Raw genomic sequence first — 57,671 nt, forward strand, 5'->3', positions numbered from 1 at the left:
TCTCCAAAGCCGACTATTTCTCCTCGACGCTCGATGCCGACTGCGAGGACAAGGAGGCTTCGCTCTACGCCTCGACTGCCATGTACTACCTCACGTTCGTCACCGGGGGCAGGGAGCGGCAGCGCTACGTCGACCTGTGCCGCGAGGCGGCCTATTTCGCCCTTTCGTGGTACTACCTCTGGGACGTGCCTTTCGCGCAGGGGCAGATGCTCGGCGACGTGGGCTTCCGCTCGCGCGGCTGGGGCAACGTGTCGGTGGAGAACAACCACGTCGACGTCTTCATCTTCGAATTCGCCACCGTGCTCGATTTTCTCGCCCGGGAGTGCGGCGAACCCCGGTTCGCCCGCATGAGCGACGTGATCCGCAGCTCGATGCTCCAGCTCATGCCCGTCGAGGGGTCGCTGTTCGGGATCGCCCGCACGGGCTACTATCCCGAGGTCGTGCAGCACACCGCCTGGGATTACGGCAAGAACGGCAAGGGCTTCTACAACGACATCTTCGCGCCGGGCTGGACCGTGGCCTCGCTCTGGCAGATGCTCTCTCCCGACCGCGTCGACCGTTTTTTCGCCAACCGATAAACCACCGATCATGGCACGAATTCTTCTGCTTCTTCTGATGCTCGTCCCGCTGGCCGCTCCGGCGCAGCAACCCCTCAAAGAGCGCGAAACGATCTGTACCCTGACCTCGAAAGCGGGCCACGGCGGCCTGTTCGACTGGAAGATGAAACGCGCCGACGAGGTGGGCGTCCGCTCCGAAGAGGTCTCCTCGGCCGCGCTTTCGACCGCCGACTGGCTGCCCGCCGTGGTGCCGGGAACGGTGCTCAATTCGCTCGTATACGACGGCGTCTATCCAGAACCCTACTACGGGCTGAACAACAAGCTCGAATCGAACCTCATCCCCGACCTCTACCGGGTCGGACGCGATTTCTACACCTACTGGTTCCGGACCGGCTTCCGGCTCGACAAAGAGGCATACCGCGGCCGGAAAATCTGGTTGCAGGCCGACGGCATCAACTACCGTGCGGAAATCTGGCTCAACGGCCACCTGGTAGGCAATATGGCCGGCATGTTCGAGCAGCGCGTCATAGACATCACCGATAAGGTTACGTTCGAGAGGGAGAATATTTTGGCCGTAAAGGTCTACCCCGTGGATATGCCCGGCACGATCCGGCCCAAGGGCGGCAAGTCGTTCGGCGCCAGCGGGGAGTTCCAGAACGGCGGCAACGGTGAGATCGGCCGCAACGTCACGCAACTGATGACCGTCGGGTGGGATTTCTACTACCTCGACGGCATCCGCGACCGCAACACCGGCATCTGGCGCGACATCTCCCTTTTCTCCACCGGACGCGTGCGGCTGGAACACCCGTTCGTGAAATCCGAACTGGCCAAACCCGGTTACGATACGGCGCGCCAGACCGTCTCGGTCGAGGTGAGCTATCCCGACTACATCCCGCAAAACGCCCGGCGCAAGGCTCGGGTCATCGGTGAAATCCCCGGCGAGGGCATCCGCTTCGAAAAGGAGGTGTCGCTCTACCGCGGCGAGGTCAGGGAGGTGGTCTTCACCCCCGAGGAGTTCCCGCAGCTGGTGATCCGCAATCCGCGCCTGTGGTGGCCGCTGAACAAGGGGGCGCAGGAGCTCTACGACCTCACGCTCAAGGTCGAGTTCGACGGCAAGGTCAGCGACTCGATCTCGACGCGCTTCGGCATCCGGGAGATCGCCTCCACGACCGCGACGCCCGACAAGTCGCGCACGTTCCTTGTCAACGGCCGGCCGCTCTTCATCCGGGGCACCAACTGGCTGCCCGAAGCCATGCTCCGCACCTCGGACGAACGCACCTGTGCCGAGCTGCGCTACACGGCCCAGGCAGGCGTCAATCTCATCCGCTTTTGGGGCGGCGGCATCACCGAATCGGACTACTTTTTCCAGCTCTGCGACTCGCTGGGCATCCTCGTCTGGCAGGAGTTCTGGATGACGGGCGACACCAACCACCCGAACGATCCGGGCATCTACTACTCGAACGTCATTTCCACCGTCAAGCGCATCCGCAACCACCCCTCGCTGGCCTACTACGTCTCGTCGAACGAGAGTACCGAAATGCCGCAAATGGAACGGCTGCTCGAGGAGCTCGACGGCACGCGCGGCTACCAGATGCAGTCCGAATGCGGCGGCATACACGACGGCAGCCCCTACAAGCAGGTCAACATCATGAGCCACTACGAGGACAAGGCCTCGCCGCGCGGCAGCCGCGTCAACGGCTTCAACCCCGAATACGGCGCCCCATGCCTCCCGACGGTCGAATGCCTGCGCGAGATGATGGACGAAAAGGATCTGTGGCCCATCGACAAGGCGGTCTGGGACTACTCCGACGGCAACGGCTTCCACCTCATGTCGACCCTCTACGCCGACATGACCAACGAATACGGACCCTCGCAAACGATCGAGGAGTTCGCCGAAAAGGCGCAGTTCCTCGGCGCCCTGAACTACAAGAGCATCTGGGAGGTCTGGAACTACAACAAGTTCGGCTACGGCGACCGCTATACCTCGGGATTCCTCTACTGGTACCACAACTCGGCCGTCCGGCAGGTCGCCGGGCGCATGTGGGACTGGTCGCTCGAACCCACCGCGGCGCTCTACGCCGCGCAGAACGCCTGCGAACCCCTCCACCCGCAGTTCGACTACCTGAAAAATACGGTATCGGTGGTCAACGACCGCTACCGCGCCTACCGCGGCTACCGGGTTACGGCCGAGGTATACGACCTCGACATGCGGCGCATCGACACGCAGTCGGCGACGGTCGACCTGCCCGCGGACGGCGTGGCGAACGACGTGCTGACGCTCGATTTCTCGGCGTCGAAGACTCCGGTGCAGTTCATCAAGCTCAAACTCTTCGACGAGCGCGGCCGGCAGGCGGGCGGCAATTTCTACTGGCGCTCGGACAACGAATACAAGGGGGCCAACACGCTCACGGGCCCCGCGACGGCAGGATTCCAGTCACTCGAAAAACTGGCCCGGACCCGCGTCGCCGCATCGTACGCAACCTCGGTCGAGGATGGGCGCCACTACATCGACCTCCGGCTGAAAAACACGGGCCGCACCGTGGCATTTTTCACGCAGGTGCAGTGGCTCGACGCTGAGCGCAAGCCCGTGCGGCCCTCGTTCTACACCGACAATTTCCTCTGCCTGATGCCGGGCGAGAGCCGCACGGTGCGTATCGAAACGGCGCTCGACAAACTACCCGCCGAGACATACACGCTTGTCGTGCGGGGCTACAACCTCGACACGCGCGAATTCAAGGTCAAAATCCAGCGCCCGTGAAACTCCTGCTGCATATCTTCTTTCTCGTGCTGGCCTTGGGAACGCAGGCTCGCACACGCTCCTACGACGTGGTGATCGTGGGCGGAACCCCCGCGGGGATCACCGCCGCCATCGCCGCCGCCCGCGAGGGGAAGAACTGCGTCATTCTGGAGCGCTCAGCCCACGTCGGCGGCCTCCCGGTCAACGGACTGGGGGCCACGGACATCGCCACGCGGGGCGCCACGGCGGGGCTATTCGCGCGTTTCGTGGCGCTCAACAAGGCCCGTTACATCGATCGATACGGTGCAGACTCCCAGCAGGTGCGCGATTGCAGCGACGGATACCGTTTCGAGCCGTCGGTGGCGGCGGAGACCTTTGCGCGGATGCTCGCCGAGGCGGGCCCCGGACGCATTACGGTCCTTACGGGCCGCCAGTTCGACGCCGAAGCGCGCCATGTCACCAAGCGGGGCGAGCGGATCGTCTCGATCCGCATCCTCGACCGCGCGACGGGCCGGGAGGAGCACTACCGCGGCGCGGTGTTCATCGATGCGACCTACGAGGGCGACCTGGGCGCTGCTGCGGGGGTACCGTTCCGCCTCGGACGCGAGGGTGCCGACGAATACGGCGAACCCTGCGCCGGAAAGATCTACCGCTGGTGGAAGCACGGCCCCGATGCCGAGGGCACGACCTACGAGGGCGACGGGGCGATCCAGTCCTACAACTACCGGCTCTGCCTGACGGATGATCCCGCGAACCGCCTGGCGATTCCCCGCCCCGAAAATTACGACCGCAGCGAGTACGCCTCGCTGGTCGGCGACGTGCTCGACGGCCGCAACACGGACGCCCGGTACCGCAAGGCGGATTCGGCCGCGATCGCCCGCAACCGCCGGCGGATCGAAGCGGGAGAGCGTACGTCGTCCCCCGGCGACGTGTGGGGCATGTCCAAGGTGACGAGCATGACCCGCCTGCCCAACGCCAAGACCGACGCCAACAACCAGCACCTCGCCCTCATCTCCACCGACCTGCCCGAAGAGAACTGGCCGTGGCCCACGGCCGACTGGGCGTGGCGCGACCGCTTCGCGGAGCGCCTGCGCGACTACACGCTGGGCCTTTTGTGGTTCGCGCAGCACGACGAGGCGCTGCCCGCCCATTTCCGCGAAGCCTGTCTCAAATGGGGCCTCGCGGCCGACGAATACCGCGACAACGGCGGTTTCCCGCGTCAGGTCTATGTCCGCGAGGGGCGGCGGCTGGAGGGCTGCTATTTTTTCACGGCTCACGACGCCCTGCCTGTGGCCGACGGAAAGCGTCCGCCGCTCCACGGCAGTTCCATCACCGCAAGCCACTACGCCCTCGACTCGCACGCCGTGCGCAAACGCGAGCCGGGCCGCATCCACCTCGACGGCTTTTTCAGCCACCCCACGGCGGTTTACACGGTTCCCTACGGCGTGATGGTTCCCCGGAGGGTCGAAAAACTGCTCTTTCCGGCAGCCGTCTCGGGCAGCCACGTCGGTTTCTCGACCCTGCGCATGGAGCCCTGCTGGATGGCGCTGGGCGAAGCCGCCGGAACGGCCGCTGCACTGGCGGCCGACAGTCGCAGCAGCGTCCGTGAAATCCCGGTGGACGCGTTGCAGGAGCGCTTGCTTGCACACGGGGCGGTGCTGGTCTACCTGCGGGACCTCGAACCCGGCGACCCTGATTACGCCGCCGTGCAGCGGCTGGCGCTGCGGGGCTTTTTCCCAGAGTGGGAAGCCCGGCTCGACCGCCCGCTCGACCCGAGCACGGCGCGCCTCTGGAGCTCGCTCGCAGGACGCGAGATCGCGGCCGACGGCACGACCACCCGGCGGGAGTGGCTCCGCCGGATTACCTTGGATTAACTCTAAAACTAACTGAATATGAAACGAATCATCTCCTTTCTAACTGCTTTTCTGGCTATTCTCACCCTGATGCTTTGCTGCAACAATTGCAGCAAGGACGACGCCGGCAGCGGCGACATCGGGAAGCCGTACGTCCGGCTCAATTTCAGCGAACGGATGGTCTCCAACGCCGCCGGATCGCTCGAAGTGTTCGTGTCGTCGAACACCGAATGGATCGCCGAGCCGCGGAGCAAATGGCTCGGCGTGGACCGCAGCGGCGGCAAGGGCGACCTGGCGGTACGCATCACGTTCGAAGCGAACGGCACGGAGAAGCGCACGGGCATCGTCCGCTTCTCGGCCGACGGCGTCAACCCGGTCGAAATTCTCATCACGCAGTCGGCGCTGACTTTCACCAACCCCATCACCACCGGGGGCAACGTCTCCACCATGCCCGACCCCTACATCGTCCGGGACGGCGACTATTACTACACCTGCAAGGCGAGCGGCAACGGCATCGCCATCTCGCGCTCCACGCGGCTTACGGTCATCAACAGCACGACCAAAAAGTGGAGCCTTCCCTATGAAAACTCCTCGAAACCGTGGAACATCGCCGACCTCTGGGCGCCCGAGCTGTTCCACATCGGCGACCGCTGGTACGTCTACTATGCCGCCGGACGCCGCGGACAGGACGGAATAACCGGTTACGGCACCCAGCGCAGCGGCACGCTCCGCTCGAAGAGCGACGACCCGCTGGGCGAGTGGGAGGATATGGGCATGCTCTACACGGGAGACAACTACCAGCCCGGCATCAAACCCACGATCGAGAATACGGAGTACGCGATCGACCTGACCACGTTCGAACTCCGCGGGCAGCGCTACGCCGTCTGGTCGGGCAACGAGAAGACCAACAGCATCCAGCAGATCCGCATCGCCACCATGTCCAACCCCTACACCATCTCCTCTTCGCTGGTCGAAATTTCGACGCCTACGCAGTCCTGGGAGACGCTGGACGGACGGCAGATCAACGAGGGTCCCGCCGTGCTCGTCAACGAGGAGAAAGGCAAGCTCTTCATCGTCTACTCGTGCAACCCGTCGTGGACCAAGAACTACCGGCTGGCCTGGCTGATGCTCGACATGAACGACGGCGACCCGATGAATCCGGCCGACTGGCAGAAATCGAACAACTACGTCCTGTGGCGCTGCGACAACACCAAAGAGCCGGTCTCGGGCGTCAACGGACTGGGCCACTGCACGTTCACCAAATCGCCCGACGGAACCGAGGACTGGATCGTCTACCACGCCATGCGCTACTCCGACGGCGGCTGGGGACAGCGTTACCCCTTTGTCCAGAAATTCACGTGGAACGACGACGGAACGCCCGATTTCGGCGAGGGCGCCGGATGGGGCGAACCCCAGTTGCTGCCCTCGGGCGAGACGCTCTGAACGCCAAGCAATCGTAAACCAAACCGAAAAATACCACCGCAAACCGATGAAAAAATTTCTTATAGTCGCACAGACCCTGCTGCTTGTCACGGCGTTGAACGCCCAGGCGCAGAAAAGCTACGACCTGAAAAACTTTCCGAAAGGGTGCCGGCCCGAAGAGATCGGCATCCGGCTCACCGAACGCTACCTGCGGACCCCGCATTCGCACTGGGGCGACATCGCCTCGAAGCACAAGGTTACCCTGGTGACCTATCCCGATGTCTGCGCCTGGCTGGGGGCGCTGTGGTTCACCGCCGGAACCGGCAACGACTCGCTCTACAACCGGCTCGTGGAGCGTTTCGAGCCGCTGTTCACCACGCAGAAGAACTTGCAGCCCAACCTCTTTCCCAAGGATCACAACGTCGTCGATTTCTACGTCTTCGGTGCCGTGCCCCTCGAAATCTACAAGCGCAACCACGATCCGAAATACCTGGAACTGGGCATGAAATACGCCGATGGCCAGTGGGAGCTGCCCGCGAATCCCGCGCACTACAAGCAGCTGTCCGAAGCGAAAAAGTATGCCGACGAGGGCTACTCGTGGCAGACGCGGCTCTGGGTCGACGACATGTTCATGATTACCGACCTCCAGGCACAGGCCTATCTGGTCACGGGCGACAGGAAATACATCGACCGCGCCGCCCGGGAGATGGCGCTCTACCTCGACCGCATCCAGCGTCCCAACGGACTCTTCTACCACCACACCGGCACCCCCTATTTCTGGGGCCGCGGCGACGGCTGGATGGCCGTGGGCATGGCCGAGATGCTCCGCATCCTCCCCAAGGACAACCCCTATCTGCCGCGCATCCGGGCGGCCTATGAGCAGATGATGCAGACGCTGCTGCGCTACCAGGCCTACGACGGCATGTGGCGCCAGATCATCGACGACCCCAATTCGTGGAAAGAGAGCTCCTCGACGGCCATGTTCACCTATGCGATGATCCTGGGCGTGAAGAACGGCTGGCTCGACAAGAAGAGCTACGGCACGGCCGCCCGCAAGGGGTGGCTCGCGCTGCTCTCCTACCTCGACGAGAAAGACAACCTGCGCAACGTCTGCGAGGGTACGGGCGCCAAAAACAGCTTCGACTGGTATCAGAACCGCCGCCGCCTGACGGGCGATCTGCACGGACAGGCCGCCATGCTCTGGTGCGCCTATGCGCTCTCGTGCGATGTGAAACCTTACAAACCGACCCCGAAACGGTAAAACGACCGCTACCATGTACAGAATTTTGAAAACATTTCTTTTCGGATTGACTTTCGCCGTGCTCTCTCTGGCGGCATGCAGCGAAAAAGCGACCTCCGGTACGGGCGTGAAGCCCAAACCCAAGCCCGACCCGAAGCCCGATGTGGAGGAGTACGACCTGGTGAATTTCCCCGACCGCAAAGACCCCAAGACCGTAGGCGAGGGCGTCGTGGAACTCTTCCTCCGCTCGGGAAACTCCAACTGGGGCGACATGCACTCCAAGTCGAAGAGCACGCTGACCTCCTATCCGGATGTCTGCGCCTGGCTGGGAGCATTCTGGTATGCCGAGGTGTCCGGAAACAACACGCTTTTCAACCGGCTGGCGGCCAAGTTCGACCAGTTCCTCGAGGTGGACGACAAGAGCATCGAGCCCAATAAGAGCCTGGTGACGCAGATTCCCCGCACGGAGAACAACGCCGTGGATTACAACATCTTCGGTGCAGTGCCGCTCCACATCTACTACGTCAAGAAGCAGCGCGGCGCGTCCGAGGCGGAGATCAAAAAGTACCTCGATCTGGGCCTGCGCTACGCCGACCAGCAGTGGGAGCTGCCGACCGAGAAGAAATACCTGGAGAAGATGAAGAACCCGGAGTACTACCACAACCTGGGCTACTCCTACCAGACGCGCTTGTGGATCGATGACATGTTCATGATTACGGCGCTTCAGGCGCAGGCCTACCTGGCGACGGGCGACGAGAAATACATCGAGCGGGCCGCCAAGGAGATGATCCTCTACCTCGACGAGCTGCCGGGCGAGAACGGAATTTTCTACCACGCTCCATCGGCCAGGTTCTTCTGGGCCCGCGGCAACGGCTGGATGGCCGTCGGCATGCCCGAGATGCTGCGGATGCTCCCCAAGGCCGCGAAATACGACGTCTATCGCAACCGGATTCTCGCCGAATACAGGAAGATGATGGCCACGCTGAGCGCCTACCAGTACGAGAGCGGCCTGTGGGGACAGCTCATCCATCCCAATGAGGGCGACATGTGGGAGGAGACCTCCGGATCGGCCATGTTCACCTACGCGATGATCCTCGGGGTGAAGAACGGCTGGCTCGACGAGCAGACCTACGGTGCCGCGGCCCGCAAAGGGTGGCTGGGATTGCAGAACTACCTGAACACCAATTTCGAGATTCGCAACGTCTGCTGCGGAACCGGAGCCGGTTCGAGCTACGCCTACTACCGCGACCGGGAGAAATACACCGGCGACCTGCACGGACAGGCTGCCCTGATGTGGTGCGCCTATGCCCTGACCGAGCTGGCCGCCGAACAATAAACCGAACGAAAATGAACCTGAAACTACCTTGCATGCCTATGAAGAAAACTCAGCAGACCGAATGAAAGCGCATTCGGCCCGGGGCGGAATCCACCATCCGGACCGCGGGCTTTTCGGCCCGAACCAACCCGAATCATCATCAATCAATCAACCAAACCGTATGGAAAAACTTTATAAAACAAGCATCCGGAGTGCCGGCATCCTGAAAAGCGTGCGCCTCGCCCTGCTTCTCGCGCTGTTTCTCACGGTGAGCGTCGGTGCCGTCCACGCGCAGGGCGCCTCCTCCGTGACAGGGAAACGACGCATCACCGGAACCATCACCGATACCGACGGAGCACCGCTGGTCGGCGCCACCGTCTATATCAAGGACACCAACGTCGGAACGACGACCAACACCGACGGACTCTACGTCATCGACGTGCTGCCCAAACAGCAGATCACGGTCAGCTACATCGGCTACCTGTCGCAGACCCTGCCCACCGACGGCCGCGAGGTCTTGAATATCAAATTGCAGTCCGACACCGACCTGCTCGAAGAGGTCGTCGTCATCGGCTACGGCAAGCAGAAGCGTCAGGCGATGGTCAGTTCGATCGCCACCGTCGGGTCGCGCGATCTGATGCAGTCCTCGACGAGCAACCTGACGAGCAACCTCGCGGGCCAGCTCGCCGGTCTGATCTCCATCCAGCGCAGCGCCGAACCGGGACGCGACGACGCCGAGTTCTGGATTCGCGGCATCAGCACGTTCAAGGGCGGAACCAAACCGCTGGTCTTGGTCGACGGCATTCCCCGTGAGATCAACAACATCGAGCCGGATGAAATCGAAACGTTCAGTATCCTCAAGGACGCCGCCGCGACGGCCGTCTACGGCGCCGAGGGCGCCAACGGCGTCATCCTCGTAACCACCAAGCGCGGTACGATCTCCCGGCCCAAAATTTCGTTCCGCATCGAACAGTCGATCGCCTCGCCGCAGCGCCTGCCCGAGTTCGTCGATTCGTGGGACTACCTGGAACTGGCCAACGAGGCCCGCTCGAACGACGGACTCACCCCCACGTTCAACTCCAGCCTGATCCAGCTCTACCGCGACCGCGCCGACAACGACCTCTATCCCAATACGCAGTGGATCGACGAACTGGTCCGCAAGGCCGTCCACAGCCAGCGCTACACGCTCAATTTCCGCGGCGGCGCCGAGAACGCCAAGTATTTCGTCTCGATGGCCTACTACCAGTCGGACGGCGTGTTCAAGGAGAATCCTAATGGAAAGTATGACAGTAATTTCGGTTTCGAGCGTTACAACCTGCGCAGCAACATCGACCTCAAGGTGAGCAAGACCACGCGCCTGGGCGTCGACCTCTCGGGACAGTTCGTGCACCGCCGTACGGCCAACCGTTCGGCCGACGACGTCTTCAGTTTCATGCTCCACACGCCGTCGTACCTCTTCCCGGCCATTTACAGCGACGGCACGCTGGCCACCTACGAGAAGCAGGCCGACTCGAACAACCGCAACCCCTACAACATGCTCTACAACCAGGGATACCGCCAGGAGTGGGGCGTCAAGATCCAGTCGAACATCAAGCTGGAGCAGGACCTGAAATTCATCACCCCGGGCCTGAGCGTCCGCGGCAGCGTCAGCTTCGACTACGACGGCAGCTCGCAGACGCTGCGCGACTACTGGCCGAGCCTATACCACGCCAGCGGCCGCGACGCCGAGGGCAACCTGATCTTCACCACCACCGCGTCGGGATCGCCCGAAATTTCGGACCCCAAATTTACCTCGACCAGCTACCTGCGTAAGATCTACATCGAGGGCGCCATCAACTACCAGCGCACGTTTAACGACGTCCACAACGTCTCCGCCATGTTGCTCTACATGCAGAAAGAGCAGCAGAAGAACGATCCGGTGCTTCCCTTCCGCAAGCAGAGCATCGTGGGCCGTGTGACCTACTCATACGACAACCGCTATTTCATCGAGGGTAACTTCGGCTACACCGGCAGCGAAGCTTTCGCCCCGAAGTACCGCTTCGGCTTCTTCCCGGCCGTCGGCGTCAGCTATTTCATCTCCAACGAGAAATTCTATCCCACGGGGTTGAAACGGGTGATGAACAACGCGAAGATCCGGCTCTCGATGGGCCGCACGGGTAACGACGACACGGGAGCCGCACGCTTCCTCTACCGTGCGACGTTCAACACCGAGGGCCATACGTTCAACCAGGGCATCGGAACTTCGGCCTCGAACGGCATGGGAGCCGGCATCTACGACCTGCGCTTCATCAACAACGACATCCGCTGGGAGATCGAAACCAAGCGCAACGTCGGTCTCGACCTGGGCTTCTTCGACAACCAAATCGAACTGACGGCCGATTATTTCAACAACCGCCGCGAGAGCATTCTGCTGGAGCGCAACACGATTCCCGGCGTGGCGGGCTTCCACGCCAAACCGTGGCAGAACTACGGTATCGTGAACAACTGGGGCATCGACGCCAGCCTGAACGCCCGCCACGATTTCGGCAAGGTCCGCGTCAGCGCCCGCGGTACGTTCACGTTCGCGCGCAACAAGATCATCGAATACGACGAGCTGAACCAGCTCTACGACTACCAGCGGATCACCGGCACGCGCTTCAACGAGAACACGCTCTACATCGCCGAGCGCCTCTACACCGAGGACGATTTCATCCGCACGCTCAATCCCAACGGGACCTACTCCTACGAGCTGCGTCCGGGGCTTCCCACGGTCGCCTTGCAGGGAACCCTCGGCCCGGGCGACATCAAGTACGCCGACCTGAACCACGACGGGGTGATCGACAGCGACGACAAGAAGCGCGGCGTGGGCCACCCCTACAACCCCGAGATCAACTACGGTTTCGGATTCAACGTCGAGTACAAGGGTTTCTACGTCAGCGCTTTCTTCCAGGGTACGGGCAACTCGTCGGTGCTGCTGGCCTCGGGCAACAACCATTTCTGGCCTTTCAACTGGTACGAGGACAAGTCCAACTACCGCACGTTGTTCCTCGACCGCTGGACGGCGGACAATCCGCGCCAGAATGTCACCATGCCGCGTCTGCACAGCCATTACAGCCACAACGTCAACAAGGAACCCAGCACGTGGTGGCTCCGCAGCGGCAATTTCCTGCGCTTCAAGAACCTCGAAATCGGCTACAACCTGCCCAAGACGTTCCTGCGCAAACTGCGGCTCGACGCCGTGCGCGTCTACATGCTGGGCAACAACCTCTGCGTCTGGGACGACATCGAGTACTGGGACCCCGAGCAGGGCAACCGCAACCAGGGCATGAGCTATCCCATGTCGCGCACTTTCACCCTGGGACTCGAAGTCAACTTCTAATCTAAGGAGAACGAACTATGAAAAAGAATTTTATCAAGATACTTTCCATCGGCGTGCTCTCCTGCACGGTTTGGTCGTGCAGCTTTCTGGACGTGTCCGATGAGCTGGCCGGCGGCATCTCCGACATTTCGCAGGTGTTCAGCAATGTCGACCGCACGAAAAAATGGTACTCCCAGGTCTTCAACAACCGTCCGGACTATTCGGCCGTCTGGGTTACGGACAGCCCGATGGGTAATCCCTGGTGCGCCTACTCCGACGAGATCTACACGCGACTGGCCAACAACGCGGGCAAGTACACCGAGTGGAACGCCGCCAACAAGAACTCGCAGCGCTGGAACACCCTCTATGAGAGCATCCGGCAGGCCAACATCTTCCTCGAGCAGGCCCGTCCGATCGTGGACGAGGGTGGTCCCGATGCCGACCGCCTGACCGAGTCGGAGGTCAAACTCTACAAGGCCAACGTCCGCTTCATGCGTGCGGCCTACCACTACTACCTGATGGAGATGTACGGTCCGGTGCCCATCGTCGACCGTTCGCTGACGCTCGAGGACGAGCTGGACCTCCCGCGCAACTCGCTCGACGAGGTGATCGCTTTCATCGACCGCGAGCTGAAAGAGTGTATGGAAGAGATGGCGCAGGAGCCGTACCACGACAACGAGAACCTGCGCGCCGTGCCCACCAAGGGCGCCGCACTGGCTCTGCGCGCCAAGTTGTGGGTCTATGCCGCCAGCCCTTTGTTCAACGGCGGATGGCCCGAGGCCATGGCGCTGACCAACAAGGACGGCAAACGGCTCTTCCCCGACCGGGACGCCTCGAAACTCCAGACGGCGGTGGACCGCCTGCGCGATTTTCTCGACTACGCCGAGACGGGCAGCCGCTACGAACTGCTCGATACGGGCAATCCGGACGACGACCTCTACAAACTCTTCCAGGAGTACAACCGGGAGATTATCTGGGCCACCTCGACCAACTCGTGGGGCAAGTTGGGCGAGCAGAAATTCGACACGTTCGCCACCCCGCGTTCGCAGCCGCAGGGGCAGGGCGGATTCCACGTCCTGCAAGAGCTGGTCGACGATTTCTACATGAAAGACGGCAAGCCGGTCAAGGCGACCTCGTTCCTGCCCAAATCGGAGCTCTACCCGGCCAACGAAGCCGAAATGGGAATGCACAACGGCGTGCAGGTATCGAAAATGTACATCGACCGCGAGCCCCGTTTCTACAACACCGTCACGTTCTCGGGCATGAAATGGCACATGAGCAACCAGGAGATTCAGTTCTACCGCGGCGGCAAGGACGACAACTCGGTGGCCGACGGCGCTCCGCTGACGGGGTACCTGCTCTACAAGCGCATGAACCGCACGGTCTACGGCGGCAATATCTCCGGCGCCGTGTCGTCGAAATACCGTCCGGTCATCATCTTCCGCCTGGCGGAGTTCTACCTGCTCTACGCCGAGATGCTCAACGAGGTGGAGCCTGGCAACGGGGACGTGCTGGAATACGTCAATCGGGTGCGCCGGCGCGCCGGACTGGAGGATTTGGAGGTATTGAACCCCGCCATCGAGGGCAACCAGGCGTTGCAGCGCGAGGCGATCCGCCGCGAAAGCCGCATCGAACTGGCCACCGAGGGGCAGCGCTATTTCGACGTGCGCCGCTGGATGATCGCCGACAAGGCGCCCGGCGAGGGCGGCCAGGGCGGCGAATTCCACGGCATGAACGTCGACCAGGCGCAGCCCGCCTACTACACCCGCACCAAACTGCAAACCCGCTCTTTCAAGAACAAAAACTACCTCTATCCCATTCCGCTGGACGAGATCAAGCGCAGCAACGTACTGGTGCAGAATCCCGGCTGGTAGAGGCGTACAAACCGATAATTTTACGATGATGAAAAAAATCAGCATATTTCTGTTCGCAGCGGCGGCGTTGCTGGGTGCGGGCTGTTCCGACAGCTCCGACACCGACACGACGATTCCCGTCTCGGCGATCGCTCTCGATTCGTCGCTCAGCGGCGGCATCACGCTGGTCGTGGGCCAGACGGCCGACATCGCCGGCAAAGTGACGGTGCGCCCCGAACAGGCCACGGACAAAACCGAAACCTACGAGTCGTCGGACCCCCAGACCGTTTCGGTCGACGCGGCCGGCCGCGTCGAAGCCCTGAAGCCGGGCCTGGCGATGATAACGATCACGGTGGGCGGCAAACACGCGCATTTCGAGGTCAAAGTCGAGGCGCAGCGGATTCCCGTCGAATCGGTTACGCTGCCCGAAGAGCTGGCCGGCGGCGTCACGCTGAAACTGGGTGCGACGCTCGACCTTGCAGGCAAGGCGACGATCATCCCCGCCAACGCCACAGACCCAACCGAAAGCTACAATTCGTCGAATCCGATGATCGCGTCGGTCAGCGAGGAGGGCCTCGTCTCGGCCATCGCCATCGGCCAGGCGACGATCACCATCTCCGCCGACGGCAAGTCGGCCCAGTTCACCCTCACGGTCGAAAAGGTCTCCGTCGAGTCGGTTACGCTGCCCGATGAGTTGAGCGCGGGCGTGACGCTGAAGCCCAACGCAACGCTCGACATCGCGGGCAAGGCGACCGTTCAGCCTGAGAATGCCTCGGAGCGCTCCGAAAGCTACGCATCGTCGGACGAGACCGTCGCCACGGTCAGCTCCGAGGGCCTGGTAACTGCGCATGCAGTGGGCACGACGACGATCACGGTCACCGTCGACGGCATTTCGGCCTCGTTCTTACTGACCGTCGCCGAAGATGTGACGGTGGCACTCGAAAAGATCGAAATCGAGAACGGAGCCACCGCCATCCAGGGCTCGGCCTCGGTCGTTCTGGGGCAGAACACGACATTCGACCTCTTTTCGCAGCTCCAGCTGACGCCCGCGAACCAGACCGAAGGGGTCAAATACGTCGCCTACGGTCCCGAGGAGGTAGCCACGATCGACGAAAACGGTATCGTTACCTGCAAGGGCGTCGGTACGGTCACATTCGTCATCCTGGCCAAGAGCAATGAAACCAACGATTTCAAGGGTGCAGGAGCAAAGAAAGCCTATTTCGCTGTCAACGTCACCGATCCGCATGACCTCGATCGCACGGGGTGGCAGGTGTCGGCCAATTCGGGTGCGATCAGCGGCACCGCGGGCAGCAAGACGGCCCCGTTCGACGGCGTTTTCGATCCCGGGGTATTCAAGGATGTGAAAGGATCGAATTTCGGTCTGACCAAACCCACCACCGACGACGGCGAAGCGTGGTTCGTGGTGGACATGGGCCGGGAGCAGTCGGTGAACTATTTCCGCCTGATGCACCAGTCCTGCCGCAATACCGACCGCAACTGCCGCTGGAAGAAATTTTCGGCGATTCTGGGCAGCAACGACGGGGTGAATTTCACCCAGATCGCTGCCGGGGTCACGGTTCCGAACCTGGACAATGCACCGGGCATCGACCCCAACGACGGCGGATCGCGCAACATCGACAAGTACCACACCTCGTCGAATATCCGGCTCCCGGCTGCGGTGACGTACCGCTACCTTAAATTCGTCGGGAAAAAGGATTGCTTCGCGGGAAGCGCCAAGACCTGCCAGTTCGCGGAACTGTACCTCGGTCTCGATGAATAAACTTTCCGGCTCCGGCGGGGGCTCGTCCGCCGCCGGAGTTAGGAATCTTTAACCGAAAAAAATAGAAATTCAGATTATGAAAAGGATAACAATTTGTCTCTTTGCCGCGGCGGCCCTGCTGTGCGCGGGCTGCGAAGACGGCGTGCCCGAACCGGGGACGATGGAGGTTCCCGCCCAGAGCGTCGTGCTCGACGAGGAGTTGAGCGGCGGCATCGTAATGGAGGTCGGCGAAACGAGGGACGTATCGCTGAAAGTGACCGTGCTGCCCGAAAACGCCACCGACCTGGCGGAGCTGTTTTACTCCTCGAACGTCGAGGTGGCCACGGTCAGCCCGAAAGGCATCATCACGGCCCACAAGGCCGGTATCACCATGATCTCGATCTACGTGAGCGGCATCGAAACCTATTTCGCATTGACGGTCGTCGACCAGATTCCGATCGACATCGAGTCGATCTCGTTCTCCAACCCCTCCATGGAGGCCTATGCCGGAGTCGGTTACAGCCTCTACGTTTCGGTCGAGCCGTTCGACCAGAACGAGGGCGTGGTCTTCTCCTCCTCCGATCCCCAGATCGCATCGGTGAACGCCGAAACCGGCCGCATGATCTGTCACCGAAGCGGCGAGGTAACGATTACGGCCGCCGCCCGAAACCATCCCGAGATCAAGGCGTCGATCGGCGTTACGATCACCGAGTTCTTCGGCGACTGGGATCGCAGCAAATGGTCGATGAGCTTCTCGCACGGCTGGAAAGCCGACAGCTCGATCGGAAGCAGCGCGACCGCCGCGATCGACGGCAGCCAGAGCACGACCCTTTCGATGGACCGTCCGGGCCGGGCTTCGAGCATTCCGGCCGACGCCGAAATCTGGTTCCAGATCGACCGCGGCGACAACCCCGGCATGGTCAACTACCTGCGCATCCGCCACCGTCCCGAGGGCAACAACAACAAGAACATCCTCGTCCGCTGGTGGGGCTTCAACCGCATCGAGGGCAGCAACGACGGCACGAATTTCGAGCTGGTCGCCGAGCGCGTCGCGCTGACGCCCGATCCGAATGTGTATGAGAACCTCCTGACGGACAATGTTCCCATCCCGGAGAACGACTACCGCTACCTGCGTTTTATCGGCTGGAACGATGTCAGCACGGTATCGCCTTTCCTGGGCTTCTACTGCGCACGCGGCACGGCCTACGGCGGGACCAACCCGGGAGGCACCATCCAGATCAACGAATTCTACCTCGGCCGCGAAAGAAGATAGCCGTCGGGTACTCTGATCGGAAAGGCCCGAAGACGACTCTTCGGGCCTTTTCCCACTTTCAAATTTTGAGAAAACGATGATACGAAAAACCCTCTTCATTTTCGTCCTGCTGTGGATGCAGGCCGCGGCGCTGCAAGCACAGGTTGTGCTGACCGACAGGGCCGCCGCACGCTCGGATTTCGAACTGGTCGGCGCGGATTCCCGTGCGGCACTCTGCTACGACGCCGCAGACGCCCCGGTCGTCGAGACCGCCGCCGGGCTGTTTGCCGCGGATGTCGCCCGCGTGACGGGCCGCGAAATCCCGGTCGTCGCCGGGCGGGAACTCCCCGCGGGGACGCGCTGCGCTCTCGTCGTCGGAACGATCGGCCAGAGCGGCTGGATCGACGAACTGATCGCGGCGAAAAAGATCGACGTTTCGGCTGTCGAGGGCGGCTGGGAGCGCTACGCCGTCCGGCTGGTCGACCGTCCCGGACACGGCGTGCGCAAGGCGCTCGTCATTGCGGGCAGCGACCGCCGCGGCACGGCCTACGGCCTGCTCTCCTTTTCGCGCGCCATCGGCGTGAATCCCTGGTACTGGTGGGCCGACGCTCCCGTCCGTCATCGCGACCGGTTGACGCTGCGCGTGACGGACTATGCGTCGCAGAGCCCCTCGGTAAAGTACCGCGGCATCTTCATCAACGACGAGGACTGGGGCCTCTACCGCTGGGCGAAGCGGAATTTCGAGAAAGAGCTGGGCAATATCGGCCCCAAGACGTACGAGAAAGTGTGCGAGCTGCTGCTACGCCTGCAGGCGAACTACCTGGCCCCGGCGATGCACGACGCGACGACGGCCTTTTACAAGATTCCCGAAAACAAGGCGATCGCCGACCGCTACGCGATTGCCATCGGCTCGTCGCACTGCGAACCGCTGGGGCTGAATACCGCCAGCGAGTGGGATTCAAAGACGATGGGCGAGTGGGACTACGTGAATAACCGGGCCGGAGTGGATCGGGTTCTGAAAGAGCGCGTCGAGACGTCGGCTCCCTACGAGAACGTCTACACGCTGGCCCTCAGAGGTCTGCACGACCGGGCGATGGCCGGCAGCGAGGACCTCGACGCCCGAAAGGCCACCATGCAGGAGGCGCTGCTCTCGCAGCGGCAGATTCTCTCCGACGTGTTGGGCCGGCCCGCGGAGGAGATTCCGCAGGTGTTCACGCCCTACAAGGAGGTGCTCGATGTCTACAACCGGGGGCTGGAGCTTCCGGACGACGTGACGATCATCTGGCCCGACGACAACTACGGCTACATGAAACGCCTGAGCAGCCCCGCGGAGCAGCAGCGCTCGGGGCGTTCGGGCGTTTACTACCACTCCTCCTACTTGGGCCGTCCGCACGACTACCTGTGGATGAACACCACCTCGCCCACGCTCATGTACGAGGAGTTGCGCAAGGCCTACGACTCGACGGCCGACCGCGTCTGGCTGCTCAATGCCGGCGACATCAAGTCGTGCGAATTCGCGGTCGATCTCTTTCTGGCGATGGCCTGGGACATCGACTCGTTCGACTTTCAGCGTGCCGCGGATTACCGCGCCGAGTGGATGAGCGGCCTCCTGGGAGCGGAGTATTTCGACCGTTTCCGCGAAATTTCCGACACGTTCTACCACCTCGCATTCATCCGCAAGCCCGAATTCATGGGCTGGGGCTACCAGTGGGCCACGGACAAACACGGCAGGGAGCGCAACACCGACACCGACTTCTCGTTTGCCAATTACCGCGAGGCCGACCGGCGGCTCGCGGACTACGCGCGGATCGCCTGTGAGGTCGACGCTCTGATGGAGGAAATGCCCGAAGCGAACAAGGCGTGCTTCTACCAGGTGCTCTACTATCCGGTGAAAGCGTGCGAACTCCTGAACCGGATGGTGCTGCGCGGACAGCAGAACCGCCGTTACGCCACCCAGCAGCGTGCCGCGACCGATTCCCTGGCCGCCGAAAGCCGCCGCTGCCACGACAGCCTGCGCCTCATCACGGCGGGCTACAACGCCCTTTTGGACGGCAAGTGGGACCATGTGATGACGATGAACCAGGGATTCGCCGCCTCCTATTTCCAGCTCCCCGAGCTCAGAAGCGCCTCGCTCGCGCCCGGGGCGTCCCTGGGAATCGCGGTTGAGGGCGAGGAGATCATGAAAGGACTGCGCAGCTTCCACCTGCTCCCGACGTTCGATACGTTCGTGCGTCGCTCCTATTTCGTGGACGTCTATAACAAGGGGCGCGAACCGCTGGCGTGGAGCGCTTCGGCCAGCGACGAATGGATCGTGTTGAGCCGGACGGCAGGCACGACCCACACCGAGGAGCGGATCGAGGTCTCGGTGGACTGGGACAAGGTGCCCGTCGGAGACGAGGTGTCGGGCTCGCTGACCATCGCCGCAGCGAACGGGGAGAGCCGCCGCGTGCTGGTCTCGGTATTCAATCCGGCCTCACCCACGCGCGAGGAACTCGACGGATTGTATGTCCAGCACAACGGGTATATTTCGATTCCTGCGGCGGAGTTCCACCGCAAGCGCGAGAACGACGCGATCTGCATCCGGCCCGTTCCGCTGCTCGGTGTGGAGAACACGGCGCTCCAGCTGGGCGATCCGACCCGGCCCAAGCAGAACACCCGGCGGCGCGACGTGCCCACGGTGGAATACGATTTCTACACGTTCGAGCAGGGTTCGGTCGACATCTATACCTACGTGCTGCCTACGTTCGTCATCAGTGCCGACCGGGGATACGCCGGACACGAGGCGACCAACCTCGAAACCCAGTACGGCGTCTCGATCGACGAGGGTCCGGTGATGAACCCCTCGACCTCGTCGATCGAATATGCGCAGATTTGGTACGAGAGCGTGCTGCGAAACTGCCGCGTGAACAAGACCACGCTCCACATCGGCAAACCCGGCCGCCACACGCTGAAAATCCTGTGCGGCGACGCCGGCACGGTGCTCCAGAAAGTCGTGCTCGATTTCGGCGGCATGCAGCGCTCCTACCAGGGACCGCCTCCGACCCGAGCCGGAGAGGAGCGATGAAAAAAGAGACGATCCGAATTTTCGGATCGTCTCTTTTTATAGTTCCGGTCGAGAGGGCACGGGGTCTCCGGGAGTCGGGTGGGCCGGATCGTACACGGCGACCCCGACCCGCGAGTCGGCGCAGCCGTAGTAGAGATACCACCGGGAGTCGAAATAGACCAGCCCCTCGATGAAGACCGTCCCGTCCCGGTACTGGCCGCTCTTCTCGAAATCATCCACCGGACGGAAGAACGGTACGTCCAGTCGCCCGATCACCCTGCCGGGCTCTTTGGCGTCGAAAAGGATCTGCCCGGCGGAGTAGGTGCGCGCCGGATAGCGCTTGTCGCGCCCCTCGCCGAGCCGGTTCTGGCCGTTGTAAAGCAGCAGAATCCCCTTGTCGGTTACGATCGCCGGCGGTCCGCACTCGGTCAGGGCGCTGTCGAAATAGCCCTCGCGCGGGAAGACCACGCCTTTCAGATTGCCGTTCGCGTCGAGCTCGGGAGTCCAGTCCACGAGGTTGTCCGACGTGGCGATATTGATCATCCGTTCGCCCCAGTACATCATGTACTTTCCGTTCACGCGCGCAATGACCAGCCTCCCGCCGTCGAGTTCGGTCACGATCGACCCCGACTTGCTCTTCAGGTCGCGGAAGCGGCCGTCGTAGGCTTTGGCGAATGCCGGGCCGTGCTTGGTCCAGGTCACCAGGTCGCGCGAGGTGGCCACGCTGAGCCGCGGAATGCGGCGGTTCCACGAGGTGTAGAGCATCACGTAGGTCCCGTCCTCGGTGACGGCCACGCGGGGGTCCTCGCAGCCGCCCGGCCAGTCGTACGCTTTCATTGCATCCTCGGCCGGAAAGAGCACCGGCTCGCGTTCGAGGCGCATCCTGACGCCGTCCCGGCTCCGGGCCAGCCCGATGCGCGAGGTGCGTTTGCCGATGCCGGTGGCCGAATTGTCCTCGGCGCGGAAGAGGACGCAGATGGCTCCGTCCATGACGGTGGCGGCCGGATTGAACGTGTCGCTCTCCATCCATCCGACCGAATCCTTGCGCATCGGACAGAAGAACCTGACCTCGGAATCGGGCAGGATCACGGGGTTGGCGCCCGCAGGCCGGACGAAGCCGCCCAGCGCCCAATCCGGCAGCCGGTTTTCAGTAGTTCCGGGTTCCGCGGCCGAAATGCGGCCCGCACTGCCGCCGACGAAGAGCAGAAGCCCGGAGGCCGGGAGCAGCATGCTGAAGAATTTTTTCATGGAGTCTGTTTTTAAGTTCGGTTTTCCGGGGGTTGCAAATTACTTGTTTTTCACCGGGTAGTTCGTTGCCGGAAAATCCGGTACAAGATACGAAAAAACAGGCGAATGGAAAAGCGTTTTAGTGCAGAGTCCGCCTTTTTTACCGGCAAGAAACGCCTGCCGGGCAATGAGCAGTCGCAGCAGGTGGTTGAATCGAAACTTTTTCCTATATTTGCAACAGGATGAACGAGAAGAACACGATCAAGACAACCCGTTACCAATCGCCGTGCGGCGTGCTTCTGCTCGGTTCGCTGGGCGAGCGGCTCTGCCTGTGCGACTGGCAGATCGAAAGCCGGCGCGAGCGCGTGGACCGGCGGTTGAAACGTTTGCTGCGCGCCCGCTTCGAGCCGGGCGCCTCCGCGGTCCTCGAAAAGGCTGTCGGGCAGCTCGACGAATTTTTTGCCCGCCAGCGCCGGCAGTTCGACGTGCCGCTGCTGTTCGCCGGCACGGAATTCCAGAACGCGGTGTGGCGTGAACTGCTGAAAATCCCGTTCGCAGAGACGATCTCCTACCGCGAAATGGCGTGCCGGATCGGAATGCCCCTCTCGGTGCGTGCGGTGGCCAATGCCAACGGGGCCAATGCCCTGTCCCTGTTCGCACCCTGCCACCGGGTGATCGGCAGCGACGGTTCGCTGACGGGCTACGGCGGCGGTCTGCGGGCCAAAAAATTCCTGCTCGAACTGGAGTCCGAATCCCTGGCGGCACGTTGAACGGCCGGACGACTTATGCCGGCACCGAAATAAAATGCAGACGATTCCCTTGGGAGCCGTCTGCATTTTTTTCGGTAGGATACCCGGATCGTCACTCGGATTCGAACACGACCTCGACGTTTCCCCTGCCGAGGGCTTCTGCCAGCCCCTCGGTCTGCTCTACCCGACCCAGGGGCGTGTAGCGGTACGTTGTCCGGAATGTTTCGTAGAAGAGCACCAGGCAGTCCGTTCCGAAGAGCATCAGGTCGCCCGTAAGGATGGTTCCGGGAACGGTCGCGGTCGTGGGCAGCGGTTGCGGCAGGTAGCGGTATTTCTCGTTGCCGTTCAGGTCGTCCATCTCGACAGTCAGCGGCAGCAGCGACAGAAAGGCGACGGCCGCAGCGTTGTCGCGGAGCCGGACGGTGAATGCGGCCGATCCGACGCGAAGCCGGATGCGGCTCTCTTCCGGAGGTCCCGGCTCGGGCTCGGGTTGCGGCCCGGGCTCGGGTTGCGGCGTTTCGCTCGGCGTTTCCGGCGCTTCGTCGGGGGCGCATGCAGTGATCGCCGGCGTCAACAGCAGCGAGAACATCGTTGCCAGGGTCATGCAGGTGCGTACCATATGCTACTTGTTTTCGATTTTGCGGATCACCCGGGCCGGGACGCCCCCGACGACGGTGCCGGCTTCCACGTCGCGCGTGACGACCGCTCCGGCCGCCACCACGGCGTTGTCGCCGATGGTGACGCCCCGGAGGATCGTGGCGTTGGCCCCGACCCAGACGTTCCGCCCCAGCACGATGGGCGCCGGGTAGGTCGTCTTGCGCTTCTCGGGGGCCAGGCCGTGGTCGAGCGTGGCGAAGACCACGTTGTGACCGATCTGGCAGCCGTCGCCCAGCGTAATGCCCCCGTGGTCCTGAAAGTGGCAGCAGGCGTTGATAAAGACCTCGCGGCCGAGGCGGATGTTTTGTCCGAAATCGGTGTAGAGGGGCGGAAAGAGGCGCACGGTGGGATCGACCTCGCAGCCGATAAGTTCCGAGAGCAGCCGGCGCACCTCGTCGGGGGTGCGGTAGGCGCTGTTGAGGCGGAAAGTGATCCGCCGCGCCCGGTCGCTCATGCGATCCATGAAGCAGTGCAGCTCCTCGGTGTCTAACGGCTGTCCCGTTCGGACGTATTCGAGAAATCGGTCGAGCGTCATCGCTATTTGAGATTTACGTTGAAAAATGCCTCCAGCTTGTCGAACGGAATCAGTGCGGTGCGGTCGTAGAGATCGACGTGTCCGGCGCCCGGTACGATGTAGAGCTCCTTGGGCTCGGCGGCCCGGCGGTAGGCGTCCTCGGAGAATTCGCGCGAATGGGCTTCGGACCCCGTGATGAAGAGCAGCGCCCGGGGCGAGATGGTCTCGATGTCGTTGAACGGGTAGAAATTCATGAATTTGACGTTGCTCGTCAGCGTGGGTTGCGTCGTGGTCCGGGGATCGGCGCTTGCGGGCGTAAATTCACCGCGCGGGGTGCGGTAGAACGCATAAAATTCCCGTTCGACGGGCGAGGAATCCTCGGTCAGCTCGCGTACCGTGCCGCTCGTGTAGCGGGTCTCGCCTCCGCGGAACTCGACGTAGCGCTGCCGCGCCGCTTCGGCCTGAATTTCCTTGCGCGCTTGCGTCGTCAGGGCGTTGCGGAGCCCGTTGCGGCTGGCGGCGCCCATGTCGTACATGCTCACCGTAGCCACGGCTTTGAGCCGCGGGTCGATCTTCGCGGCGCTGATGGCGAAGCTGCCGCTGCCGCAGATTCCCACCGCACCGATCCGCTCGGGGTCGATGAAGGCGCGGGTGCCGAGGTAATCGACCGCGGCGCTGAAGTCCTCCGCATAGAGGTCCGGCAGTACGGCGTTGCGCGGCCGGCCCTCGCTGTCGCCCCAGAACGAGAGGTCGATCGAGAGGGTCACGAAGCCCCGTTCGGCCAGTTTGACGGCATAGAGGTTGGCGCTCTGCTCCTTGACGGCGCCCATCGGGTGGCCGACGATCACGGCCGGACGCTTTTCGCCCTCCCCGAGATCGGCGGGCCGGTAGAGGTTGGCCCCGACCTGCATCCGGTAGAGGTTTTCGAACGAGACTTTTTCGACCTGTACGCGGTCGCTGGTGTAGAAATTGTCCGCATCGGTCTGCGCGGAGGAAAGGGTGGTTGTCATAAGAAATGCTGCAATTAAAATGGATGATGGTTTCATGCGTGTCGGTTTTATTGGTTATGCAGTGCAAAGTTACGACCCGACCGGCTTTCGCGGGTTATCCCCGTTACGGGGGATGTTACCCCGATTCCGGATTCTGCGTTAATCGAGAGAGAAAAAGCCCGGAATCTGGTGTGGATTCCGGGGCTTCGCATCAATACCCGAACCGCTGGGCGGCTCGGCGCATGTGGTCGATGATCCCGACGCCGAACGGACAGTTCGTTTCGCAGCGGCCGCAGGCGACGCACTCCGAGGCGTGGTGCGCGAGCGAACGGTAGTGTTCGCGCACGGTCTCCGGAATCGGGGCACCGTCCGCGGTGAGGTTGTAAAACTTGTTCACCGAGGCGATATCGATCCCCGCGGTGCAGGGGGCGCAGTGGCCGCAATACATGCAGTGCCCCTCCCACGAGAACCGCTCCAGACCGGCCAGCGCCCGGGCGTAGTCCCGCTCGTCGGGTGTCGCCGAGCACCAGGCCAGCGCGGCCTCCAGTTCCGCGCGGCTGCGGCAGCCGACCATCACGGCCGCGACCGCCGGGCGCGTCAGGGCGTATTCGATGCACTGCACGGGGGTGAGCGGCCGTCCGAACGGCGAGTTGGCGTCGCTGAGCAGGTCCCCGCCGCCGTAGGCCTTCATCACGTCGATCCCCACTCCCTCGCGGGCGCAAAACTCATAGAGCCGCTGCCGCTCGGGGTCGATGTCGTGCAGGTCGTTTGCATAACTCGCGTCGGACCAGAGCGTCTCCACGTCGTCGCTCGGGGGCAGCAGGTCGTAGCAGGGATTCACCGAGAACATCAGGACATCGATGGCTCCCGACTCGGCGGCCCGCAGGGCCACCGTGGGGTTGTGACTGCTCAGCCCGATGTGGCGGATGCGCCCCTCGGCGCGCAACTGCCGGGCGTATTGCAGCACGGGTCCCTCCAGCACCGCGCTGAGGTCCGCGTCGCTGTCGACGTAATGGATCATGCCGATCTCCACGTAGTCGGTGCCGAGCCTTGCGATGAGGTCGTCGAACGCCGCGCGGCACTTTTCCAGGTCGCGCGAACGCAGGTACTGCCCCTCCTCCCAGACCGAGCAGAGGTGGCCCTGGATGACCATCCGCTCGCGCCGGCCCCGGAGCGCCGCGCCGATCGCGCTGCGCAGGTCGGGAGCAGAGGCGTAGAGGTCCAGGAAATTGACGCCCTGCTCGATGGCGTGGTCGAAATCGGCGCGCACCTCCTCGGAGGTTTTGTTTGCGAAGCCCTCGCATCCGAGCGCTACGGCGCTGACCCGCAGGCCCGTACGGCCCAGTGTGCGGTATTCCATCTATTCGAGTGTTACGAGTTCGTACTGCTGTGTCCCCACGCCGATCGCTTCGGCGTGTTCGAGTGTGTGGATGCCGTGGCGCGACTCCATGCGTTCGATCAGGTGGACCTTGCCCGGGTCTTCGGACGCATATACCAGGTCGACGCACGCCTTGTCGAGCGCCACGGGGTCCAGCGAGGCGAGGATGCCGATGTCGCCCATTTGGGGCGCTTCGGGGTGGGCGTCGCAGTCGCAGTCCACCGAGAGGTTGTTCATCACGTTGATGTAGAGAATCCGCTCGCCGCAGTGGTCGGCCACCGACTTGGCGGCCTCGGCCATCGATTCGAGGAAATCGTCCTGCGCGGGGAGGTTGTTCCACAGATCGGTCCGGGTCTTGCCGGCGGTGTGTATCCATGCTTTGCCCGCGGCCGAGGCGATCCCGATCGAGATGTTCTTGATCGCGCCGCCGAAGCCGCCCATGGCGTGTCCCTTGAAATGCGAGAGGACCACCGTAAAGTCGTAGGCGGGGTAGTGCGAACCCACGTAGTTCTGCATGAGGTGCTTGCCGCCGCGCACCGGAAGCGCCGTCTCGCCCTCCGAGTCCATGATGTCCACCGGGGCGATGGCCGTGAATCCGTGGTCGGCGGCGGCCCGGAGGTGATCGGCGGTGCTGGCGCGGCCGCCGCCGTAGGCGGTGTTGCACTCGACGATCGTGCCGTCGATCTTTTGCACCAGCGGAGCGATCAGCGCGGGTTGCAGAAAATTATGCCCGCCGGGCTCTCCGGTCGAGAGTTTGACAGCCACCTTGCCCGTGGCCTCGCGTCCGAGCGCTTCGTAGATGCGCACCAGGTTCGCGGGCGTGATCTCGCGGATGAAATAGACGGTCGGTTCACTGTCGGCGGGTTCCGAGGCACCTGCGCAGCCGCAGCCGGCGGCAGCGCACAAAAAGCTCATTACAAATCGTTTCATAGCAAAATTCGTTTTTTTCAGGATTCGAATGTCCGGGCCACCTCCCTGAGGTACTCGACGATGGGCAAGTGTTGCGGGCAGATCTTCTCGCACTTGCGGCAGGCGATGCACGCCGAGGCCCGGCCGTGCGACCGGGCGTAGTTTTCGTAGTACGCCTGCTGGATGGAGAAGATGTTGTTGACCGACTGGCGGTCGGCGTTGTAGAGGGCGAAATACTCGGGGATGGCGATCTGCTGCGGACACCCCGCCACGCAGTAGCGGCAGGCCGTGCAGGGGATGGCGATCGCGCGGTTGAGCAACTCCACCGCCCGGGTCACCGTGTCGCGCTCGCGCAGGTCGAGCGGCTCGAAATGCTCCATGCAGGCCGTGTTGTCCGCGAGCTGTTCCATCGAGGACATGCCGCTCAGCACCATCGTCACCCCGTCGAGGCTCGCGGCGTAGCGCACGGCCCACGAGGCGGGCGAAAGGTCGGGCCGCACCGCGCGGAAGAGCCGCTCGACCTCCTCGGGCACGCGGGCCAGCGCACCCCCTTTGACCGGCTCCATCACGACGATCTCTTTGCCGTGGCGGCGCGCCACCTCGTAGCAGCGGCGCGACTGGATGCTCTCGTTGTCCCAGTCCAGGTAGTTGATCTGCAACTGCACGAACTCCGTCTCGGGGTGTGTCGTCAGAATCTCGTCGAGCAGTTCGGCCCGGTCGTGAAACGAGAACCCGATGCGGCGGATGCGCCCCTCGGCCTTTTGGCGGGCGACGAACGCGAAGCTGCCCAGCCGCTCGGCAGTGCGGTAGTTGGCGGCGTTGAGGCTGTGCAGCAGGTAGTAGTCGAAATAGTCGACCCCGCACTTTTCCAGCTGCTCGCCGAAGATGCGCTCTTGGTCCGCCGCCTCCTTGAGGAACATGGTCGGGAGCTTCGAGGCCAGCATGAAACGTTCGCGCGGATGGCGCTCGACCAACGCCTGGCGCACGACGCACTCGCTCGTGAAATCGTGGTACATGTAGGCGGTGTCGAAATAGGTGAAGCCCCTCTCGAGAAAGAGGTCCGCCATCCGCTCCACCTCGCGGATGTCGACCGACCGCTGGTCGTTCGGATCGGTCAGCGGCAGCCGCATGCAGCCGAATCCCAGTTTTTTGGCCATCTTATCGGCGGATTAACAGGTTGATGACGGCCCAGCCGCCGAATATTTGCAGCAGCATGCCCGGCAGGCCGATCCGAAAATCCTGCGCCGCGGTCCGCAGGTCGCCCCAATAGGCCCACTCGCCCAGGGTGCCGAGGAACTGGTAGCACAGCACGACCCCGGCCAGCAGCAGCACGCCGGCCCGGCGGAAGCGGGCCGCGGCCCACGCGGCCACGAGGGCCAGCAGCACCGACTTGAATACGATCACGGGCAGCACCGCCGCTGCGGGCATGCCGAACAGGGCCCAGTTCGCCAGGGGCGAGAGGAGGGCGGTCAGCAGCCCGGCCTGCCAGCCGTACTTGTAGGTGCCCACGAGGGTGAAAAAGTAGATCGGCAGCAGCGTGGGGCCGCCCAGATGCACCAGATGGCAGAGCTGCGGCAGGGCGAGGTTGCCCGCAAGGAAGAGCGCTGCCGCCAGGTAGGTTTTCGCTTCGTTATACTCCAGCGAATAGAGTTTCACGGTTGTCGTTTGCATGGTATGTATCGGTTAAAAGTTCATCTTCACTCCGGCCATAGCGGTCGCCCGCGGCATGGGGTAGCCCGCGTTGATCTCGTAGCGCGCGGCCAGCAGGTTCTCCCCGCGTGCCCACAGGCGCAGCCACCGGGCCGCGCGGAATTCGCCGCGCAGGTTCCACAGCACGAAATCCTCGGTCCGCTCTGTGCCCCGGCCCCCGGTTCGGACCGCGGTATAGAGACCGGCGACGTACTGCACGCCCGTCGACAGCATCCATCGTCCCTTGGCGAAATTCGCTCCGGCGTGCAGTTTGTGCTCGGGCGCGGCCAGTACGGGGTTCTCCATGTGCAGGAAACTGTAATTCGTGTCGACCGTCCAGGCCGCGCCGATGCGCCACGCGGCCTCGGCCTCGACGCCCGCGTTGTCGATCTTTCCGGTGTTGCGGTTGAGCGGGGTGGTGCCCTCGCGCGGTACGGCGACGATCAGGTTCTCGCCGTCGATGTAGAAGAGGTTCACGCCATAGGTCAGCCGTCCCTCCAGCAACTGCTGCGAGAGGGCGATCTCGTAGTTCCACATCCGCTCGGGCCTCAGATTGGGGTTCTGGGGCGGGAACATGTACATCTCGCGGATGGTGGGGTAGCGGAAGCCCTTGCCTGCGGAGAGCTTCAGTTCGACCGCCCGGGGCAGGTGGAACGAAACGCCCGCCTGCGGCACCCACTCCACGCCCAGCCGGGAGTGGCGGTCCAGCCGGACCCCGGCGTCGAGGGTCAGCCAACGCCCCACGCCCTGCCTCAGATCGACGTATCCGGCCACCTCGTTGAGGGTCTTGTCCGCTATTTCCGACCGCTGGCCGCGGCGTTCGCCCGCGACGTAGCGGTTCCACGCCTCGCCGCCGAAACGGTAGTAGTCCACCCCCGCAGTCAGGCGGCTGCCGCGCCAGAACCGGGCGCTCTGGTACCACGAGAGGCCCGCCATCCGGTCGCGCGAGTGGAACCGGTACTCCTTGGGAATGTTCGTGTCGTCGGGATCGGCCGTGTAGCCGTCGTTGATGCGGTGGCGGCCCCAGTTGTGGAAGAAGCTCACCGCGCCGGACGTCTTGCCGTAATCGTTCTCCACGGCCACGGAGGTCATGCCGCGCGTGATCCGCTGGTCGGCGTCGCGCATGGGTCGTGTGACGGCTCCGGGCTGCGAGGCGTTGAAATGCGTGAGGTTCACGTCGGCCCGCACACGCCACGCGCGGGTTATCTCGTAGCCCAGTCTGGCATAGCCTCCGTATTGCTCGAATCCCATGTCGGCGCGGTGGCCGTCGGTGCGGTCGTACGAGCCGCTTACCGTGCCGGTGAAGCGTCCGCCGCGCACGCGGTTTGTCAGTGCGGTCTGGAGCGTGTTGTAGGAGCCGTAGCCTGCCGTCAGCCCGGTCCGCACGCCGTCCGCCTGCATCCCCTCGGTGACGATGTTCACCACGCCGCCCATGGCGTTCGAACCGTAGAGCACCGAAGCGGGGCCGCGCACGACCTCGACTTTCCCGGCCAGCATGGTCTGATACGCATCGGCGATCGGGTGGCCCATCAGCCCCATGTACTGCGGGTGTCCGTCGATGAGCACCATCACCCGTCCGGCGCCTCCGGACAGTCCGCGCAGCGAGATACCGCCCGCCGCGCCGTCCGACACGCCGTAACCCAGTACGCCGCGCGCCGTGTGGAAGAATCCGGGGACCTGCTCCGTCAGCACGGGGAGCAGCGAGGGCTGCATCGCCTGCTCGATTTGCCGGCTGCCGACGACCGATACGGTCATCGGCAGGTGGCGGATGTCGGTCCGGTCGCGCGTACCGGTAACGACCACCTCGCCGATCGGGAGGATGCGCCCGAGCGTGTCGGTCTGCGCCGCGAGGGGCTCGGCGAGCAGCGTGAGCAGGAGAATCGGCAGTTTTTTCATGTTGTTTGCGGTGGCAGGGTTGCGATGAACGCTTCGATCAGCGGCAGGCACTCGGCGGCGGTTGCGGCCGCATCGCACCGTTTTTCGAGCGGGCAGCGGCCGGTTTGCGAGCGGTTGACGATGTGCGGCACCAGCGTGTCGCAGTGCGTCTCGACGCCCGCCGCGACAAGCAGGTCGCGGGCCGGCTCGCTCAGCACCCCGGCATGGAGGGCCTCGACGCCGCCCAGGATCATCAGGGCCGCGGCCCCCTTGCCCACCACCTTGTCGGCCACGAGGGCTCCGCGCAGGAACTCCGGTTCGTCCCGAAGCAGCTGGTAGAGATCCCTGACGCCCCGCTGGCGGAAAAGGCGGATCGTTCGGCCGCTCCGGATCACGCAGGAGCACCGCTCCCCACGCAGGCGATTGCAGAGCGGTTGCAAGTCGTTTTCGTGCATGGTATGCTGGTATTGGTTCACGGTGCAAAATTAGCGATTCGCAGCCAAATGTCCGTACCCGCGTTACCTGAATCCCTACCCCGATTCCGGATTTGCCCGCGCCCGGCGGGTGAAACGTGGTATCGTTGTTGCGGCGACCCGGATATAAATAGATAGAGCCATGCCGAAAGTCAGATTCCACAACGACCGCACCGTCTTCTCCACCTCCAACAACGGCTTTGCGGGAAACGAACGCGACGAGAACCTCGTCGAGGAGGACCTCCTCGCCACCCGGATCGCCGAGGACGACCGCATTCCGGATGGCGTGGATGAGATCGTCGAGGACGACCGCCCGGTCTACGACGAGGAGGGCTACCTCCACGACCCGGGCGAGTGAGCGGTCCGGGCAGGAGTACGTAAAATGCGCTTTGCGGACGGCTGCCGGAATTTTAACGGAACGTACCGCGAGGAGGGTTCGCGGTGCTTGGCTATCTTGCGTTCGATTTGTTCCTGTTTTTTAACATTCGAAGAAAAAAATGGCAAAAGCATCCATCAAACCCCGACTCAATATCCGCAAGGATAGCGCAGGCGAGCGCTATACGCTCGTGGTGCAGCTGCTCTACAAGCGCCGGCGCAGCGTGCTGTTCACGCCCTACAAACTCTCCGTCCGGGAGTTCGACCCCGTACAGGGGGTTGCCGTCCCCTCGTCGCGCACCCGGGCGCACCGGGCCTACATCGCCGAGGTGAACGACTACCTGCGCAGCCGGATCGCGGAGGCCGAACGCATCGTGGCCGAACTGGAACGCAGCGGCACCCCTTTCGGCGTCGCGGACATCGCCGACCGTTGCCGGCAGCGTAACGACAACCGCTTCGTGGGGACTTTCTTCCGCACGTTGATCGAAACCCTCGAAGAGCAGGGCGACCTGGGCACGGCTTCGACCTTTCGGGCCACGCTGACGGCTTTCGAAAAATTCACGGGCGGCCGGCGGCTCCTGTTCGACCAGCTGACCGGCGAGGTGGTCCGACGGTTCGAACAACACATGCTTGCGGAGGGACTTCGGGTCAACACCGTCACGTTTTATCTGGGCAAGCTGCGGGCGGCCTACAACAAGGCGGCCCGGCAGGGCTTTGCCTCGCGGCAGACGAATCCCTTTGCCGATACCTCGTTCCGCATCGAGAAAACCCGCAAACTGGCCGTCGGCGACGAGGTCCTGCGGCGGGTGGCGGGGGCGGAATTTCCCGGCCGGCGCGAGCTGGGCATGGCCCGCGACCTGTTTCTGTTCAGTTTCTACACGCGCGGCATGTCGTTCGTCGACATGGCCTACCTCCGGCAGAGCGACATCGAGGACGGACGGATCCGCTACCGGCGCCGCAAGACCGGACAGTTGTTCACCGTCAAGATCTTTCCGGCCTTGCAGGAACTCATCGACCGCTACCGCGGCATGTGCTCGCCGTGGGTCCTGCCCGTCATGCTCTACCGCACGTCCGACGGCTCCGTTCGTCCCTACCGGACTCCGGACGCGCCCGAGGAGCGGCAGGAGTTCGAGCGGATATTGCACCGGCGCTACAAGAACTCGCGCTCCCACTATTTGCGCCGGCTGATCCGCGTCTCGCGGCTGCTCGATCTCGAACGCAACCTGACTTTCAACATGGCGCGGCATACGTGGGCGAGCCGGGCCCGGCGGCAGAATATTCCCGTGACCGTCATCAGCGAGGGACTGGGGCACACCTCCGAAAAGACGACGCGCATCTATCTGGAAGAGCTGGAGCCGGTCCGCATCGACGAAGCCAACCGCATCGTCTCGTCTTTTTAGCGGCCTTATTGCGTAGCGAAAGGACGAAAAAAGCGCACGAAAATGTATTTTCCGGAAAAAACGCTATCTTTGCAGTTAGAAGATCAGCGTTTTTCTTTTGCATCCCGATGAAAGGAACGGGTGCAAAGATGATCCATAAGGCCGCACACTTATTCAAAAAGAATGTCACGCTCTTCGTTTTGCGGTATCGACCGGGCTCAATGGCGGCAAATTTTTCACAAATATAGTTTTTTTTACCCCCCCCCGCGGTTTGGAGGCTATTTAAAAACGGCCAAAACAGGTGCATAATCCGCCATCGGATTGCGATTCCAAGTTATTGCATTCCAGATGCGTTAAGAGCGATCAGCCGCGTGACGGAGCATTTGAAATGACGACGGCAAAACTGGTAGAGCGCCGCCTGATCCGTCAGGCCGATGGCTCCTGCCAGTCGCTTGGTGTCGCGCTCCCCGTTTGCGATCATCCCCAGCAAATCCTTTCCGCGTTGTTGCACCAGCCACCTGTGTACGGTCTGACCGAACGTGTCGCTGAATTTGCGGCGGAACGTCCGCTCGCTCATATGCGCCATGCGGGCGAAATCGTCCACGCCCTGCACCTGCCGGTAACAACTCATCACGAATGCCTGCAAGTCGTGATCGGGCCGCAGAATGGGGCCGAAAAAGGCTGCCAGTCGCTGCTCGGTGTAGAGACACCGCATCATGATGAACAGTTCGTGCTCCTTGAGCAGGTGGTAACAGGGAATGTCGACCCGTGCGATATGGTCGACCATCTGGCGCAGAAAGGGGTGAACCCCGAGCACGGGACCGGAGGGCTCCGAGGCGTTGCAGCCCGTGCTCAAGCGGCTCAGGCAGTCGCGGTTGCAGAGTACGACCCGGTTCGTGAAATCGAGCAGCATGAGGCGGGAGGGGGCGGTTGCCGTCAGGGTGTACCGCTTGATCCTGGCCAGGAAAATACACTGGTCGGGGCTCAGATCGAATGCTTCGCCCTCCGCCGTCCTAACCGCAACGGCCCCCTCCATCACGAAAACGATCCGGTGCGTGTGCGTATCCGCAGTTTCGAACGGCTCGTCCGGCTGCGGCCGAACCTCTCTCCAGCTGACCGGCGGGTGTGTCCGGTCGTAGCGGCAACGGAGGCATTTGACCGGACACGAACTGGCATGCGTTTCCGGTTTTTCGGCGAGAATCGGGGTCGGTCGTTTCATCGTACTTGCTCTTTATTCAAGGGTCAACAGGTTGAAAATCAGTTTTTCGATTTGGTGCGCTTCTCCGAACCGGGAACCGAAGGGCTGCGGTGAAACGTTTTCTTCTTTTCCGAACGATCTATTTCGCTCGTATTGGACAAGATACCTCTTCTCATTCCGGTTCTGCAATTCTTTTTGAATAAGAATGTCTTTTTCGGGCTCTTTTCGGGTGCCTGAGTGCGTCGGGGGCATAGCGTAATAGTCAGTAACCTGTATAAAAAATAAGTGTTCAATCTAACTTAATTCATCAACTCTATGAGAAAAATCATCAAAATGATCGGTATCGGGTTGTTCTCGGCCACGCTGCTGTTTGCGGGAGGCTGCAACGAATCCGATCCGCCCGAGGTGTCGGTTTCCCGACCGCTGATCGAAGCCGATTACATGCTGAACAGCATCGACGTCGAGGTGCGTGCCAACGGTGCATGGACCGGTCGGAGCGATGTCGAGTGGTGCAGGCTCTCCAAGACCTCTGGTCGCGGTACGCAGTCCATCGCCATTATCGTGGATGAGAATCCCGGCACTACCGACCGCACGGCTCATGTCCGGTTCACCACCGGCGACGAGGTCAAGGCCACGGCCTCGATTCTCGTCACCCAGCAGGGCGATGACACCTGGAATGGAGGAAAGTGATCCGCAAACAACAAAATCCAACACAATGAAGAAATTTATACTTATCTGCCTGTTGTCGCTTGCGGCCCTGATTCCCCAGGCGCACGCGCAACAATTCTCCGTTCGGACCAATGCGCTCGGATGGGCCGCTTTGGGAACCATGAACCTCGGTGCCGAACTCGCCCTGGCCCCGCGCTGGACGGTTACGGCCGACGTGCTGTGGAATCCGTGGGTTTACGGCAACGGCAAACAGACCAAAATGTGGGGCATCCAGCCCGAGGTCCGGTTCTGGTGCTGCCGCAAATTCACTGGCCATTTCGTCGGCCTGCACACCATGTACGCCGACTACGATTTCGGCCTGGACAAATACCGCTACAACGGCTGGCTCTCGGGGCTGGGCGTTTCGTACGGCTATTCGTGGGCCTTTTCGGACCACTGGCGTCTGGAGGGCAACATCGGCCTGGGATGGTTGCACAAGGACTACGACAGGGAGGGCCGCGCACAGCGGACGGGCGACGTGCGGATCTATTCGTCGCAGCGCAAGGACGGTTTCGGCATCACCCGGGCCGGAATCAGCATCTCCTACCTCATATTCAATAAAAAAAAGCGTTAAGCCATGAATAAGATAATCATTACCGCACTCTGTTCCGTGTGCCTGCTGGGCACGGGACTGCTCCGGGCACAGGACGGTACGCGGCCGACCTATGCCGGCTCGGCGTTTATCCAGAAGATCGAGCCCAAAGCAACGGTTGTCCGGGATGGCGAGCGCCTCGGCATCGCTTTCGACATCACGGTGCCGGCCCGTCTGATTCCATCGCGCAAGGCCTACGTGGTAACGCCCACGCTCGTCAGCGGCCAGAAGCAGATGACCTTGCTCGCCGTGCTCTTCGAGGGGCGCAATTTCCGCAGCCTCTCCGAATCGCGCACCGCCAACGAATACCGCAAACTCTGGAGCGGCCGCGAATTCGAGGCCCGCGTGCCCTATTGCGGCGACGAGGTGACCTACCACTACCAGACCTCGGTGGATTTCGAACCCGGAACCGAACTCGAAATCCGCCTCCTCGAGCAGACCTACATCGCATGCCGCACGCGCGCCATGCGTACGGCCGAGCACCGGAGCGTGCTGGCGACGGACTGGGTGCCGGCTCCCGCCGAACCGCAGATCGTCCCCGAGCCCGCCCCTGCTCCCGCTCCGGCCCCGCTCCAAACGCGGGATTCACGCATCTTCACCGACACTTTCGCACTGGGCTCGACCGAGTTCATCGACACCGAGGCGTACGGGGGTTTCCTCGAAAAACTCCGCACCAATATCGGGAACGGCGAAATCCTGCGTATCGTCCTTTACCCCGCCTCCTCGCCCGAGGGACCTGTTTCGTACAACGAGCGGCTCTCGCAGCAGCGCGGGGAAGCCGTAAAAACCATGCTGATCGAATCTCTGGGTGTCGCTCCCGAAAAGATCGAAATCGAGAATGTGGGCGAGAACTGGGAGGGCCTGCTGGCCGCCCTGCCCGATTCGGGTATCGAAAATGCGGATGAAATCCGCCGGATCGTGGCCGGGGAATCCGACCCCGAACTCCGCGACCTGAAGGTGCGCAGCACGGCCGAGGCCTGGAAGATCGCGCAGTTGTACAAGACCTTGCGTACCTGCATGGTGAGCGTGGAATACGTCCCGGCAGAAGAGTAATAACCCTGAAGAACATATCATTATGAATCATATCATCCAATCAATCGGCACGCGTTTCGCCGTTGTGCTGACGTTTTTGGCCCTTGCGCTGCCGTTTACCGCGTGCGAGGATTTCGACGAGCCGCAGGTTTCCGTTTCGGCCGAAGAGATCCTCATCGGCTCCGCAGCAGCCAACGTGCCCGTCACGATCTACTCCAACACCAGTTGGACGGCCCGCAGCGATGCCGCCTGGTGCGTGCTCTCGCTCGCTTCGGGAAAGGGCACCACGGAGATCGAACTGCTGGTCGAGGCCAACAAGAGCGATAAGTCCCGCACGGCCAATATCGCCGTTTCGATGGCCGACGGCCGTAAAACCGACATCCGGGTGACGCAGAACCGGCTCTCCGACACCGAGGTCCGCGTGACCCCGCAGCTGATTACCCTGCCCGCCGCAGCGGCTCAGGGGATCGGTTTCTCGGTAGCTACGCAGTACAAGGATGCCAAGATCGAAACCGAGGTGCTCTCGGGCGGCCAGTGGATTTCGAACCTCTCGCAGACCGAGACCGTTTCGGGCTACTCGAAAACGGTGTTCTACCGCTTCGACGTGACGAAGAACACCGGTGCCGAGGAGCGCAAGGGCCTGATAGGCATCACGGTCACTTTCGGCCGCAAGACCTACGAATACGTCGTCGAGGTGATCCAGAACGGTCTGGGCGCTCCGGCCGTCTCCACCGCTGCCACCGCCTACATGATGCCCGTTCAGACCGTCCACACGCAGGACCTCTGGGTCGAGAGCGGCGACAGGGACAATGTCCGCTACGAGGTTTCGGTCGTTTCGAACCAGTCCGGGATCGACGGCGACCTGGCATGGCTCAAGAGCGCGACGGTCGAGACATCGGGTCGCACGCATACGCTGCGCATCACCGCTGCTGCCAACGACACCGATGAGGTGCGCGAGGGCGACGTGCTGATCGTGGCCTACCGCGACAATGCCACCACCAAGGTCGGCGTGCATGTCGTCCAGTCCGCCTACATGAGCGCAGGCGTCCAGGTTCCCGCGACGCTGCTCACGCACACCCACTTGACGGGCGAATACCCGCTTCCGGTCAACGCACTCAACCGTTCGGTCGTCTCCGTAGTCGCTTCGAGCGCCCCGTGGCTGCGCGATGCCCGCGTGAGCGAGAACTCGCTGCTGCGCTACACGCTCGACGCCTACGACGGTTCGACGGGCGAATACCGCGAAGCCGTCCTGACGCTCAAGGCCGCCAACGGCAATGCCGACGAGGCGTTCGTCTACCTGACCGTGCGTCAGTATGCTCCCGATGCCGCCGGTATCGCCACCCTTCCGCAGATGCTCACCTACGCCAACAACGCCGAGGGCGGCATGTTCTTCATCGAGGCGCAGAACGGCTCCGAGGTGACCGTGGCCTCCGTGACGGAGTGGATCGGCGATGTCGAGCTGTACGACGGCGCCGTAACCTATTCGCTGGCTCCCTACGACGGGGCCGAGGGCGATTTCCGCGACGGAACCATCACGCTGTGGGCCGAGAACGACCACGCCAACCGCCAGGTCTACACGGTCGTAATCCGTCAGTACGCTCCTCCCGCAGCCGCCGTCCAGCTGCCTCAGTCGGTCGTCACCTACACCCACGAGGCTTCCGACCGCGTGCTGCCGCTCAATCCGATGAACGGGGCCGTCGTCTCCGTGGTGAACGTCAACGCCGCATGGGTCCGCAACGTGCAGATCGGTCAGGACAACGCGTCGGTTTCGTACAGCCTCGATGCTTTCGACGGTGCCTCGGGCGACAGCCGCGAAGCGGTCATCACGCTGCGCGCGACCAACGCCCACGCCAACACCTCGATCCACTACCTCCACATCCGCCAGTACGCTCCGCAGCCCGCGGGTGTGAGCTCCCTGCCCGAGATGCTCTCTTTCGGCAGCTTCGCCCAGAACCGCATTCAGTTCATGGTCGGCGCTCAGAACGGTTCGAAGATCCAGGCCGGTTCGACGAAAGAGTGGATCCGAAATGCGATCTTCGAGCGCGGAATCGTCACGTTCGATCTGGATGCCTACGACGGTTCGGCCGGCGATTTCCGCGAGGGTCTGATTACCCTCCTGGTAGGTAACGACCACGCCAACGTGCAGGTCTACAACGTGGTGGTCCGCCAGTACGCGCCCGCTGCGGCCGGTGTCGACCTGCCGTCGTCGATGCTGACCTACACCTATTTCGGGGATACGTACACCATTCCGATCAATCCGGTCAACGGATCGGAGGTAACCGTCCAAGGCTGCAATGCCGGCTGGGTGACCGATTTCGGCCTCACCTCCGCCAAAGACGCGATTTTCTATACGCTCGAAGAGTACGATGGCAACGAGGGTGCTTACCGCGATGCGGTCCTGACGATCAAGGCGGCGAACAGCAATTTCAACGCCATCTACTACTATCTCTTCATCCGCCAGTACGCGCCCGATCCCGCGGGTATCACCTCCGTGCCGCAGATGCTCACTTTCTCGAGCAAGGCGCAGGCGCAGCAGTTCATGGTCGGAGCCCAGAACGGGTCGATGGTCATCCCCGCGACCACGACATCGTGGATCAAGCATCCGCTCTGCGAAGACGGTATTTCGGTTACTTTCGAACTGGAGGCCTACAACGGTGCCGAGGGCGATTTCCGCGAGGGTGTCATTACGCTCATCGCGGCCAACGACCACATCGATCCGCAGGTCTACAACGTGGTGATCCGTCAGTATGCTCCCCAGGCTCCGAGTCTCGACCTGCCCGCCTCGACGGTGACCTACACCTCTTCCGGCTCCGGTGAGGACGAATACGGCAATCCGCGCTCTTTCACCATGCCGCTCAACCCGAAGAACGCTTCGGAGGTCACGGTGATCGGAAACAACTCGGGCGGCTGGGTCGACCACGTGGCGGTGGCTGCCGACCGGCGTTCGGTCTCCTATTCCGTAGCCGAGTACAACGGTCGGGAGGGCGATTTCCGCGAGGCCGTGCTGACGTTCAAGGCTGCGAATACCTACAAGGACGCCGCCGTCTACTACCTCACCATCCGCCAGTATGCGCCCGCTCCGGCCGGCATCACCTCCGTGCCGCAGCTGGTGACCTACAACAGCGGTGCGACGGACGGCATGTTCCCCGTGGGTGCGCAGAATTCCTCCCTTGTCCACCCGACCACCGACGCGGGCTGGATCACCACGCTGAGGAACGATAACGGCATGATCCGTTACTCCCTCTCGGCCTACGACGGCTCGGCCGGCGATTTCCGCGATGCGGTCATCCGGCTCACGGCGACCAATACGCACGCCAACGCGCAGGTCTATTCCGTCGTGGTGCGGCAGTATGCACCCAAGGCTGCCGGTGCCGATGTACCCGCGGCGATCCTGACCTATCCCTACGGGGCGGCCAACTATACGCTGCCGGTCAATCCGCTGAACGGTTCGCATATCGAGATCGTCGGGAACTCCGCTCCCGCGTGGGTTACTCCCTCGTATGACGCCGTTACCGGTCTGGCCTACACATTCACCGAATACAACGGTTCCGCTGGCGACTACCGCGATGCGGTCCTTACGCTCAAGGCTTCGAACACGAACTCCAACGCCGCGTTCTATTACGTCACGCTCCGCCAGTTCGCACCCGCCCCGGCCGGCATTACCTCCGCGCCCCAGATGCTGACTTTCAGCAGCCGGGCGCAGCGCCAGTCGTTCCTGGTCGCCGCGCAGAACGGTTCGGAAATCGAAGCCGACAGCAATCTGCCGTGGGTTACCGCTACGGCAAATACGGCGGGACTCGTGACGATGAATTTCGAGGCCTATAACGGAGCCGAGGGCGCCTACCGCGAAAGCACGATTGCGATCCGGGCACGCAACGACCACGCCAATGTCCAGGTCTACAACGTCGTGGTCCGTCAGTACGCGCCCGCCGAGGCCGGAATCGAGCTGCCGGGCGGCGTGGTGACCTACATGGCGGCTGCGGGCGACTACACGCTGCCGGTCAACGTGCTCAACAACTCGACCGTAAGCATTCAGAGCGCTCCCGCCTGGATGACCGGTTCCACGCTCAACGAGGGCAACAACGGGCTCTTCACTTTCCACCTGACGGCCTACGACGGCGCCCACGGCGCCTACCGCGAGGGTACGGTGGCTATCCGGGCCTCCAACACCAACTCGAATGCCCGGATGGTCTACCTCACCGTGCGCCAGAATGCGCCCGTCGAGGCGGGTATCCACTCCGTGCCGGCTCTGCTGACCTATGCCTCCGGCGCTACGGCGGGCGAGTTCTACGTGGCTGCGAAGAACGGTACCGACGTTGTCCCGACCTCCGGTGCGGCGTGGATCACCGCACCCAACTACCAGAACGGCCGTATCACATTCACAATGAGTGCGTACGACGGTTCGCAGGGCGATTTCCGCGAGGGTCTGCTCACGCTGACGGCCGGAAATGGCATGCACATCGAGAAGCAGGTCTATACGGTCGTGGTGCGTCAGTACGCTCCCAAGGCCGCTGCGATCAGCGATCTTCCCCCATACATCGGACTGGGTTATCAGGCTCTGGCGAATCAAACCCTCCCGATCCAGGCGCTCAACGGCTCGACGGTGACCGTCGAGTCGGCGCCCGCCTGGTTTGCGGCGACGATTACGGACAACAGCCGGTTGACCTACTCGGTGACCGAATACACCGCTGCCACGGGCGTTTCGATGGGGTATTTCCGCGAGGGAACCCTCGTGCTGAAAGCCGCCAGGACGGGCAACGCCGATGCGGCCTACTACTACGTGACCGTCCGGCAGTATGCGCGCACCATGGCGTTCCTCAGAGTGACCCAGGGAACATTTGCGGATGAATTTCTCTGGACCCAGGTTTGCGGTGGAAACAACGTCTACTCCGGTACGAATACCGGCGATTTCAAGGAAGCGCGAATCCAGTTGAACAACGTGTCGCCTACCGGAACGGTCAGCTGGGGTACGACCGGCGGAACCGCCCGCATGGATTTCGTGACGGTCGGCGCTGCGAATGAGTATACCTGGAAGACCGTCTTCTATCAGGACAATACGGTCAACGAGTATCGCGGTTCGACCACGCTGAACATCAATGTCAACAGCTATCCCTACGTGCAGACGCTCACGCAGACGGCTCGGTGGCATCAGGCCGTCTGGCACAACCACGCCTGACGATCGTAACACAACACTCCTCGAAGCGGGCCTGTCGCCTTACGGGCAGGCCCGCTTTTTATTCCGCTCCGCAAACCGGAGCCGGACAGGGAGTGAAAACAGGATTTGAATGGATGAATTGCAAACCATAGACTGCGTCCTGATCGGGATTCTCATCGTGCTGGTAGCCGTGATTACGATCGTGGTGGCAGTCTCGGTCATCAGGGAGAGACGCATCCGCCGCCTGACCGATCCGCGCAAAGACCATTACCGGTAGCCGCAGACGGGTCTGCCCGCAAGGTCTCTTGCCACGGACCGCAACTACTCATTAAACCCGAAGACGATGGACTATTTGACCCTTTTCAAAGCAAACGAACTGCTCTCGAGCGGCCTTTTTACCTTGGGCGGTCTGCCCGAGGGCGGCCGCGACATGCACTGTTTCGGTCAGGAGGATTTCGCTATGATCTTCTGTCTTCAGGGTAGCGTCGCGTTCGACCTGCGGATGGAGATGAAGACCCAGCGGTTCCGACTGTCGGAACCGCATCTGGTAGTCATCGACAAACGCTGTTTGCAGCATTGCGACTGCGTGCCGGGCACCGTGATTCTGAAATACGCTTTCGTGGGGCGTATGGCCCGCTACATGTCTTTCACCTCGCGGGCTTTCCATGCAGCGGCCTCGTCGGTCGTGCCTGTCCTTCCGCGTCTGAGGGAGTGGATCGACCGGCTGGTGCTCAAACTCATGGACGACGGCAGCCGGCACGAGACCTTTACGGACGAATGCGCCGAGTTGGCACGGCTGCTGATGGAGTATCCCAAGAGCCTCCTCAAGGAGCTCTATGTTCCCGTCTTCGCCTGTTCGCGGCTCTGCAAGAAATCGGGAGAGTGCCCCTTTTCGGAGTAGCGGAATCCTTGCAGCATGATAAATCCCGGAACCTCTTGTCGGAGGTCCCGGGATTTTTTTCGGTGCCGGCCGCCTATTCGGGCAGCACCTCGTCCAGGCACGCCAGGGCGTTCAGGGTGCGCGGATAGCCGATCCACGGCAGCAGCTGCGTCGTCGCGGCCAGCAGCGTCTCTTTGTCGTTGCCCACCTCGACATTGCCCCGGATATGGGCCTTGACCTGGCTTTCGCAGCCGGCGAGCGAGACGAGGATCGAGAAAGTCAAGAGTTCGCGCGTCGGGACGTCGAGCCCCGTGCGGGTCTGGTAGTCGCCGAAACAGTTGGCCGAGAGGTAGCGCTGAATGTGCCTGCGGTTCTCGGGCGCGGTGCGGTGCATCCGCTCGATCTCGGGGCCGAAGATCGACTTTTGCAGCGCCAATCCCCGCTCGAAGCGGGTTTCGGACGAGGTCGTCGCCTGCCCCTCGACCGGGAGCCCGACGCCGCGGGTCCTCAGAAAGTCGTTGGCCGCGAGGATGAAATCGTGGACCTTGCCCATCCCGGCATAGGGTACGGCGTGGTAGAGCACCTCCTTGATCTCGACGGGCGTTATGCGCTGCTCCCAGGCCGCATCGAGCACGCGCAGGTATTCGCTCCGGGCCTGGAGGGCGATCGTCGAGGCCATCACCACCAGCAGGCGCCTGCGGGCGTCGAGCGTGCCGTATTGCCCGACCTCGCCCCGGAATCGGTCGAAGACGGAGGCCAGTTCGGGGTCGGTCCGCGCAAGGTCGTCCGCAGCGCCGGGGGCATTCGGACTGGATACTGCGCCGGGGACTTTCGGATCGAATACAGCGCCGGCTCCGGTGCCGGTTCCCGCGTGGGCCGCGTCGGTGCCGGTCGGCCTGAGCGTGTCGCCGGCCGCCGTGGCCGCGGCATACTGCGCGTCGTCCACGGGGCCGAGCCACGTGTTCCGGTTGCTCGCGGGATTGCACTCCACGGCCAGGTGGGCGAACCAGCTGTCGGGGGCCGCGCCGTGCCAGTGGACCGCGCCGGGAGCGATCTCCACCGCGTCGCCCGGCCGCAGCTCGCGCGCCGGCTCGCCCTCGGCCTGGTAGTAGCCGCGCCCGGCCGTGATGAGGAGGAGCTGGCCGCCCGAGTGGCTGTGCCAGTTGTTGCGGCATGCGGGTTCGAACGTCACGTTCGAGATGCGGGTGCCGAGCTCGGCGTTGTCGCTTACCGCGGCCAGCCAGGCCCGGCCGGTGAAATAGCGGGAGTATTGCGCGGGCAGCTCTCCGCCTTGCGGGAAAGGCTGCTCGAAAGGGGTTTCGTGCTGCATGGTCTGTGCCTTTGCGACTCCAGCGCTGCAAAGCAGCAGCAGGGTCAGTAAAAAAGTTCGGGTCTTCATAGCTATCGGTAGTTCAAAAGGTACTCCACCGTCTCGGGGTCGTAGTGCGAGAAGAAGAGGCTCTGGCCCCGGTCCAGCGCCTCGATGGCTTCCATCTCCTTTTCGTCGAGCGCGAAATCGAAGAGCTCGAAATTTTCGCGCATCCGCTCGGCGTGGGTCGATTTGGGAATGACCACCACGCCCCGCTGGATAAGGAAACGCAGGGCGACCTGTGCCGCGCTCTTCCGGTGCCGCTCGCCGATCGCGCGGAGCGTTTCGTTGGTGAACAACCCGTTTCGCCCCTCGGCAAAGGGTCCCCACGACATGATCTGCGTCCCGAAGCGCTCCATGATCCGCTGCGCTTCGCGCTGCTGATTGAAAACGTGGGTTTCGACCTGGTTCACAGCGGGCTTGATGTCGCAGAAAGTCGCAAGGTCTATGAAGCGGTCGGGATAGAAATTCGACACGCCGATGGCGCGTGCCTTGCCCTCCGCGAGGGCCTCCTCCATAGCGCGGTAGGTGCCGTAGTAATCGCCGAATGGCTGGTGGATCAGGAGCAGGTCCACATAGTCGCTACCCAGCTTGCGCAGCGACTCCTCGATCGACGCCCGGGCCCGCTGCTCCCCGGCGTTCGAAATCCAGATTTTGTTGGTGATGAAGAACTCCCCGCGCGCAAGGCCGCTTCGGCGCACGGCCTCGCCGACGCCCTCCTCGTTGCGGTAGGCCTGGGCCGTGTCGATCGAGCGGTAGCCGATGCGGATGGCATCCCCGACGCAGCGTGCGCATGCGGCTGGGTCGATCTGGTAGACGCCGTAGCCCAGGATGGGCATTTCGACGCCGTTGTTCAGTTGTACGTATTGCATGGTCCTGGAATTTAACAGTTCAGTCCGGCCTCGTAGGCTTCGCGCAGCGCCGGTTTGTTCTCGATTTCGTGCATCTTCCAGGCCCCCGTGCCATAAATCACGCCTTTCTCCTGCGCGTTTTCCAGGCAGTCGAGAAACCCGCGGAAACATTCCACCGTGCGCTCCATCATCCGCCGGTCGGTCTCGGCGGCCGCGAGGATGTAGTAGAACTCCTTGTTGCGGATCTCCAAGTAGCGCGCGCAGCAGCGGTCCAGGAGGGTCTTCATCCGGGCGCAGAGGGTGTAGAAATAGACGGGCGTGGCCAGCACGATCACGTCGGCGTCGATCATCCGCTCGACGATCCCGGCCGCGTCGTCCCGCTCGGGGCACCCGAGGCCCCGCTCGCTGCACGCGCCGCAGCCCGTGCAGTAATTGAGGGTAAGGTCGGCGAGGAACACCTTTTCGGCCCGGTGCCCGGCCTGCTGTGCCCCGCGCAGGAACTCGTCGCACAGGCGGTCCGAATTGCCGCCGCGGCGGGGGCTCGACGAGAGAATAAGTACTTTTTTGCTCATGATCGGTCGTTTTGGGATTACGGTGCAAAGGTAGCGCCTTTCCGGCCGGCACACCCTATCGGAATTCCGGGTGTTGTTACCCCGATTACGGATCGTCCGCGGCCGGTGGCACCGATTACGGATGTTGTTACCCCGATTCCGGATTTTGCGTTCCGGGGTGCGGGCGTACGGAAAAAACGCCTATCTTTGTTTTAGTAAACAATGCGATTATGGAAACGAAGCCCATCCACTACGAAAGCGTCACCGAGTACAACGACCTGCTGGGGGTCGAAACCCTCCACCCGCTCGTGAGCGTGGTCGACTGGTCCGTGGCCCCGCCTCTGCGCCATGCGCGCCAGTCCTACGGATTCTATGCCGTGATGCTCAAGGAGATTCGGTGCGGCGACCTGATCTACGGCCGCCACCACTACGACTACCAGGAGGGCACGCTGGTCTGCCTGGCGCCCGGCCAGGTCATCGGCGTCGAGGACGACGGCACGACCTACCAGCCCAAGGGCTGGGCGCTGGTGTTCCATCCCGACCTGATCCGAGGCACCTCGCTCGGGCAGCACATCAAGGAGTATACGTTCTTCTCCTATGCGGTCAACGAGGCGCTGCACCTCTCGGAGCGCGAGCGCGAGATGGTCATCGACTCGTTCCGCAAGATCCGCCACGAACTGGAACACGCCATCGACCGCCACTCCAAGCGGCTGATCTCGATCCAGATTGAGGTTCTGCTCGACTACTGCCTGCGCTTCTACGAGCGGCAGTTCATCACCCGCACCCACGTCAACCACGACCTGCTGACACGCTTCGAAGCCCTTTTGGACGACTATTTCGCGGGCGACCGCGCCCAGCGCGACGGATTGCCCACGGTGCGGTTCTGTGCCGGCGAGCTGTGCCTTTCGGCCAACTATTTCGGCGATCTGGTCAAAAAAGAGACCGGCAAGACGGCCCAGGAGTACATCCAGCTCAAACTCGTCGATACGGCCAAAGAGCGGGTGCTCGATCCGGCCAAATCGATCGGACATGTGGCCTGGGAGCTTGGTTTCCAGTATCCGCAGCACTTTACGCGCCTCTTCAAGAAACACACCGGAATGACCCCCGTCGAGTACCGCGCCGGGGTCAGCTAATCCGCCGCTTCGCCGAGGTCGGCGGTCCAGTAGGCGCAGGTGGCCGTCGAGCCGTCTTCGAGCCCGATCTCGTAACTGCTTCGGATAGGCTCCCCGAGCCGGAACCGGACGGGCGAGCTGAAAATCGGCCCGTCGTAACAGAATGTGTGGTACTCGCCGTTCTCCCCGTTGGGGTCGCACCCCGCGGGCAGCGACGCGACGAATGCGGCGTCTACCTCGCGCCCGACGGCTTCGCGGCCCAGGCCGCCGTCGAGGGTCGTCACCACGACCGTCCGCAGCCCCGACAGCAGAAAGCCGCGCATCGCCTCGTCTGACGTAAGTTCCCACAACGGCTCCACGACCCGGATGCCGTGCGGTGCCAGTTGTCGTTCGCGGTAGCGGCGCACGTCGTGCAGAAAGATGTCCCCGAAAATAAAATCCGTCACGCCCATCCGCTTGAAATGCGCCACGACGCGCGCCATCTCGGCGCCGTAATCCGCCATCCCGCCCGCGGGGTCGAGCCCCACCGTATGGAGCGGAATGCCGATGCTGCGTGCCTGGGCCTCTAAGAGCGTGCGGGGAATGCCGTGCAGGGTCGAGCGGCCCGTCTCGCGGTCGGCGGTGGTCAGCAAGGCGACAACCTCGTAGCGCCCCGACCGCATCGCCCGCCAGAGCGCGTGGGCGGAGTCCTTGCCGCCGCTCCAGTTGAAAACCGCTTTCAGTCGTCCCATGTCTTGCGCCGGAAAAGGGCCGTTTTCTCCTCCAGCGAGCCGTCGGCCGCAACCCGGTAGAAACGCTGGTTGGTCGTCGGGGAGCCGAGCGGCCCCCGTGCTTCGATCCACTGCCCGAGTTTGATGTAGTCGAACGCCTCGGGCGCAAGGCCCTCCGGCAGCTCCTCGCGTCCCGAATACCAGCCCACCTTCAGTCGGGGTGCGAGCCGCCGCACGGCGCCCGCCAGGCGGACGATCTCGTGCGGCGCGGCGTCTCCGCCCAGGAAGCAGATGCAGGTCACCGCCTCGCCGTAGCGGCCGACGAGCCCCGCGAGCTCCCGCTCGTCGAGCACCCGTCCGCCGTCCGCTTGCAGGTGGGGGCTGTGGCAGCCCGGACAGCGGTTGGGACAGCCCGTGAGGTTGAGGGCCAGCGTCACCTCGCCGGGAACCTCCCGGAATACGATGTCGAAATTGTGGTAGCGTACCATCCTATTGGGCCTTGGCGTAGTAGCGCCGCGCGGCCTCCTGCTGGCGTGCGGCCGAGAAATTCGAAACGCGTTTCATGTAGCCGATCACGCGCGTGAGGTAGTCCACGTCGGTAGAATGGCAGTGGGGGCACTCCCCGAGGTAGCGCTTGTCGATCTTGCCGCAGGCGTTGCACACCGTGTTGGGAATATTGAACGTAAAGTAGTTGCACCCCTCCTGCGCCGCCACGCGCAAGAGTTGGCGGTACTGCTCCTCGGTGAGGTGCTCTTCGAGGTTCAGGTGCAGGGCCGAGCCGCCCGTCAGATGGTCGATATACTTTCGGCCGTGCAGGCGGAACTTGTCGATGACATTCAGCGAGGGGTCCTCTACGGCGTAGAAATAGGAGTTGTAGCAGTCGCGCGGCACGGCGTATCCGTCCTCGCGGTCCCACTTGGCGTGCTTGACACCCACGTTCTCGGCCGGAATCATCTCGCAGTTGAACATGGTCTCCTTCGAACGGTACTTTTTGTTGTAGCGCTCGATGAGCCCCAGCACCTCCTGCACGAAAGCGACGTAGCGGTCGTTGTCGTCGATCCGGATGCCCAGTGCCTCGGCCGCTTCGACCAGTCCGTTGACCCCGATGGTGAGGTACTGACGGTCGAGGTTGATATACCCCGCGTCGAAGAGCGGCAGCATCCCCTTGGCCTGAAGCTCCTTGAGGTTTTCGTTGTAGCCCGTCTGCACCTTGTGAACCAGGTCCGTGATCTCCTCCAGATACGTGAGGTAGTGCATGCCGTTCTTGGCGGCGTGCTGGATCGTGCGGTTGAGGTTGATCGTCAGCACGCTCTTCGAGCCGGTCGAGACGCCGCCAGCCCCGAGTGTGTAGCTGAATCCGTTGTCCTGAATCTCGTTCCGCAGGCGGCAGCACGACGACAAGGAGTCGGCGTTGTCGCTGATGTAGGTGAAGAACGAGTGCCCCGCGGCGTACATGCGGGCCGTAAAGTCGCCCCATTCCTTGTCTTTCACGTCTCCGTTTTCGGTCAACAGGGCCATCGTTTCGACCGGAAAGGTGAGTACCGTGCGCGTCCGCTCGCGGTTGAACCAGGTCATGAAGCGCTTCTGGAGCCACGAGAGCGACTCCCAGCGGGGTTCGGAGCCGTCCGGGAAGCGGAACTCCCCGAACAACGCTTCGAAATAGTAGCGGTCGTAGTAGGCCACGTTCCAGAAAACGGCCTGGAAATTGCGCGCCCCGGTGGGCTGGTTGATCGAGTAGACGATCTGCTCGAAACAGTCCGTAATCATCTTGTCGATGGTGCGGTGTTTCGACGAGAGATCGACCACCCGGTCGGCGTGCATGTAGTAGTCGGGACCGTACTCCAGCCCGATAAAGTAGTTCATGTACATCAGAAACTCGGGCGTGGCGCAGGCGCCCGAGAGCATCGACGAGACGATGAAGACCATGTTGACGAAGCCGCCGCAGAACGACTTGAGGTTTGTCGGGCGCGTCGAGTTGCCGCCGATCGAGAGCGTGCCGTTCAGGAGCCACGGATACATCGTGATCGAGGCGCAGTAGTTGGCCATCGAGGTCTCGTCGTTCTTGTAGATGAAGTGGTTTTTCAAGAGGTAGAGGTACTTGTCCGACAGCTCCTTGCCGTACATCTCCTTGATGCGGTCGGTCAGAAGGCGTCGGTTGAGGCGGATGAAATTCTGCTTGGGCAATTCGCCGATCAGCGTGGCGATATTCTTGTTCTCGACGTTTGCGTTGGCGTCGTATTTCGAACCCGTGGCCGGGTTCCTGGCGTCGCAGTAATCGGTCAGAAAGCGCAGCTTGTCGCGCTCCTCGCGCTCCTCGGTGTGTTTCTGGCGGTAGAGCATGTAGCTCTTGGCCACGGCGAAATAGCGCTCGGCCATGAGCGCCACCTCGACCTGGTTCTGAATCTCCTCGACCGACATGCCGTCCGCCACCCTGACGCGGCTCAATACCTGCGTGAGGTCGTCGTCGGTGGCGTATCCGCCCACCGAAAGAAATGCCTTGCCGATCGCGCGCTTGATCTTCTCCACGGAGAACGTTTCGCATTTGCCGTCGCGCTTGACGATCCGAAGTTCCGAAATTCCCATATCTTTTCAAATTATGTTGTGTGCGTTTCGATGCGGGGACGACCTGCCTGTGGCTGCGTCGCCACAGCGCATGACTGCTCTTGTTTCCTGCTTGTAAAAGTCTCGTCCGGTGCCGCCCTACCTCCCGAAAGCGGTCCCCTCGCAAGTGCAAGGCAGGTCTTCTGACTCGCTCCCGCCGCACGCCTTCCCGTCCCGGGGGACAGTGGCCAAAGAGTGTGCGGTGATCGACGGAGCTTACAGCTACGGGAATAGTCCCTGATTCTCACAGGCGTTCCCTTTTGATCCCATGCCGGCAGCCGCCGGCGGGGAACCTTGCACGGTCGCAAAGATAGAAACTCCCGGACGAACCGCAAGCCGCCCGGGAATTTAATAATGAACAATCTGTCGACAAAACGGGGTCAGCCGCGGCCCCGGATTTTGCGAAAGGGGAGTTTGAGCACCCCGAAAAAGGCTTCGCCGAAGATCCCGCCCGACATCTTCGAAGCCCCCTCGCGGCGTTCGGTAAAGACGATCGACACCTCTTTCACGCCGAGCCCCAGCCGCCAGGCCGTGTATTTCATCTCGATCTGAAAGCCGTATCCTTTCATCCGCACGGCATCGAGGTCGATCCGCTCGAGCGCCCGCCGCGAGTAGCATACGAACCCGGCGGTGGCGTCCCTCAGCGGCATGCGCGTGACTGTGCGCACGTACATCGAGGCGAAATAGGAGATCAACAAGCGCGACATGGGCCAGTTGACCACATTCACCCCCTCGACGTAGCGCGATCCGACCACCACGTCCGAGCCCGCGGCCGCCGTGCGGTAGAGCCGCACGAGGTCGTCGGGGTTGTGCGAAAAGTCGCAGTCCATTTCGCAGATGTAGTCGAAGCCGTGCTCCAGCCCCCACCGGAACCCCGCCAGGTAGGCCGTGCCCAGCCCTTGCTTGCCGCTCCGTTCGATCAAATGCAGCGTTTCGGGATACTCTTTCTGCCGCGCGCGGACGATTTGCGCCGTGCCGTCGGGCGAGCCGTCGTCGATGAAGAGCAGCTCGAACGGCTCCCGGAGCGAGAAGACCTTGTCGATCATCGCCGAGACGTTCTCCTTTTCGTTGTAGGTGGGTATGATTACCAGTTTGCGCATACGATCGGTTCGTTTTGAGAAACAAAGTTACGATAATTTCGGGAAAACGACCCGCTTCGGCGCTATTTTGCAGGGCGCTTCATGGCGCGCACCGTCTGCTTGGCCCTGTCGTCCACACGCAGCGACTCGACGATCTTCTGGCGCGACTTGTCGTAGGTCCAGTCGTCGAGCCGGCAGCCGCCGAGCCACTCCAGCGTCCGCTCCGGGAAACGCACGAACGCCATCGACACGGCCCACGCCACCGCCATGCGGGCATAGTAGCCCTCGTGACGGATAGCGTCGAACGCGGTCAGGAGCGCCTCCAGGTGCTCCTCGTCGATGAAATTGCGGAGTGCCGTCACTACGGCGAAGCGCACATCGTATTCGGCCCGCGCGTGGAAATAGGGCTGGATGAAGTGCCACATCGGTTCGCGCTCGGCGCGGCGAAGCGTCCAACAGAACGAGTCGCAGACAGACCAGTTGTCGATCTGCGGCACGAAGCGCGCCACCAGCTCCAGCTTCTCGGCCACCGGGACGCGCACGCAGCCGATCACCATGCCGCGAAGCATCCGCTCCTCGAAACAGCCGCCCTCATCCTCCGCAAAGGCGCGCCACTCGCCGCGGGCGATCTCGCGGGCCAGACGGCGCAGTTGCGGCAGGCGGACGCCGAGGACATCGCTAACGCCCGGCATCAGCGGGCAGACGAAATTCCGGTAGCCGGGGTCGGCCAGTTCGATGAGTTGTTCACGCAGGGTCATCGTTTGCGCAGTTTGGGGGTTATGCCGATGAAGAACGAGGCATTGAGCCGCGGCATGGGGCGTGCCAGAACGGTCTGGTACTCCTCATTCAGGAGGTTGTGGATGCAGCCCTTGAGCGAAAGCCCCGCCCACGAAAAGTCAAACGTCTTTTCGAGCGAGAGGTCGCTCATGTAGTAGGGCTTGACCGAACCCAGCACGCCGGGTTCGTTGTCGGTCATCGTGTAGCGCTCGCTGTAATGGGTCCACGTGTAGGTCAGCTCCCACCGCCGCCAGCCCGCCCGCGCGGTGACGGCCGCCGACCAGACGGGGATGTAGACCAGCTGCCTGCCGACCGACCGGTCGGCGGGGCTGAACGGATCGCCCCGGTTGACGGAGCGGGTCCAGCCGAGGTTGCCGTCCAGCCCGAAGCGCCAGCCCGAACGGGTCGCGGCGCGGGCCGTGAGTTTGCACTCGGCGCCGTAGCTGTGTACGCGGCGGATGTTGACCGGGGTGTAGATGCCCTGCTTGACGGTCCCGATCCAGAGAATCCAATCGTCGATGCGCGAATCGAACACCGTGGCCGAGAGCGTGAACGCGCGGCGCTCGTCGCCCGGCGCGCATTCGATCCCCGCATCCCACGTCCAGCCCCTTTCGGGGCGCAGGTCGCGGTTGCCGCCGGGCTGGAAATAGAGGTCGTTGAGCGTGGGGTGGCGGTAGTTGCGGGCCGCGGAGGCTTTCAAGACCACCCGGCCGCGCCGCGAGAGCAGGTAGTCGAGGAAGAGGGCCGGAATGAGCGGTGTCGTGCGGTCGCCGTAGAGCTCCCACCTCAGGTCGGCCGCCACGCCCAGCCGCTCCGAGGGACGCCACTTGACGGATCCGAACACCGAGAGCTCGAAGCGGTTCTGCTCGTAGAGGGTCGTCGAGCGCAGCCCCGTCGTCGGGTCGAGCAGCGAGAGATCGCCGCTGCGCACGCGGTGCTGGTGGGCGGCGGCGTTGGCCGCAAAGAGCCACTTCTCACCGAGTGCGTACTCCGCCTCGGCGCGCAGGAAGAGGGTGTGGATGCGGCTGCGGGCGTCGGTGGCGGGGACGAATTGTCCGCGGCCCTCGGGGTCGGAGAGCATCAGGTAGCGCATGTCGGTGTAGGCGTAGCCGGCGCGGGCGTCGAGCTTCAGCCCGCCGCGCAGCCGCTCCCACGCCGCCACGGCGCGCAGGGTCAGCTCGGCCTGCGTGTTCTTCTTCTGCTTCGAGGTGTTGCGTTCGGACGAGGTCACGGCCAGGCCCCGGTACGAGTCGAGATACCAGGCCGCGAGCGAGAGACGGTCGCCGGAGCGGGTCGTGTGGTAGAGCTCCTGCATCAGGTGCAGGTCGCTGAAAGCGCCGTTGCGGTTGCGCTGGAGCGGGTAGTAGCTCTCCACGACGTTGCCGTTCGCATCCGTCACCAGCGTCTTGGTGTCGTAGTTGCGGTAGCGGAAATCGTTCTCCGAGGAGCTGTACAGCACCCGCGTCGAGCTGCTCCACCGCCTGCCTCCGCAGGTCAGGCGGACGAATTCGTCCCAGGTCGAGAACGACCCGACCCCCTGCACGTAGCGCAGCGCGAGCCCGCGGTCGGCCGGGGCTTTGCTGTCCAGAGCGATCGCCCCGCCCAGCCCGCCGCCCGTGATGCCCACCGAACTGGCGCCGTGGTAGATCGCGGCCCGGTCGATGAAATAGGAGGGGATGAGTGAAAAATCGACCTGCCCGAGCATCGGCGAGTTGACCCGCATGCCGTTCCACGTCACCTGCGTGTGCGAGGGCGCCGTGCCGCGGAAAGAGGCGGTGGAGAGGGTGGCGCGGCCGTAGGACTTGATGAAGAGGGTCGAGCCGCTCGCCAGCACGTCGGCCAGCGACGAGGTGACGTCGCGGCGCAGCACGGCGCTGTCGAGCTGCGTGCGCTGCACGCCGATCTCGCGCATCGGCCGCCGCCCGGCGATGTCTACCCCCTCGATGGCGACGGTCCGCGCCACCGAGTCGCGGCGGACCGGGACACCGGTTCCCGCACCGGTACTTGCATCTGCACTTGGACCGTCGCCAGCCTCCGCGTGGGCTTCGGCTTCCGCCCCGGACGCACCCCTCCCTGCTGCCGCCGCGGGTGCGGCGCAGAGGAGCCAGAGCAGCGCGCAGACGATCCGTAGCATGTCGCAGGCCCGCCCGAATTACTTTGTTACCACCCGGTAACAACCGATCCCGCACACCTCCGTGGAGGTCTCGCCGATGTCGTTGTCTTTCAGCGGCGATTTGCCCAGAACGCCCGTCTGGACCTTGACCAGACCGATCTGCCGCAGGTGGGCCGGCGAGCCGTCCGCCGTCACGGCGTCGCCGAGGCGGAAGCGGTTGGTCTGCCCCGCGGCGTCCACGGTCGATAGGTTGTCGGCATAACCCCATTCGAACGCCTTGAGCAGCCACGACGGGGTGTTCTCGACGATTCCCTGCTCGCCGTTGGCGGGCAGCAGGGACCCTGTGAACGTCAGGGTATTGTCTGCGATCCAGGCGGGGTAGTAATTTGGCTGTGCATGGAACTGAGGCAGGTAGTCGACGGTGCCCGTGCGGCCCTCGCTGTCGCGCCACGACACCGCCTCTGCGTCGGCCGGGCGGGTGTAGGTCACCGAGTAGTTGCGCACGTAGCCTGCCTTGCCCCACTCGCTGCCCCGCAGTTCGTACCACAGCCCGTCGTCGGCCTCGCCGTCGCCGTCCTCGTCCGGGGCGACCCAGACGATACCCGGCTCCGAGGAGTTGAGGCCCTGGTTGCCTGCGACCCAGAGGTCGTAGCCTCCGGTGGCGGTGACGGGCTTGTCGAAGCGGACCGTGAGATAGCCGCCCCAGCTGCCCAGCGAGACGTAGCTGCCCGCGTCGAAGCGCTTGCGGACATAGGCGAGCGCCTTTTCGGGGGTATCCACTCCGGCAAAGCCGCTCGCCGGGTCGTTGATGAACTGCCCCGGAGCGGGGCGGTAGGCGACGATCTCGGAGCAGGGCTCCTCGATGGTGGAGGAGGTGAACTCCTCGCCCGAATTGCACGCGGCGGCCAGCAGGGCCGGCAGTAGAAAGAGGTATTTTCTCATGGCTTTCAATGTGTTGTCGGATTCTTGAAACAGAATGCGCCCGGGATGATTCCCACGCGCAGGGTGTCCACGGCCTCGCCGCGGGCCGTGAAGCGGTAGACGGCGCCGTGCTGCTGGTAGTCGATGGCGTCGGCCACATAGACCTCCCCCGTCAAGGGGTCGACCGCCAGCCCGTAGTAGAGGGTCCCGGCGTAGGGCAGGAACGGCTCCTCGGGCAGCGACTTGGCCGTAACGGGCATCCGCCACACCGAGCGGTCGATGTAGTAGAGCGTGTCGCGCGTGCCGTTGAGGGCCAGCTCCGCGGGGTGGGCCGTCGCCGGAAAGAGAAACGTCTGCTCGATGCGGCGCGTGGCGGCGTCGATGCGGTAGAGCGCGGGCGGCTCGTCCGCCCGGCCGTCGGTGGCGGTCCAGAGCTTGCCCCGGCGGTCGATCGCCAGCGACGAGGGCTGCCAGCCCACGCGGATCGAGTCGACGAGCCGGTCGCGGGCGGCATCCACCACCAGAATCTTGTCGTCGTAGGACCAGCAGTTGACGAAGACCTCGTCGCCCCACTGGGCCATCTGCTCGGTCGATTTGTGGCCGTTCATGCCGATGCGGCCGCGGATCGAGTTGTTGCGCGGGTCGACCACCGTGATGCGCGGGTCGTAGAGGTCGGTGATGTAGGCCGTCGTGTCGTTGGGAAAGTGGATGTAGCGGGGCGAGACGACGCCCTGGATGAAGCCCTCGACGCGGAACGTCGCAGGGTCGATGACGTAGACCACGCCCGAATTGTTCACCACCACGTACCCCCGGCCGCGGTGGATGGTCATCGACTGCGCCACGTCGCCCAACTTCATGCCGTTGGCGCGCAGGAAAACCTCCTCGTCGACCTTTCGCGCGGCCGGGTCGTAGAATGCCAGCGAAGCATTCTCCCACGTGAAATTGCCCTCCGCGAGGATGAAGACCCCGCGCTGGCTGCGCTCGAACGCCTCCTCGGCGTGCGGACCGTACTCCATGCAGGCCGAAAGCAGCAGTGTGTGCGCACACACCAGCGAAATATGTCTGAAAAAGCCTCTCATCGGTCCTCGATTCGCAGCTGCGGCCGGGCGGGGAAAACGTGTCGGGAGGGAGAAGACGACCTGTTTGCCACCCCATTCGCCGCAGGGTTGCGTGAAACGTTGAATCGCATAGGCAGGTCTTCTGACTCGTTACCGTTCCGGCGCCTTCCCGTCCGCTTGGGGACAGTGGCCAAAGAGTGCCGGAACAAAAGTGAATGTAACTCACAGCAGCGGGAACTGTTGCCGATTCGCACGGCATTCCCTTTTAATCCCCCTTCGTCCTTCCGGGACGGCGGCGGGAACCGATGCGGTGCAAAAGTAATCTTTTTTTGGCAGACGGCCAGCCGATTCGTGCAAAAAACCGTATCTTTGTCTGAAAAAAGTTCGATCATGTCTATTTGTATCCGACCGGTAACATCGCTCGACGATACGCTTGCAGCGCAGCTTGCGCGGCTCGTGCCGCAGCTGGCGCCCGCGGCGGCCGTGCCCACGGCCGAGGCGCTGCGCCGCGTGGCGGCGGGACCGTCGACGGTATTGTTCGTCGCTTTCGGCGGGGAACGGGCCGTCGGGATGCTCACCCTGGCGTGGTACGACACCCCCACGGGGCGCAAAGCCTGGATCGAGGATGTGGTCGTCGACGCTTCGGCGCGCGGATGCGGCGCCGGCGAGGCGCTGGTGCGCGAAGCGGTGGCCCATGCCGCGCGGTGCGGCGCGGGCCGCGTGACGCTGACCTCCTCGCCCCGGCGCGAGGCGGCGCGGGCGCTCTACCGAAAGATGGGATTCGAAGCGGTGGAAACCACGGTTTTCGCCCGCAAAACAGAGAGTTAGAAATGAAAAAAGCACTGAAAATCGCGGCCGTCGTCGTGGCCGTCGTCCTGGTTGCGGCACTCGTCGCGCCCGTTGCCCTGCGCGGCAAGATCGCTCAGATCGTAAAGCGCGAGGCCAATGCCCGGCTGCGTGCCAGGCTGGATTTCGAGCGACTGAATATCAGCCTGCTGCGCCATTTCCCCAATGCCTCGCTGGAGCTGCGGGGGCTGACCCTCGTGGGCGAGGAGCCTTTCGCGGGCGACACGATCGTGGCGGCGCGCCGCATCTCGGTGGTCGTGGACCTCTTCTCGCTACTGAGCGACGAGGGGTTCGAGGTGCGGAAAGTGATCCTCGCGGAACCGTCCGTCCATGCCCGCAAGCTGGCCGACGGCAGGGTGAACTGGGATGTGATGGAGCCCGCAGAGGAGCCTGCGGAGGCTGAAGAGACCGTTGCGGAGGAGCCCTCGGCGTTCCGCCTTTCGGTCCGCGATTTTCGGATCGCGGACGCTGTGATCCGCTACGAGGACGACTCGACGGGGATGCGCTTCGCCACCCGGCCCCTCTCGCTGCGCCTCCGGGGCGACCTCTCGGCCGACGAGGCCGAACTGGACCTGCGGCTCACGGCGCGCGGGATGGACCTCGCCACGGGCGGCGTGCCGCTTCTGAGCGATGCTGAGGCCGAACTCGATGCCGCGATTGCCGCCGACCTGCGGAACAAACGCTTCACCCTTTCGCACAACACTCTGCGGCTCAACGCGATCGAGCTGGCCCTCGACGGCTGGGTCGAGCTGGAGGACGAGGCGGTGAAGATGGACCTGAGGGCCGGTTGCGAGCGGGTGCGCTTCAAGGAACTGCTCTCGCTCATCCCGGCTTTCTACACGCGCGAATTCCGCAGCCTGACCGCCTCGGGCGAACTGGAGATGGACCTCTGGGCGCGGGGCGAATTGCGCGGCGCCGTGCTTCCGGCGTTCGAACTGAAAACCTCCGTCAAGGACGGCGGGTTCCGCTACTCGTCGCTCCCCGGGGCCGTGACCGACATCGATCTGGCGCTGCGGGTCGCCAATCCGGGCGGGACGATGGACCGCACGGAGATCGATCTGTCGCGGTTCGGCCTGCGAATGGCGGGCAATTCGCTGGCCGCCACGTTCTACGCCACCGACCTCGGGAGCGATCCCGCGTTCCGCATGACGGCCGACGGCCGCGTCGATCTGGGGGCCGTGAAAACGGTCTATCCACTCGAAAAAGGGGTGGAACTGGGCGGTCAGATCGCGGCCGACCTGCGGGTTTCGGGCCGTTTGTCGGACATCGAGAAGAACCGCTGCGAGCGCATCGGGGCGTCCGGCACGCTGGTCGTCGAGCAGTTGGGGCTGACGCTGCCCGCGCTTCCGGCGGTGCATATCCGCCGTGCGGCGGCCACGATCACGCCGCAGGACATGACCCTGGGCGAGTTCGGTGTGACGGTGGGCCGGAGCGACCTCTCGGCGACCGGACAGCTGAGCGGCTACATCGGCTACCTGCTGCGCGGAGAGACGCTCTCGGGGCGGCTCTACCTCAAGTCGGACCTCCTGGACCTGA

At 63.1% G+C, this 57,671-nt stretch carries 45 protein-coding genes and 2 riboswitches (2 of these 47 cut by a window edge); of the genes, 23 read left to right on the forward strand and 22 right to left on the reverse strand.

The window, feature by feature from the left end:
• The 11 genes from ACMQ11_RS00270 to ACMQ11_RS00320 form a co-directional block, all read left to right on the forward strand.
• On the forward strand, positions 1-578 hold the 3' end of the coding sequence (locus ACMQ11_RS00270; protein WP_418990649.1) for a hypothetical protein. The gene continues 1,435 nt to the left of window position 1, outside the view; 578 of the gene's 2,013 nt are visible here — the last part of the coding sequence; its start codon lies off the left edge, out of view; the stop codon is at positions 576-578.
• 10 nt (positions 579-588) lie between these two features.
• Positions 589-3,315, forward strand: coding sequence for a glycosyl hydrolase 2 galactose-binding domain-containing protein (locus ACMQ11_RS00275; protein WP_418990650.1), 2,727 nt, complete (start codon positions 589-591; stop codon positions 3,313-3,315).
• Entirely contained in the window at positions 3,312-5,168 is a 1,857-nt protein-coding gene (locus tag ACMQ11_RS00280) for an FAD-dependent oxidoreductase (RefSeq protein WP_418990651.1), read from the forward strand. Before ACMQ11_RS00275 ends, ACMQ11_RS00280 begins: the two co-directional genes overlap by 4 nt.
• Positions 5,169-5,186: 18 nt before the next feature.
• Positions 5,187-6,590 (forward strand): family 43 glycosylhydrolase, encoded by a 1,404-nt coding sequence (locus ACMQ11_RS00285; protein WP_418990652.1) that lies wholly within the window; start codon positions 5,187-5,189, stop codon positions 6,588-6,590.
• Between the two features lie 46 nt (positions 6,591-6,636).
• A complete protein-coding gene (locus tag ACMQ11_RS00290; RefSeq protein WP_418990653.1) occupies positions 6,637-7,830 on the forward strand; it encodes a glycoside hydrolase family 88/105 protein in 1,194 nt (397 codons plus the stop codon).
• A gap of 13 nt (positions 7,831-7,843) precedes the next feature.
• Entirely contained in the window at positions 7,844-9,145 is a 1,302-nt protein-coding gene (locus ACMQ11_RS00295) for a glycoside hydrolase family 88/105 protein (RefSeq protein ID WP_418990654.1), read from the forward strand.
• Positions 9,146-9,305: 160 nt separating this feature from the next.
• Entirely contained in the window at positions 9,306-12,482 is a 3,177-nt protein-coding gene (locus ACMQ11_RS00300) for a SusC/RagA family TonB-linked outer membrane protein (protein ID WP_418990655.1), read from the forward strand.
• Between the two features lie 17 nt (positions 12,483-12,499).
• Positions 12,500-14,335: a RagB/SusD family nutrient uptake outer membrane protein gene (locus tag ACMQ11_RS00305; RefSeq protein WP_418990656.1), complete on the forward strand. Its 1,836-nt coding sequence runs from the start codon at positions 12,500-12,502 to the stop codon at positions 14,333-14,335.
• 28 nt (positions 14,336-14,363) lie between these two features.
• Positions 14,364-16,094, forward strand: coding sequence for an Ig-like domain-containing protein (locus ACMQ11_RS00310; RefSeq protein ID WP_418990657.1), 1,731 nt, complete (start codon positions 14,364-14,366; stop codon positions 16,092-16,094).
• Between the two features lie 76 nt (positions 16,095-16,170).
• Positions 16,171-17,346: an Ig-like domain-containing protein gene (locus tag ACMQ11_RS00315; RefSeq protein ID WP_418990658.1), complete on the forward strand. Its 1,176-nt coding sequence runs from the start codon at positions 16,171-16,173 to the stop codon at positions 17,344-17,346.
• Positions 17,347-17,422: 76 nt separating this feature from the next.
• Positions 17,423-20,389, forward strand: a complete 2,967-nt coding sequence (locus ACMQ11_RS00320) for a glycosyl hydrolase 115 family protein (protein ID WP_418990659.1) — start codon at positions 17,423-17,425, stop codon at positions 20,387-20,389.
• 36 nt (positions 20,390-20,425) lie between these two features.
• Here ACMQ11_RS00320 and ACMQ11_RS00325 read toward each other — a convergent pair whose 3' ends face one another.
• On the reverse strand, positions 20,426-21,616 hold the full coding sequence (locus tag ACMQ11_RS00325) for a glycoside hydrolase family 130 protein (RefSeq protein WP_418990660.1): 1,191 nt from the start codon (positions 21,614-21,616) through the stop codon (positions 20,426-20,428).
• A 221-nt stretch (positions 21,617-21,837) separates the two neighbouring features.
• Here ACMQ11_RS00325 and ACMQ11_RS00330 point away from each other — a divergent pair, with 221 nt between their 5' ends.
• A complete protein-coding gene (locus ACMQ11_RS00330) occupies positions 21,838-22,365 on the forward strand; it encodes a methylated-DNA--[protein]-cysteine S-methyltransferase (RefSeq protein ID WP_418990661.1) in 528 nt (175 codons plus the stop codon).
• A gap of 91 nt (positions 22,366-22,456) precedes the next feature.
• On the opposite strand, the gene ACMQ11_RS00335 is transcribed toward ACMQ11_RS00330, so the two are convergent.
• The 9 genes from ACMQ11_RS00335 to ACMQ11_RS00375 form a co-directional block, all read right to left on the reverse strand.
• Complete coding sequence (locus ACMQ11_RS00335; RefSeq protein ID WP_418990662.1) at positions 22,457-22,963, reverse strand: cyclophilin-like fold protein; 507 nt, start codon at positions 22,961-22,963, stop codon at positions 22,457-22,459.
• Between the two features lie 3 nt (positions 22,964-22,966).
• Positions 22,967-23,536 (reverse strand): DapH/DapD/GlmU-related protein, encoded by a 570-nt coding sequence (locus tag ACMQ11_RS00340; protein ID WP_418990663.1) that lies wholly within the window; start codon positions 23,534-23,536, stop codon positions 22,967-22,969.
• A gap of 2 nt (positions 23,537-23,538) precedes the next feature.
• On the reverse strand, positions 23,539-24,561 hold the full coding sequence (locus tag ACMQ11_RS00345) for an alpha/beta hydrolase (RefSeq protein ID WP_418990664.1): 1,023 nt from the start codon (positions 24,559-24,561) through the stop codon (positions 23,539-23,541).
• A gap of 154 nt (positions 24,562-24,715) precedes the next feature.
• Positions 24,716-25,864: an aldo/keto reductase gene (locus ACMQ11_RS00350; protein ID WP_418990665.1), complete on the reverse strand. Its 1,149-nt coding sequence runs from the start codon at positions 25,862-25,864 to the stop codon at positions 24,716-24,718.
• Entirely contained in the window at positions 25,865-26,812 is a 948-nt protein-coding gene (locus ACMQ11_RS00355) for a DUF362 domain-containing protein (protein ID WP_418990666.1), read from the reverse strand.
• Positions 26,813-26,829: 17 nt separating this feature from the next.
• Complete coding sequence (locus tag ACMQ11_RS00360; RefSeq protein WP_418990667.1) at positions 26,830-27,948, reverse strand: aldo/keto reductase; 1,119 nt, start codon at positions 27,946-27,948, stop codon at positions 26,830-26,832.
• Between the two features lies 1 nt (position 27,949).
• On the reverse strand, positions 27,950-28,462 hold the full coding sequence (locus tag ACMQ11_RS00365; protein ID WP_418990668.1) for an ECF transporter S component: 513 nt from the start codon (positions 28,460-28,462) through the stop codon (positions 27,950-27,952).
• A gap of 12 nt (positions 28,463-28,474) precedes the next feature.
• The gene (locus tag ACMQ11_RS00370) at positions 28,475-30,376 is read right to left on the reverse strand and encodes a TonB-dependent receptor (RefSeq protein WP_418990669.1); all 1,902 of its coding nucleotides are present in this window, start codon (positions 30,374-30,376) and stop codon (positions 28,475-28,477) included.
• Complete coding sequence (locus tag ACMQ11_RS00375; RefSeq protein ID WP_418990670.1) at positions 30,373-30,810, reverse strand: DUF1893 domain-containing protein; 438 nt, start codon at positions 30,808-30,810, stop codon at positions 30,373-30,375. The genes ACMQ11_RS00370 and ACMQ11_RS00375 overlap by 4 nt, the downstream gene beginning before the upstream one ends.
• Positions 30,811-30,970: 160 nt before the next feature.
• Here ACMQ11_RS00375 and ACMQ11_RS00380 point away from each other — a divergent pair, with 160 nt between their 5' ends.
• Both ACMQ11_RS00380 and ACMQ11_RS00385 read left to right on the forward strand, forming a co-directional pair.
• Positions 30,971-31,186 carry a hypothetical protein gene (locus tag ACMQ11_RS00380; protein ID WP_418990671.1) on the forward strand — a complete coding sequence of 72 codons (216 nt, stop codon included), beginning with the start codon at positions 30,971-30,973 and terminating at the stop codon, positions 31,184-31,186.
• 139 nt (positions 31,187-31,325) lie between these two features.
• The gene (locus tag ACMQ11_RS00385) at positions 31,326-32,603 is read left to right on the forward strand and encodes a site-specific integrase (protein ID WP_418990672.1); all 1,278 of its coding nucleotides are present in this window, start codon (positions 31,326-31,328) and stop codon (positions 32,601-32,603) included.
• Between the two features lie 313 nt (positions 32,604-32,916).
• Here ACMQ11_RS00385 and ACMQ11_RS00390 read toward each other — a convergent pair whose 3' ends face one another.
• On the reverse strand, positions 32,917-33,801 hold the full coding sequence (locus ACMQ11_RS00390; RefSeq protein ID WP_418990673.1) for a helix-turn-helix domain-containing protein: 885 nt from the start codon (positions 33,799-33,801) through the stop codon (positions 32,917-32,919).
• Between the two features lie 294 nt (positions 33,802-34,095).
• Here ACMQ11_RS00390 and ACMQ11_RS00395 point away from each other — a divergent pair, with 294 nt between their 5' ends.
• The 6 genes from ACMQ11_RS00395 to ACMQ11_RS00420 all read left to right on the forward strand — a co-directional run bounded on the left by ACMQ11_RS00395 (position 34,096) and on the right by ACMQ11_RS00420 (position 42,168).
• On the forward strand, positions 34,096-34,470 hold the full coding sequence (locus ACMQ11_RS00395; RefSeq protein WP_418990674.1) for a BACON domain-containing protein: 375 nt from the start codon (positions 34,096-34,098) through the stop codon (positions 34,468-34,470).
• Between the two features lie 25 nt (positions 34,471-34,495).
• Positions 34,496-35,062 carry a DUF3575 domain-containing protein gene (locus ACMQ11_RS00400; protein WP_418990675.1) on the forward strand — a complete coding sequence of 189 codons (567 nt, stop codon included), beginning with the start codon at positions 34,496-34,498 and terminating at the stop codon, positions 35,060-35,062.
• A 3-nt stretch (positions 35,063-35,065) separates the two neighbouring features.
• Positions 35,066-36,133, forward strand: a complete 1,068-nt coding sequence (locus ACMQ11_RS00405) for a hypothetical protein (RefSeq protein WP_418990676.1) — start codon at positions 35,066-35,068, stop codon at positions 36,131-36,133.
• A 22-nt stretch (positions 36,134-36,155) separates the two neighbouring features.
• Positions 36,156-41,288, forward strand: a complete 5,133-nt coding sequence (locus tag ACMQ11_RS00410; RefSeq protein ID WP_418990677.1) for a BACON domain-containing protein — start codon at positions 36,156-36,158, stop codon at positions 41,286-41,288.
• Positions 41,289-41,397: 109 nt separating this feature from the next.
• A complete protein-coding gene (locus tag ACMQ11_RS00415) occupies positions 41,398-41,544 on the forward strand; it encodes a hypothetical protein (RefSeq protein ID WP_418990678.1) in 147 nt (48 codons plus the stop codon).
• 66 nt (positions 41,545-41,610) lie between these two features.
• Positions 41,611-42,168 carry a hypothetical protein gene (locus ACMQ11_RS00420; protein WP_418990679.1) on the forward strand — a complete coding sequence of 186 codons (558 nt, stop codon included), beginning with the start codon at positions 41,611-41,613 and terminating at the stop codon, positions 42,166-42,168.
• A gap of 73 nt (positions 42,169-42,241) precedes the next feature.
• Here ACMQ11_RS00420 and ACMQ11_RS00425 read toward each other — a convergent pair whose 3' ends face one another.
• The 3 genes from ACMQ11_RS00425 to ACMQ11_RS00435 all read right to left on the reverse strand — a co-directional run bounded on the left by ACMQ11_RS00425 (position 42,242) and on the right by ACMQ11_RS00435 (position 44,939).
• Positions 42,242-43,477, reverse strand: coding sequence for a cupin domain-containing carboxymuconolactone decarboxylase family protein (locus tag ACMQ11_RS00425; RefSeq protein WP_418990696.1), 1,236 nt, complete (start codon positions 43,475-43,477; stop codon positions 42,242-42,244).
• 71 nt (positions 43,478-43,548) lie between these two features.
• Positions 43,549-44,388, reverse strand: coding sequence for an aldo/keto reductase (locus ACMQ11_RS00430; protein WP_418990680.1), 840 nt, complete (start codon positions 44,386-44,388; stop codon positions 43,549-43,551).
• 11 nt (positions 44,389-44,399) lie between these two features.
• Positions 44,400-44,939 carry a flavodoxin family protein gene (locus tag ACMQ11_RS00435; protein ID WP_418990681.1) on the reverse strand — a complete coding sequence of 180 codons (540 nt, stop codon included), beginning with the start codon at positions 44,937-44,939 and terminating at the stop codon, positions 44,400-44,402.
• 209 nt (positions 44,940-45,148) lie between these two features.
• Between ACMQ11_RS00435 and ACMQ11_RS00440 the strand changes: the two genes are divergently transcribed.
• The gene (locus ACMQ11_RS00440) at positions 45,149-46,051 is read left to right on the forward strand and encodes a helix-turn-helix domain-containing protein (protein ID WP_418990682.1); all 903 of its coding nucleotides are present in this window, start codon (positions 45,149-45,151) and stop codon (positions 46,049-46,051) included.
• Here the strand turns inward: ACMQ11_RS00440 and ACMQ11_RS00445 are convergent.
• The 8 genes from ACMQ11_RS00445 to ACMQ11_RS00480 all read right to left on the reverse strand — a co-directional run bounded on the left by ACMQ11_RS00445 (position 46,048) and on the right by ACMQ11_RS00480 (position 55,310).
• Complete coding sequence (locus ACMQ11_RS00445) at positions 46,048-46,761, reverse strand: ATP-binding protein (protein WP_418990683.1); 714 nt, start codon at positions 46,759-46,761, stop codon at positions 46,048-46,050. The genes ACMQ11_RS00440 and ACMQ11_RS00445 overlap by 4 nt on opposite strands.
• Positions 46,749-47,228, reverse strand: a complete 480-nt coding sequence (nrdG, locus tag ACMQ11_RS00450) for an anaerobic ribonucleoside-triphosphate reductase activating protein (RefSeq protein WP_418990684.1) — start codon at positions 47,226-47,228, stop codon at positions 46,749-46,751. The genes ACMQ11_RS00445 and nrdG overlap by 13 nt, the downstream gene beginning before the upstream one ends.
• A gap of 1 nt (position 47,229) precedes the next feature.
• The gene (gene nrdD, locus ACMQ11_RS00455) at positions 47,230-49,323 is read right to left on the reverse strand and encodes an anaerobic ribonucleoside-triphosphate reductase (RefSeq protein WP_418990685.1); all 2,094 of its coding nucleotides are present in this window, start codon (positions 49,321-49,323) and stop codon (positions 47,230-47,232) included.
• Between the two features lie 133 nt (positions 49,324-49,456).
• Positions 49,457-49,653, reverse strand: a riboswitch (cobalamin riboswitch).
• A 68-nt stretch (positions 49,654-49,721) separates the two neighbouring features.
• Positions 49,722-50,441 (reverse strand): polyprenol monophosphomannose synthase, encoded by a 720-nt coding sequence (locus ACMQ11_RS00460; RefSeq protein ID WP_418990686.1) that lies wholly within the window; start codon positions 50,439-50,441, stop codon positions 49,722-49,724.
• A 62-nt stretch (positions 50,442-50,503) separates the two neighbouring features.
• Positions 50,504-51,178, reverse strand: a complete 675-nt coding sequence (locus ACMQ11_RS00465; protein ID WP_418990687.1) for a DNA alkylation repair protein — start codon at positions 51,176-51,178, stop codon at positions 50,504-50,506.
• The gene (locus tag ACMQ11_RS00470) at positions 51,175-53,331 is read right to left on the reverse strand and encodes a TonB-dependent receptor (protein ID WP_418990688.1); all 2,157 of its coding nucleotides are present in this window, start codon (positions 53,329-53,331) and stop codon (positions 51,175-51,177) included. Before ACMQ11_RS00470 ends, ACMQ11_RS00465 begins: the two co-directional genes overlap by 4 nt.
• A gap of 18 nt (positions 53,332-53,349) precedes the next feature.
• Positions 53,350-54,252: a hypothetical protein gene (locus tag ACMQ11_RS00475; RefSeq protein ID WP_418990689.1), complete on the reverse strand. Its 903-nt coding sequence runs from the start codon at positions 54,250-54,252 to the stop codon at positions 53,350-53,352.
• A gap of 5 nt (positions 54,253-54,257) precedes the next feature.
• Entirely contained in the window at positions 54,258-55,310 is a 1,053-nt protein-coding gene (locus ACMQ11_RS00480; RefSeq protein ID WP_418990690.1) for a DUF5074 domain-containing protein, read from the reverse strand.
• A 93-nt stretch (positions 55,311-55,403) separates the two neighbouring features.
• A riboswitch (cobalamin riboswitch) is annotated at positions 55,404-55,611 on the reverse strand.
• Between the two features lie 68 nt (positions 55,612-55,679).
• On the opposite strand from ACMQ11_RS00480, the gene ACMQ11_RS00485 reads away from it, so the two are divergent.
• Both ACMQ11_RS00485 and ACMQ11_RS00490 read left to right on the forward strand, forming a co-directional pair.
• Positions 55,680-56,117, forward strand: a complete 438-nt coding sequence (locus ACMQ11_RS00485; protein ID WP_418990691.1) for a GNAT family N-acetyltransferase — start codon at positions 55,680-55,682, stop codon at positions 56,115-56,117.
• Positions 56,118-56,119: 2 nt separating this feature from the next.
• A protein-coding gene (locus ACMQ11_RS00490; protein ID WP_418990692.1) for an AsmA-like C-terminal region-containing protein crosses the window boundary here: on the forward strand, positions 56,120-57,671 show its 5' portion. 1,118 nt of this gene lie beyond the right edge of the window; the window shows 1,552 of its 2,670 coding nt (coding positions 1-1,552); it begins with the start codon at positions 56,120-56,122; its stop codon lies off the right edge, out of view.

The organism is Alistipes sp. (assembly GCF_048465575.1).
Taxonomy (GTDB): Bacteria; Bacteroidota; Bacteroidia; order Bacteroidales; family Rikenellaceae; genus Alistipes.

Bases quoted from the DNA above. Each gene is read 5' to 3' on its own strand.
- ACMQ11_RS00275 (WP_418990650.1), top strand. From the start codon at position 589: ATGGCACGAATTCTTCTGCTTCTTCTGATGCTCGTCCCGCTGGCCGCT.
- ACMQ11_RS00285 (WP_418990652.1), top strand. From the start codon at position 5,187: ATGAAACGAATCATCTCCTTTCTAACTGCTTTTCTGGCTATTCTCACC.
- ACMQ11_RS00290 (WP_418990653.1), top strand. From the start codon at position 6,637: ATGAAAAAATTTCTTATAGTCGCACAGACCCTGCTGCTTGTCACGGCG.
- ACMQ11_RS00295 (WP_418990654.1), top strand. From the start codon at position 7,844: ATGTACAGAATTTTGAAAACATTTCTTTTCGGATTGACTTTCGCCGTG.
- ACMQ11_RS00300 (WP_418990655.1), top strand. From the start codon at position 9,306: ATGGAAAAACTTTATAAAACAAGCATCCGGAGTGCCGGCATCCTGAAA.
- ACMQ11_RS00305 (WP_418990656.1), top strand. From the start codon at position 12,500: ATGAAAAAGAATTTTATCAAGATACTTTCCATCGGCGTGCTCTCCTGC.
- ACMQ11_RS00310 (WP_418990657.1), top strand. From the start codon at position 14,364: ATGAAAAAAATCAGCATATTTCTGTTCGCAGCGGCGGCGTTGCTGGGT.
- ACMQ11_RS00315 (WP_418990658.1), top strand. From the start codon at position 16,171: ATGAAAAGGATAACAATTTGTCTCTTTGCCGCGGCGGCCCTGCTGTGC.
- ACMQ11_RS00320 (WP_418990659.1), top strand. From the start codon at position 17,423: ATGATACGAAAAACCCTCTTCATTTTCGTCCTGCTGTGGATGCAGGCC.
- ACMQ11_RS00325 (WP_418990660.1), bottom strand. From the start codon at position 21,616: ATGAAAAAATTCTTCAGCATGCTGCTCCCGGCCTCCGGGCTTCTGCTC.
- ACMQ11_RS00330 (WP_418990661.1), top strand. From the start codon at position 21,838: ATGAACGAGAAGAACACGATCAAGACAACCCGTTACCAATCGCCGTGC.
- ACMQ11_RS00335 (WP_418990662.1), bottom strand. From the start codon at position 22,963: ATGGTACGCACCTGCATGACCCTGGCAACGATGTTCTCGCTGCTGTTG.
- ACMQ11_RS00340 (WP_418990663.1), bottom strand. From the start codon at position 23,536: ATGACGCTCGACCGATTTCTCGAATACGTCCGAACGGGACAGCCGTTA.
- ACMQ11_RS00345 (WP_418990664.1), bottom strand. From the start codon at position 24,561: ATGAAACCATCATCCATTTTAATTGCAGCATTTCTTATGACAACCACC.
- ACMQ11_RS00350 (WP_418990665.1), bottom strand. From the start codon at position 25,864: ATGGAATACCGCACACTGGGCCGTACGGGCCTGCGGGTCAGCGCCGTA.
- ACMQ11_RS00355 (WP_418990666.1), bottom strand. From the start codon at position 26,812: ATGAAACGATTTGTAATGAGCTTTTTGTGCGCTGCCGCCGGCTGCGGC.
- ACMQ11_RS00360 (WP_418990667.1), bottom strand. From the start codon at position 27,948: ATGGCCAAAAAACTGGGATTCGGCTGCATGCGGCTGCCGCTGACCGAT.
- ACMQ11_RS00365 (WP_418990668.1), bottom strand. From the start codon at position 28,462: ATGCAAACGACAACCGTGAAACTCTATTCGCTGGAGTATAACGAAGCG.
- ACMQ11_RS00370 (WP_418990669.1), bottom strand. From the start codon at position 30,376: ATGAAAAAACTGCCGATTCTCCTGCTCACGCTGCTCGCCGAGCCCCTC.
- ACMQ11_RS00375 (WP_418990670.1), bottom strand. From the start codon at position 30,810: ATGCACGAAAACGACTTGCAACCGCTCTGCAATCGCCTGCGTGGGGAG.
- ACMQ11_RS00380 (WP_418990671.1), top strand. From the start codon at position 30,971: ATGCCGAAAGTCAGATTCCACAACGACCGCACCGTCTTCTCCACCTCC.
- ACMQ11_RS00385 (WP_418990672.1), top strand. From the start codon at position 31,326: ATGGCAAAAGCATCCATCAAACCCCGACTCAATATCCGCAAGGATAGC.
- ACMQ11_RS00390 (WP_418990673.1), bottom strand. From the start codon at position 33,801: ATGAAACGACCGACCCCGATTCTCGCCGAAAAACCGGAAACGCATGCC.
- ACMQ11_RS00395 (WP_418990674.1), top strand. From the start codon at position 34,096: ATGAGAAAAATCATCAAAATGATCGGTATCGGGTTGTTCTCGGCCACG.
- ACMQ11_RS00400 (WP_418990675.1), top strand. From the start codon at position 34,496: ATGAAGAAATTTATACTTATCTGCCTGTTGTCGCTTGCGGCCCTGATT.
- ACMQ11_RS00405 (WP_418990676.1), top strand. From the start codon at position 35,066: ATGAATAAGATAATCATTACCGCACTCTGTTCCGTGTGCCTGCTGGGC.
- ACMQ11_RS00410 (WP_418990677.1), top strand. From the start codon at position 36,156: ATGAATCATATCATCCAATCAATCGGCACGCGTTTCGCCGTTGTGCTG.
- ACMQ11_RS00415 (WP_418990678.1), top strand. From the start codon at position 41,398: ATGGATGAATTGCAAACCATAGACTGCGTCCTGATCGGGATTCTCATC.
- ACMQ11_RS00420 (WP_418990679.1), top strand. From the start codon at position 41,611: ATGGACTATTTGACCCTTTTCAAAGCAAACGAACTGCTCTCGAGCGGC.
- ACMQ11_RS00425 (WP_418990696.1), bottom strand. From the start codon at position 43,477: ATGCAGCACGAAACCCCTTTCGAGCAGCCTTTCCCGCAAGGCGGAGAG.
- ACMQ11_RS00430 (WP_418990680.1), bottom strand. From the start codon at position 44,388: ATGCAATACGTACAACTGAACAACGGCGTCGAAATGCCCATCCTGGGC.
- ACMQ11_RS00435 (WP_418990681.1), bottom strand. From the start codon at position 44,939: ATGAGCAAAAAAGTACTTATTCTCTCGTCGAGCCCCCGCCGCGGCGGC.
- ACMQ11_RS00440 (WP_418990682.1), top strand. From the start codon at position 45,149: ATGGAAACGAAGCCCATCCACTACGAAAGCGTCACCGAGTACAACGAC.
- ACMQ11_RS00445 (WP_418990683.1), bottom strand. From the start codon at position 46,761: ATGGGACGACTGAAAGCGGTTTTCAACTGGAGCGGCGGCAAGGACTCC.
- nrdG (WP_418990684.1), bottom strand. From the start codon at position 47,228: ATGGTACGCTACCACAATTTCGACATCGTATTCCGGGAGGTTCCCGGC.
- nrdD (WP_418990685.1), bottom strand. From the start codon at position 49,323: ATGGGAATTTCGGAACTTCGGATCGTCAAGCGCGACGGCAAATGCGAA.
- ACMQ11_RS00460 (WP_418990686.1), bottom strand. From the start codon at position 50,441: ATGCGCAAACTGGTAATCATACCCACCTACAACGAAAAGGAGAACGTC.
- ACMQ11_RS00465 (WP_418990687.1), bottom strand. From the start codon at position 51,178: ATGACCCTGCGTGAACAACTCATCGAACTGGCCGACCCCGGCTACCGG.
- ACMQ11_RS00470 (WP_418990688.1), bottom strand. From the start codon at position 53,331: ATGCTACGGATCGTCTGCGCGCTGCTCTGGCTCCTCTGCGCCGCACCC.
- ACMQ11_RS00475 (WP_418990689.1), bottom strand. From the start codon at position 54,252: ATGAGAAAATACCTCTTTCTACTGCCGGCCCTGCTGGCCGCCGCGTGC.
- ACMQ11_RS00480 (WP_418990690.1), bottom strand. From the start codon at position 55,310: ATGAGAGGCTTTTTCAGACATATTTCGCTGGTGTGTGCGCACACACTG.
- ACMQ11_RS00485 (WP_418990691.1), top strand. From the start codon at position 55,680: ATGTCTATTTGTATCCGACCGGTAACATCGCTCGACGATACGCTTGCA.